The 57,671-nt window shown below is 53.4% G+C and carries 53 protein-coding genes and 1 pseudogene (1 of these 54 running past the window's edge); 17 read left to right on the top strand and 37 right to left on the bottom strand.

Annotation, left to right across the window (positions count from 1 at the left end; all coding sequences use genetic code 11):
* The 4 genes from melA to SBI19_RS16125 all read right to left on the bottom strand — a co-directional run.
* Positions 1-1,215, bottom strand: the 5' portion of a protein-coding gene (gene melA, locus SBI19_RS16140) for an alpha-glucosidase/alpha-galactosidase (RefSeq protein ID WP_317969956.1). The gene continues 291 nt to the left of window position 1, outside the view; 1,215 of the gene's 1,506 nt are visible here — the first part of the coding sequence; it begins with the start codon at positions 1,213-1,215; the stop codon falls past the left edge of the window.
* Between the two features lie 133 nt (positions 1,216-1,348).
* Positions 1,349-2,278 carry an AraC family transcriptional regulator gene (locus SBI19_RS16135; protein WP_317969954.1) on the bottom strand — a complete coding sequence of 310 codons (930 nt, stop codon included), beginning with the start codon at positions 2,276-2,278 and terminating at the stop codon, positions 1,349-1,351.
* A 388-nt stretch (positions 2,279-2,666) separates the two neighbouring features.
* Positions 2,667-3,083 carry a DUF3995 domain-containing protein gene (locus tag SBI19_RS16130; protein WP_317969952.1) on the bottom strand — a complete coding sequence of 139 codons (417 nt, stop codon included), beginning with the start codon at positions 3,081-3,083 and terminating at the stop codon, positions 2,667-2,669.
* A gap of 199 nt (positions 3,084-3,282) precedes the next feature.
* Positions 3,283-4,050, bottom strand: a complete 768-nt coding sequence (locus tag SBI19_RS16125) for an SDR family NAD(P)-dependent oxidoreductase (protein WP_317969950.1) — start codon at positions 4,048-4,050, stop codon at positions 3,283-3,285.
* A 236-nt stretch (positions 4,051-4,286) separates the two neighbouring features.
* Here SBI19_RS16125 and SBI19_RS16120 point away from each other — a divergent pair, with 236 nt between their 5' ends.
* On the top strand, positions 4,287-4,880 hold the full coding sequence (locus SBI19_RS16120; protein WP_317969948.1) for a TetR/AcrR family transcriptional regulator: 594 nt from the start codon (positions 4,287-4,289) through the stop codon (positions 4,878-4,880).
* 94 nt (positions 4,881-4,974) lie between these two features.
* Here SBI19_RS16120 and SBI19_RS16115 read toward each other — a convergent pair whose 3' ends face one another.
* The 10 genes from SBI19_RS16115 to pyk all read right to left on the bottom strand — a co-directional run bounded on the left by SBI19_RS16115 (position 4,975) and on the right by pyk (position 16,292).
* Positions 4,975-5,652 carry an N-acetylmannosamine-6-phosphate 2-epimerase gene (locus tag SBI19_RS16115; protein WP_317969946.1) on the bottom strand — a complete coding sequence of 226 codons (678 nt, stop codon included), beginning with the start codon at positions 5,650-5,652 and terminating at the stop codon, positions 4,975-4,977.
* A complete protein-coding gene (locus SBI19_RS16110; protein ID WP_317969944.1) occupies positions 5,645-6,595 on the bottom strand; it encodes a dihydrodipicolinate synthase family protein in 951 nt (316 codons plus the stop codon). Before SBI19_RS16110 ends, SBI19_RS16115 begins: the two co-directional genes overlap by 8 nt.
* On the bottom strand, positions 6,573-7,493 hold the full coding sequence (locus tag SBI19_RS16105) for an ROK family protein (protein WP_317969942.1): 921 nt from the start codon (positions 7,491-7,493) through the stop codon (positions 6,573-6,575). Before SBI19_RS16105 ends, SBI19_RS16110 begins: the two co-directional genes overlap by 23 nt.
* A 19-nt stretch (positions 7,494-7,512) precedes the next feature.
* Positions 7,513-8,358 carry a carbohydrate ABC transporter permease gene (locus SBI19_RS16100; RefSeq protein ID WP_317969940.1) on the bottom strand — a complete coding sequence of 282 codons (846 nt, stop codon included), beginning with the start codon at positions 8,356-8,358 and terminating at the stop codon, positions 7,513-7,515.
* A gap of 11 nt (positions 8,359-8,369) precedes the next feature.
* On the bottom strand, positions 8,370-9,245 hold the full coding sequence (locus SBI19_RS16095; RefSeq protein WP_317969938.1) for a carbohydrate ABC transporter permease: 876 nt from the start codon (positions 9,243-9,245) through the stop codon (positions 8,370-8,372).
* Positions 9,246-9,354: 109 nt separating this feature from the next.
* Positions 9,355-10,758, bottom strand: a complete 1,404-nt coding sequence (locus tag SBI19_RS16090; RefSeq protein ID WP_317969936.1) for an ABC transporter substrate-binding protein — start codon at positions 10,756-10,758, stop codon at positions 9,355-9,357.
* Positions 10,759-10,804: 46 nt separating this feature from the next.
* On the bottom strand, positions 10,805-11,278 hold the full coding sequence (locus tag SBI19_RS16085) for a NanQ anomerase/TabA/YiaL family protein (protein WP_317969934.1): 474 nt from the start codon (positions 11,276-11,278) through the stop codon (positions 10,805-10,807).
* A 300-nt stretch (positions 11,279-11,578) separates the two neighbouring features.
* On the bottom strand, positions 11,579-12,805 hold the full coding sequence (locus SBI19_RS16080) for a response regulator (protein WP_317969933.1): 1,227 nt from the start codon (positions 12,803-12,805) through the stop codon (positions 11,579-11,581).
* Positions 12,802-14,586, bottom strand: coding sequence for a sensor histidine kinase (locus tag SBI19_RS16075; protein WP_317969932.1), 1,785 nt, complete (start codon positions 14,584-14,586; stop codon positions 12,802-12,804). Before SBI19_RS16075 ends, SBI19_RS16080 begins: the two co-directional genes overlap by 4 nt.
* A 290-nt stretch (positions 14,587-14,876) precedes the next feature.
* Positions 14,877-16,292 (bottom strand): pyruvate kinase, encoded by a 1,416-nt coding sequence (pyk, locus tag SBI19_RS16070; protein WP_317969931.1) that lies wholly within the window; start codon positions 16,290-16,292, stop codon positions 14,877-14,879.
* Between the two features lie 124 nt (positions 16,293-16,416).
* Here pyk and SBI19_RS16065 point away from each other — a divergent pair, with 124 nt between their 5' ends.
* Positions 16,417-17,187: a helix-turn-helix transcriptional regulator gene (locus tag SBI19_RS16065; RefSeq protein ID WP_317969930.1), complete on the top strand. Its 771-nt coding sequence runs from the start codon at positions 16,417-16,419 to the stop codon at positions 17,185-17,187.
* A gap of 29 nt (positions 17,188-17,216) precedes the next feature.
* On the opposite strand, the gene SBI19_RS16060 is transcribed toward SBI19_RS16065, so the two are convergent.
* Positions 17,217-18,134, bottom strand: a complete 918-nt coding sequence (locus SBI19_RS16060) for an NAD(P)/FAD-dependent oxidoreductase (RefSeq protein WP_317969929.1) — start codon at positions 18,132-18,134, stop codon at positions 17,217-17,219.
* A gap of 153 nt (positions 18,135-18,287) precedes the next feature.
* Here SBI19_RS16060 and SBI19_RS16055 point away from each other — a divergent pair, with 153 nt between their 5' ends.
* Positions 18,288-19,205 carry an aminoglycoside phosphotransferase family protein gene (locus SBI19_RS16055; RefSeq protein ID WP_317969927.1) on the top strand — a complete coding sequence of 306 codons (918 nt, stop codon included), beginning with the start codon at positions 18,288-18,290 and terminating at the stop codon, positions 19,203-19,205.
* 292 nt (positions 19,206-19,497) lie between these two features.
* Here SBI19_RS16055 and SBI19_RS16050 read toward each other — a convergent pair whose 3' ends face one another.
* Entirely contained in the window at positions 19,498-20,289 is a 792-nt protein-coding gene (locus tag SBI19_RS16050; RefSeq protein WP_317969925.1) for a class I SAM-dependent methyltransferase, read from the bottom strand.
* Positions 20,290-20,440: 151 nt separating this feature from the next.
* Here SBI19_RS16050 and SBI19_RS16045 point away from each other — a divergent pair, with 151 nt between their 5' ends.
* Positions 20,441-21,433: a DUF1835 domain-containing protein gene (locus SBI19_RS16045; RefSeq protein WP_317969923.1), complete on the top strand. Its 993-nt coding sequence runs from the start codon at positions 20,441-20,443 to the stop codon at positions 21,431-21,433.
* Positions 21,434-21,493: 60 nt separating this feature from the next.
* On the opposite strand, the gene SBI19_RS16040 is transcribed toward SBI19_RS16045, so the two are convergent.
* Positions 21,494-23,083, bottom strand: a complete 1,590-nt coding sequence (locus tag SBI19_RS16040) for an RNA polymerase sigma factor (RefSeq protein WP_317969921.1) — start codon at positions 23,081-23,083, stop codon at positions 21,494-21,496.
* A gap of 131 nt (positions 23,084-23,214) precedes the next feature.
* Between SBI19_RS16040 and SBI19_RS16035 the strand changes: the two genes are divergently transcribed.
* On the top strand, positions 23,215-23,997 hold the full coding sequence (locus SBI19_RS16035; protein WP_317970022.1) for an AraC family transcriptional regulator: 783 nt from the start codon (positions 23,215-23,217) through the stop codon (positions 23,995-23,997).
* A 2-nt stretch (positions 23,998-23,999) separates the two neighbouring features.
* Here SBI19_RS16035 and SBI19_RS16030 read toward each other — a convergent pair whose 3' ends face one another.
* Positions 24,000-25,169, bottom strand: coding sequence for a glycoside hydrolase family 27 protein (locus SBI19_RS16030; protein ID WP_317969919.1), 1,170 nt, complete (start codon positions 25,167-25,169; stop codon positions 24,000-24,002).
* A 567-nt stretch (positions 25,170-25,736) separates the two neighbouring features.
* On the opposite strand from SBI19_RS16030, the gene SBI19_RS16025 reads away from it, so the two are divergent.
* From SBI19_RS16025 to hisG, 5 genes are all read left to right on the top strand, one after another.
* On the top strand, positions 25,737-27,239 hold the full coding sequence (locus tag SBI19_RS16025) for a malate:quinone oxidoreductase (protein WP_317969917.1): 1,503 nt from the start codon (positions 25,737-25,739) through the stop codon (positions 27,237-27,239).
* Positions 27,240-27,386: 147 nt separating this feature from the next.
* On the top strand, positions 27,387-28,247 hold the full coding sequence (locus SBI19_RS16020) for a hypothetical protein (protein WP_317969915.1): 861 nt from the start codon (positions 27,387-27,389) through the stop codon (positions 28,245-28,247).
* 93 nt (positions 28,248-28,340) lie between these two features.
* Complete coding sequence (locus SBI19_RS16015) at positions 28,341-28,802, top strand: VOC family protein (RefSeq protein WP_317969913.1); 462 nt, start codon at positions 28,341-28,343, stop codon at positions 28,800-28,802.
* Between the two features lie 40 nt (positions 28,803-28,842).
* The gene (locus tag SBI19_RS16010) at positions 28,843-29,331 is read left to right on the top strand and encodes a GyrI-like domain-containing protein (protein WP_317969911.1); all 489 of its coding nucleotides are present in this window, start codon (positions 28,843-28,845) and stop codon (positions 29,329-29,331) included.
* Between the two features lie 316 nt (positions 29,332-29,647).
* Positions 29,648-30,298 carry an ATP phosphoribosyltransferase gene (hisG, locus tag SBI19_RS16005; protein ID WP_317969909.1) on the top strand — a complete coding sequence of 217 codons (651 nt, stop codon included), beginning with the start codon at positions 29,648-29,650 and terminating at the stop codon, positions 30,296-30,298.
* Here hisG and SBI19_RS16000 read toward each other — a convergent pair.
* From SBI19_RS16000 to SBI19_RS15985, 4 genes are all read right to left on the bottom strand, one after another.
* Positions 30,281-30,733, bottom strand: coding sequence for an NUDIX hydrolase (locus SBI19_RS16000; RefSeq protein ID WP_317969907.1), 453 nt, complete (start codon positions 30,731-30,733; stop codon positions 30,281-30,283). The genes hisG and SBI19_RS16000 overlap by 18 nt on opposite strands.
* Positions 30,734-30,910: 177 nt before the next feature.
* Entirely contained in the window at positions 30,911-31,114 is a 204-nt protein-coding gene (locus SBI19_RS15995; RefSeq protein ID WP_317969905.1) for a zinc ribbon domain-containing protein, read from the bottom strand.
* A 208-nt stretch (positions 31,115-31,322) separates the two neighbouring features.
* Complete coding sequence (locus tag SBI19_RS15990) at positions 31,323-32,099, bottom strand: MerR family transcriptional regulator (RefSeq protein ID WP_317969903.1); 777 nt, start codon at positions 32,097-32,099, stop codon at positions 31,323-31,325.
* A 241-nt stretch (positions 32,100-32,340) separates the two neighbouring features.
* On the bottom strand, positions 32,341-33,111 hold the full coding sequence (locus SBI19_RS15985) for a dioxygenase family protein (RefSeq protein WP_317969901.1): 771 nt from the start codon (positions 33,109-33,111) through the stop codon (positions 32,341-32,343).
* Positions 33,112-33,335: 224 nt separating this feature from the next.
* Here SBI19_RS15985 and SBI19_RS15980 point away from each other — a divergent pair, with 224 nt between their 5' ends.
* A complete protein-coding gene (locus SBI19_RS15980) occupies positions 33,336-33,644 on the top strand; it encodes a catDE operon transcriptional regulator CatR (RefSeq protein ID WP_317969899.1) in 309 nt (102 codons plus the stop codon).
* 92 nt (positions 33,645-33,736) lie between these two features.
* Here SBI19_RS15980 and SBI19_RS15975 read toward each other — a convergent pair whose 3' ends face one another.
* The 4 genes from SBI19_RS15975 to SBI19_RS15960 form a co-directional block, all read right to left on the bottom strand.
* Positions 33,737-34,360: an FMN-dependent NADH-azoreductase gene (locus tag SBI19_RS15975; protein WP_317969897.1), complete on the bottom strand. Its 624-nt coding sequence runs from the start codon at positions 34,358-34,360 to the stop codon at positions 33,737-33,739.
* Between the two features lie 190 nt (positions 34,361-34,550).
* Positions 34,551-35,183, bottom strand: a complete 633-nt coding sequence (locus SBI19_RS15970) for a fumarylacetoacetate hydrolase family protein (protein ID WP_317969895.1) — start codon at positions 35,181-35,183, stop codon at positions 34,551-34,553.
* A 70-nt stretch (positions 35,184-35,253) separates the two neighbouring features.
* Positions 35,254-36,381 (bottom strand): metallophosphoesterase, encoded by a 1,128-nt coding sequence (locus SBI19_RS15965; RefSeq protein WP_317969893.1) that lies wholly within the window; start codon positions 36,379-36,381, stop codon positions 35,254-35,256.
* A gap of 483 nt (positions 36,382-36,864) precedes the next feature.
* On the bottom strand, positions 36,865-38,100 hold the full coding sequence (locus SBI19_RS15960; protein ID WP_317969891.1) for an MFS transporter: 1,236 nt from the start codon (positions 38,098-38,100) through the stop codon (positions 36,865-36,867).
* A gap of 493 nt (positions 38,101-38,593) precedes the next feature.
* Between SBI19_RS15960 and SBI19_RS15955 the strand changes: the two genes are divergently transcribed.
* Positions 38,594-39,328 (top strand): hypothetical protein, encoded by a 735-nt coding sequence (locus SBI19_RS15955; protein WP_317969889.1) that lies wholly within the window; start codon positions 38,594-38,596, stop codon positions 39,326-39,328.
* A gap of 27 nt (positions 39,329-39,355) precedes the next feature.
* Here SBI19_RS15955 and SBI19_RS15950 read toward each other — a convergent pair whose 3' ends face one another.
* From SBI19_RS15950 to SBI19_RS15935, 4 genes are all read right to left on the bottom strand, one after another.
* On the bottom strand, positions 39,356-39,508 hold the full coding sequence (locus SBI19_RS15950; protein WP_317969887.1) for a hypothetical protein: 153 nt from the start codon (positions 39,506-39,508) through the stop codon (positions 39,356-39,358).
* 171 nt (positions 39,509-39,679) lie between these two features.
* A complete protein-coding gene (locus SBI19_RS15945) occupies positions 39,680-43,582 on the bottom strand; it encodes a hypothetical protein (protein ID WP_317969885.1) in 3,903 nt (1,300 codons plus the stop codon).
* Between the two features lie 685 nt (positions 43,583-44,267).
* The gene (locus tag SBI19_RS15940; RefSeq protein WP_317969883.1) at positions 44,268-44,822 is read right to left on the bottom strand and encodes a hypothetical protein; all 555 of its coding nucleotides are present in this window, start codon (positions 44,820-44,822) and stop codon (positions 44,268-44,270) included.
* A gap of 119 nt (positions 44,823-44,941) precedes the next feature.
* Positions 44,942-45,160, bottom strand: coding sequence for a YwbE family protein (locus tag SBI19_RS15935; RefSeq protein ID WP_317969881.1), 219 nt, complete (start codon positions 45,158-45,160; stop codon positions 44,942-44,944).
* A gap of 270 nt (positions 45,161-45,430) precedes the next feature.
* Between SBI19_RS15935 and SBI19_RS15930 the strand changes: the two genes are divergently transcribed.
* Together SBI19_RS15930 and SBI19_RS15925 are read left to right on the top strand one after the other, a co-directional pair.
* A complete protein-coding gene (locus SBI19_RS15930; protein ID WP_317969879.1) occupies positions 45,431-46,117 on the top strand; it encodes a response regulator transcription factor in 687 nt (228 codons plus the stop codon).
* Positions 46,114-47,718 (top strand): sensor histidine kinase, encoded by a 1,605-nt coding sequence (locus SBI19_RS15925; protein ID WP_317969877.1) that lies wholly within the window; start codon positions 46,114-46,116, stop codon positions 47,716-47,718. Before SBI19_RS15930 ends, SBI19_RS15925 begins: the two co-directional genes overlap by 4 nt.
* A 53-nt stretch (positions 47,719-47,771) precedes the next feature.
* Here the strand turns inward: SBI19_RS15925 and SBI19_RS15920 are convergent, their stop codons facing one another.
* Both SBI19_RS15920 and SBI19_RS15915 read right to left on the bottom strand, forming a co-directional pair.
* The gene (locus SBI19_RS15920; protein ID WP_317969875.1) at positions 47,772-48,794 is read right to left on the bottom strand and encodes a DUF2332 domain-containing protein; all 1,023 of its coding nucleotides are present in this window, start codon (positions 48,792-48,794) and stop codon (positions 47,772-47,774) included.
* 92 nt (positions 48,795-48,886) lie between these two features.
* Positions 48,887-49,774, bottom strand: a complete 888-nt coding sequence (locus SBI19_RS15915) for an alpha/beta fold hydrolase (protein WP_317969873.1) — start codon at positions 49,772-49,774, stop codon at positions 48,887-48,889.
* A gap of 152 nt (positions 49,775-49,926) precedes the next feature.
* On the opposite strand from SBI19_RS15915, the gene SBI19_RS15910 reads away from it, so the two are divergent.
* On the top strand, positions 49,927-50,643 hold the full coding sequence (locus SBI19_RS15910; RefSeq protein WP_317969871.1) for a MerR family transcriptional regulator: 717 nt from the start codon (positions 49,927-49,929) through the stop codon (positions 50,641-50,643).
* 62 nt (positions 50,644-50,705) lie between these two features.
* Here the strand turns inward: SBI19_RS15910 and SBI19_RS15905 are convergent, their stop codons facing one another.
* The 3 genes from SBI19_RS15905 to SBI19_RS15895 all read right to left on the bottom strand — a co-directional run bounded on the left by SBI19_RS15905 (position 50,706) and on the right by SBI19_RS15895 (position 53,177).
* Positions 50,706-51,086 carry a MerR family transcriptional regulator gene (locus tag SBI19_RS15905; RefSeq protein WP_317969869.1) on the bottom strand — a complete coding sequence of 127 codons (381 nt, stop codon included), beginning with the start codon at positions 51,084-51,086 and terminating at the stop codon, positions 50,706-50,708.
* Positions 51,087-51,159: 73 nt separating this feature from the next.
* Positions 51,160-52,146, bottom strand: coding sequence for an aldo/keto reductase (locus tag SBI19_RS15900; protein ID WP_317969867.1), 987 nt, complete (start codon positions 52,144-52,146; stop codon positions 51,160-51,162).
* A 119-nt stretch (positions 52,147-52,265) separates the two neighbouring features.
* Complete coding sequence (locus tag SBI19_RS15895) at positions 52,266-53,177, bottom strand: GNAT family N-acetyltransferase (protein WP_317969865.1); 912 nt, start codon at positions 53,175-53,177, stop codon at positions 52,266-52,268.
* Between the two features lie 133 nt (positions 53,178-53,310).
* Here SBI19_RS15895 and SBI19_RS15890 point away from each other — a divergent pair, with 133 nt between their 5' ends.
* Positions 53,311-54,573, top strand: coding sequence for a LamG-like jellyroll fold domain-containing protein (locus SBI19_RS15890; RefSeq protein ID WP_317969863.1), 1,263 nt, complete (start codon positions 53,311-53,313; stop codon positions 54,571-54,573).
* A gap of 65 nt (positions 54,574-54,638) precedes the next feature.
* Here the strand turns inward: SBI19_RS15890 and SBI19_RS15885 are convergent.
* Positions 54,639-55,513, bottom strand: a pseudogene (locus SBI19_RS15885) (PhzF family phenazine biosynthesis protein).
* Positions 55,514-55,522: 9 nt separating this feature from the next.
* Positions 55,523-55,897 carry a winged helix-turn-helix transcriptional regulator gene (locus SBI19_RS15880; RefSeq protein WP_317969862.1) on the bottom strand — a complete coding sequence of 125 codons (375 nt, stop codon included), beginning with the start codon at positions 55,895-55,897 and terminating at the stop codon, positions 55,523-55,525.
* A gap of 135 nt (positions 55,898-56,032) precedes the next feature.
* Between SBI19_RS15880 and SBI19_RS15875 the strand changes: the two genes are divergently transcribed.
* Complete coding sequence (locus SBI19_RS15875; RefSeq protein WP_317969860.1) at positions 56,033-57,211, top strand: MFS transporter; 1,179 nt, start codon at positions 56,033-56,035, stop codon at positions 57,209-57,211.
* Positions 57,212-57,671: the final 460 nt, after the last annotated feature.

Genomic DNA, 57,671 nt, shown 5'->3' with positions numbered 1-57,671 from the left:
TTGGCGCAGCAGTTGATCGTCGCCGCGCACCGCCGCTTCAACCGCCAGACGCTGCACGCTGATGCTCACATTGCAGACGGCAGCCGGTCCAAGCGGCAGGTCGCCGACATGCGGCATGTTGATGCCGTTGCGGTCGACATAGCCTGGCGCTTCGATGATCGCATCCGCCGGAAGGTTCGAGATGACGCCATTGTTGACGACGTTGAAGTGACCGCGATAGACGCGTCCCGTCTCCAAGCCCTCGATAATGTACGAGCCATGCTCCTCGCTGCGCTTGTCCGCCTCATACTTGAACGGTTCCTCCTGCATCCAGTTCGGGAAGTCCGTCTCGAACCAGTTGCGTCCCTCCGTGCACACGCGCAGATAACCGCCCGTCTCGCCGTTGATCCACGTGCCAAGATCGATCCAGTCTTTGATTTCGTCTGGACGCTTCCGGTACCAAGGCACATATTCGCTCAAGTGACCGTTCGACTCCGTCGAATAGTAGCCGAAGCGGCGGAGCATATCGATGCGCACCTTCTCCGTCTTGCTGAATTCCGGATGCGCTTCGAACGCCTCCAGCAGCTTGCCGGTCATGTCCTCGCCTTTATGCTGCACCTGCACATACCACGTCTGATGGTTGATGCCTGCGCAAATAATATCGACGTCCTTCTTCTCCAGACCAAGCGCCGTCGCGATCTGCCAATGGCCGCCTTGAACACCGTGGCATAGACCAATCGTACGAACGCCGCCGTACTTGTTGCACGCCCAAGTGAGCATCGCCATTGGATTCGCATAGTTGAGCAGCAGTACATCGGGAGATGCAACCTCGCGAATGTCCTTGCAAATGTTCAGCATCTCTGCAATGCCGCGCTGACCGTACATAATGCCGCCTGCGCACAGCGTATCGCCCACGCATTGATCCACGCCGTACTTCAGCGGAATATCGACGTCCGTCGCGAATGCTTCCAGACCGCCGATCCGAACGACCGTCAGCACATACTTCGCATCCTTCAGCGCTTCGCGGCGGTTGGTCGTCGCCTGGATCTGAATGTTCAATCCGTTCGCTTCAATATCCCGCTGACACAGCTGCGTCACCATGTCGAGATTGTGTTCGTTAATGTCCGTAAATGCAACTTCGATATTATGAAATTCTGGTACTGCGAGCAAATCTCTCAGCAGCCCACGCGTAAATCCGATACTTCCAGCTCCGATGAACGTTACTTTGAATGACAAGTGAATCGGCCTCCTCTGCGGGACGGAGTCGTGTCCGTCCTATGTCCCCATTGTAACAGGCTGGCCATGACAACGTATCCAAAATAACGACCACTTCAGCGAAAGCATGTCAACTATTACAGCTTTTCATCCCTTAACCTGACTCCGACTCTGCCTCACGCTGACCGTTCTCGAACACCGATGGCGGGTAATAAGAGGCTTCCGCACCTCTCCGATATTCGATCGGCGTAACCCCCGTCATCTTGCGGAACAGCATGCTGAAATATTGGCGGCTGTTCAGTCCGATATAATCCGCGATGCTCGTAATCGGAATATCGGTACGCGCCAGCAGCATCTTCGCCTTCTCCATCCGGATCTCCGTCAAGTAGTCGACAAGCGACCGTCCCATGCCCGCTTTGAAAATGCGCTGCAAATACGTCGGATGCAGATGAACCGCATCCGCCACTTCCTTCACCTGCAGATCGGTGTCGTAATGCTGGCGAATATACTCCGCCGCTTCGCGCACGTAGCGGCTCGTCTGCGCCACGGCGCCGCCGCGCTTCAGCTGCGCAAGCCGAGCAATCTGCACGAGCAGCTGGCCGAGCAGCAGCTGCGCCATGCAGCTCCGTTCCGCGTGACCGCTGTCGAGCTCCGTTACGAGACTGCGCAGCGTCTGGTACACATCATGCGGATCGCGCAGCACGATCGCGGGATCCGCCGCCGCCAGCAGCGCCGTCAGCGCCGGGCTGTCGGCAGTCAGCGCCCGGACAGACGGATGACCTGCGCCTGCATCAATAAAGCCGAACTCCGCGTTCAGCATGCGGCACGGCCGCCCTTTGTCCACGAGCAGCCGATGTCTCACTCCCGCGTCCAACAGGACGAAATCGCCTTTGCGCAGCGCAATGACCTCTCGCTCCGTCTCGACGACGCAATCGCCAGAGATGACATACATAATCTCGACGGAATCATGGGAATGGAACGACATCCGAAATCCGTCCCACTGCTTATAATAATAGGCTGTAATGAACGGCGCGTGATCCGCCTCCAGCCTGGCCGGGTTATATAAACTGTTCATCTCCGGCATGAAACTCACTCTCCTAAATCGATTTCGAAAGATAACGGACTGCGTAAAGCTTTTAGCTAATGAACACTATACAGATGTTAGAGCCTTAGAGTCCGTTACACGCCAGCGCTTATCCTTGTGACCTATCCGCTCGTTCCACTGTTCCGCTGCATTCTTGTATAACCCTCCCCCTGTAACATTCATAGGGAGGCCCGCTCTTGTGACCGATATCGCATCTTAAACAACATCATAGCGCTTTCAAGCCCTATTCGGCTATGGTTCAATTCGCCTGTTATCATCAAAAGTATTACAGTTCTACTATCGGAATCCATTTTCGAAATATAAACTTGCAAATTAAAACAAAAACGCCCACTTCCATGAAGAGGGCGACCCATTCTATTGATACCGTCTATTGAAGCGCCACGACAAACGCCGCTGCTAGAAACAGACATAGCGGACTATAGAACCAGGTGTCATACTTGGCGAACCGAGATTGTTTGCACCTTTTGAAGAAACCGACATAACGAAAATCGCCAACCGTCCGGATACCGAAAACCGCCGCGCATAGTATGCTCCCCCACTCGGTCAGCGCATTCGTGTGCAGCGCAGACAGCAGCTCCCCTTCTGCAAGCAAGAAGTAGCACGCAGCCAGAATAAGCAGCGCAACCGCCGCGGTTTCAACGGGGCCCGGCTTGAATGCGAGCCCTCCGCCCATCTTCTCCGGCACAGCGGCACCGCCTCCCCATCTTCCTCCGAATGCCCAGAACAGATGAAACCCGCTAACAATCAGCAGCATAACAGCCGCTGCTACTACGATAATCTCCATCGCCAATTCCCCGCTTCTCGGATTTGATCGAACCGAATGTATGTATATGATTACAACACTGTATCTCGTAGCTTCTCCATCTCCTTCGCAAGTTCCTTCCATATAATCCAACTATATGCTGACGATTGCGTCCAAAAAACCCTCGTCTCTTCGAGAAGAGACGAGGGTTTTGAATACGACTGCATTGGCAATCGCGTTATTATTGGCCGATCATGCCGCCGTCCACCGTGTACAACGAGCCCGTAACGAACGAAGCCTCATCGGACAGCAGGAAGTTCATAACCGCGGCAACCTCTTGCGGTTCGCCGTAGCGGCCCATCGGCGTCGCTGCCTCGTTCGCCGATTTGTACTGGTCGGCATCGCCGAAGTTCGATTCGATCCGGCGCATCATGCCGGTGTTGATCGTGCCTGGCAGCACCGCATTCACGCGGATGCCCTGCGAGGCAACTTCATTAGCCGCTACACGAGTGAGGCCGATAACGGCGTGTTTGGACATAATATAAGGAGACACCCCGGGACCGCCCAACAGGCCTGCAAGGGATGACGTATTCAGAATGGCGCCGGATTGCTGCTGCTTCATAACCGGAATAACGTATTTCAGTCCAAGGAATACGCCGCGCACATTGACATTATAGACAAGGTCGAGCGCTTCGACGCTTTGATCTTCGATCAAGCCGGACGGGCCTTCAATGCCTGCATTGTTGGCAAAATAATCGATCGTGCCGAATTTCTCGATCGCCTGGTTGACGTAGCCCCGAACATCCTCTTCCTTCGATACATCTGCTCCGATGGTAAGGGAGTTCGTGCTATCGAGCCCAAGCTCTTCGGCAACTGCCTTAACCGCTTCTTCTTTCAAATCAACGAGCACAAGGTTCAGCTTGCGCTGCGCCAGACGACGGGCGAGCTCTTTGCCAATGCCGCCTGCTGCACCTGTAATAACGGCTGTTTTCGCTTGATTATTGCTCATTATATATTCGCTTCCTTTGTTGTGGAATGAGTATCGGTACTCTGCTGCAGCTTGCGTTTCCTTGCTGCACTTATAGGGTACCGCTCATCGGAAGAATGAACAATAATCAGTCCATGCCGTCATGTCATGTAGTCGACATTTGATGGCTCGGTGTTCAATTTCGACTCGATATTGGACATTTCGGACGGCAGTGTTCACAATGGATATAGCTTGAACAACGGAGGCGGATCCCATTCATGGATGAGCAACTGGACAGACGAACGCGGCGGACGCGCGAAGCGATTAAGAACGCCTTCGTGACGCTCGTGCTGGAGAAGGGCTACGATGAAGTTACCATTGCGGATATCGCGCAGCGCGCTGATTACAACCGCGGAACTTTCTATAATCACTATTTGGGCAAAGAAGAGCTGCTTCGCGACATTCATGACGAATTTCTGCAGGGCTTTGCCAATGCACTTCTGCGCCCCTACGAGGGACTTGACCGGATCGCCGCCAAAGATACGTTTCCTTCGGGTTTGATGCTGTTCGAGCATATCGAGCTGCATCAACAGGTGTTTCAGGCGCTGCTGTCCGTCGACAAGACGCTTGGCCACGAAGTGTACAATGTGATGCGGGAGTCGATGCGCCGCGACATGCATATCGAGATGGAGGATGCCGGCCCGCCGATCGACTACGAGATCATGCTGAGCTACCGGATGTCCGCAACCGTCGGCGTCTTCCTCTATTGGGCGGAGACAGGCTTCAAATATTCGGCCCACTATATGGCGGAGCAGCTCATGCTGCTCGTGGATACGCGGATCGATTCCGTGACCTTCATTCGCAACTCCTAAGTTGCGAACTTTCCAATCTACATATTGCCGTCAAAGCGAGAAAGCGGTACGCCTCCGATGGCGTGCCGCTTTCGTTGATTTCACCGCAACCGCTCTACCCGATCGCCTTAACAAACCGCTGAGTGATTTCCATCGGGCGTGTGATCGCTCCGCCGACGACGACAGATGCGGCGCCGAGTTCAAGACAGCGCTTGAACATCTCCGGCGTCAGCACGTTGCCCTCCGCGATGACGGGGATGCGCACTTCCCGCAGCACCGCCTTCAGGAAAGCGAAATCATCGTCATACAGCTTCGACTCCGATGTATATGGCGTATAGCCATGCAGCGTCGTCGAGACGCAATCGAAGCCAAACGCTTCCGCTGCGACCGCTTCCGCTACCGTCGAGATATCGGCCATCAGCTGAACACCGACGCCAAGCTCCCGGCAATAAGTTACCAGTTCGGCCGTTGTCTCACCGCCTGGACGCGTACGGCTCGTCGCATCCATCGCAATCATCTCGCAGCCGCTTTCGAGCAGTTCATCGATCTCTCGCTTCGTCGCCGTAATGAACACGCCGCTGTCCTCATAATCGCGTTTGACGATGCCGATGACCGGCAGGCTGACCTCGTCTTTAATAGCGAGAATGTCTTCTTTCGTATTCGCACGGATACCGACCGCTCCGCCCTTCATTGCCGCCAGCGCCAACTTGCTCATAATGTAAGGGCTATGAAGCGGCTCATGCGGCAGCGCCTGACAGGACACAACGAGCCCGCCCGCTATTTGATCAAGCATGATGCTGCGCCCCTTCCAACGCCGTAACATGCGAATGCTTAGCGGTTGCCGCGATAATATCTTGATTCAACTCCATCAGAGAGACATGGTCTTCCGACCGAACCGGCAGCAGCGGCAGGCGCGGCTCGCCTGTCTCGATGCCGCGAAGCTGCAGAATGTACTTGCATGCGCCGTACAAGGACGGATAACGGAGCAATCTTCTGATCAAATCGTTGATTGTATTCTGCAGCGACTGCGCCTCTCTGATGCTGCCGAGCTTGAATAGGCGGTCTAGCGCGCAGAACAGCTCCGGCATGACGCCATACGTACCGCCGATGCCGCCGTCTGCCCCCATGATTCTACCTGCAAGAAACTGCTCGTCCGGTCCGTTGAATACAAGGAAGTCTTCGCCGCCCGCCATCTTGTATTGCTGCAGGTCGAATGTGCTTTCGCCAGACATCTTCACTCCGATAACTTTGTCCTGCGCTGCGAGCTTACGAAGAAGCGGCACCGTTAAGTTAAAGCCTGTCGTCTGCGGAATGTTATAAATAATGAACGGCAGCGACGAACTGTCGATCATCGACTGCCAATGATGCTCGACGGCTGCCTCGGACAACCGATAGTAAATGGAAGGAACAGCCGAGATTGCATCCGCCCCGCACTGCTCAGCATGCCGAGACAACTCGACGCTGTCGCGGGTCGAATTGGCGCCGACGTGCACGATGATCTTCAGCTCCCCCTTCACCTCCTCCAGCACTGCTTCGAGCATCGCCTTACGTTCTTCCACGTTCTGCAAAATCCCTTCGCCCGAGCTGCCGCCTACATACAGCCCCGTGACACCAGTCGATGCGTAATGACGCGCCAGCTTCTTCGCGCGTTCTCTGCTCACCTCGCCGTTGTCGTCATAAGCGGAATACAATGCGATATAAATGCCTTGGAATTTAGCTGCAAGTTCGGTTGTCATGATGGTCACGCTCCAATTGTTCAATATAGTAAGGATACGCCGCGCCCAGCAGCGCCGCCCGGTTACCCAACGCGGCCGCTCTCAGCTCGGTCTTGCTGAATCCGTCCGGCAAATATTCGTTCATATGCGTCTTGATGCGTTCAAGCAGAAAGTCCTTCTGCTCCGAGACCGCACCGCCGATGACGATGACCGATGGATCGACCGTCAATACGATTTCCGCCAGCCCTCTGGCGATTTGCTCCGTCCAACGGTCGATTAATCCAAGACAGGCCTCGTCTCCTGCCTGCGCCAGCTCGAACAGCTTGCGGCCATCGCCTTCAAAGCTCGGCAGCTCGCGGGCCGCCTGCTTCATCAGCGCCGACACGGAAGCGCGCTGCTCGTACGTTGTACCGGTCGCTTTGTCGTACAAGGCATGACCGATCTCGCCCGCCCGTTTGCTGTGACCGGTCACGAGACGACCGCCGCTGAACAACGCGCCGCCGATGCCAGTGCCAAGCGCGACGCAGAAGAAATGGTCGAAGCCCTGCGCGGCACCTTTCCAGCGCTCGCCAAGCGCGGCCGCGTTTACGTCATTCTCCACGAACGCCGGCATACCGTACCGCCGCTCCACAAGCTGCTTCAGATTCGTGCCCGTATAGCTGGGCATTGTCTCCCCTGCATACAAGATTTCGCCGGTTGCTGGATCGACGACGCCTGCCGTGCTGATCCCAACGCCTCGAATGCCCTCGAACAGAAACAGCATCCGATCAATAATGCCGTATACCGCCTCGGGGATGCGGATATCGGCCTGCCCTTTGGGCGTTGCAACCGAGTGATGGAATACGATGGCCGCCTCGTCGTCCAGAACGGCGAATTTGATCGCGGTGCCGCCGATGTCGATCGCAATGATCCGTTTCATCGTGAATTCCATCCTTTCCTTATTCCTTCACGGCGCCGATCGAGATGCCGCGGGTGAAATATTGCTGGAACAGAATGAAGATGAGCAGCATCGGAACAGCAGCGATGGTGGCGCCAGCCATTTTGTAAGCAAAGTTCGGATTCAAATCCTGCATAAGCGTCGCGATGCCGACCATGAGCGTCTTGCTGTTCTTCTCCTGCCCGACGACGAGCTGCCACAGATAATCGTTCCATACTTGAACGAAGTTCAAGATGAACAAAGCGCCGATGCCCGGCTTTACGATCGGCAGAATCACCTGCACGAACGTCCGCACCTCGCCTGCCCCGTCGATTCTTGCCGCTTCGCGAAGCGCATCCGGCGCGCTGTCGAAGAAGCCTTTGAGCAGAAACACGCCGAAAGCGATCGCAACGTTCGGCCAGATCATGCCGTACAGGCTGTTCACGAGCCCAAGCTGCTGCGTGAGCTGGAACAACGGTACGATCATGACCTCCTTCGGCACCATCATGCTGGAGACGAAGATAACGAAGATCACGTTTCTCCCTTTGAAACGAAGCTTGGAGAACGCATACGCAGCCATCGCGCTGGCGATAACGACAAGAACCGTCGTCAGACCCGCCACATATAAGCTGTTGAACGTCCAGCGCAGCGCCGGCTGGTTGCGGAACACTTCAGTATAATTGTCCAGCGTGAATGTCTTCGGCCACCAATCCGGCGGCATCTTAATCACGTCGGAGCCATTCTTGAACGAGCTTGCGAACAGCCAATACAGCGGGAATAGATTGATGATTGCGAACAAACAGATGACGATATTGGAGACGACGTCGTACAGTTCTCTTCTGGTCGATGAATTCGATTGTTGCTGCATCGTGATCCTCCTTACTTCTCTTTGAACATCGCTCTGAGCTGAGGCACCGATAACAACAGCGTGATGATGAACATGATGACCCCTACGGCGGATGCGACGCCAAGCTGGTTATACTTGAACGCATTGTTGTAGAGGTAATACATCATCGTGACGGTCGCGTTGTTCGGTCCCCCGCCGGTCAGCATCTGGATGACGACGAAGATTTTCAGCACGGCGATGATGTTGATGATCGTGATGTAGATCGTCGTCGGCTTCACGAGCGGAATAAGAATCTGGAAGATGACGCGCAGACGGCTGGCGCCGTCTACTTCGGCCGCTTCGAACAAGTCCTTCGGAACGCCGATCATGGACGCGATATATAGGATGATTGCCTGGCCGACGTTCGTTGCGAAGGTGACGAAGATGACGACCGGCAATACCGTATTTTTGTTGCCGAGTAGATTGAACGTGCTGAAGTTCATTTCCCGCGCTCCGTACGAAATAAGTCCGTTGGCTGGGTTCAACAAGAAGCCCCACACCATGCTCATGACGACCATGGATACCATGACCGGAATATAATAGCTGCCCCGAATGAAAGAGACGTACTTCGCGTTCTTATCGAACACGGCGGATGATACGAATAGGGCGAACCCAACTGTCAGAATGACGATGAAGACGACGAAAACGACGGTGTTGACGATCGATTTGAAAAACACGGGATCATGAAACAACGTGATGTAGTTGGCGAAGCCGACGAACGTTTCCTGCTTGTATTGAACCTTATATAAACTTAAACGGATGCCTTCCAGAATCGGATACACGATAAAAAGAAGAAACAGCAGCAGCTGCGGCATGATGAACAGATAGCCCGTAACGTTTTCCTTCCAAACCTGATTGCGCAATTTCATGGTTATCCGTTCCCTTTCTTATTCAGCTCCCCGCCGCCCAGGCGGACGGCGGAAGCCGAGCATGGATTGCGCCGGACGGATTTCCGGCGGCTTGCTTAGCCTGACCTCACTACTTGATGACCGAGTTTTCGCGCGCCTTCTGAATGACGGCATTGCCTTTGGACTGATAATCCTTGACCGCTTGCTCCGGCGTTTTCTCCCCGACATACATAGCCTGCAGCTCCGGATACAACACTTGACGCAGCTCGCTGTAGCCCGGCACATTGCCCGTGAAGCTGAACATATTCGGCGCATTCGCATCGTAAGCGGCGAACAGCGGGTATTGATCCTTCAACTCTTTGACGACTGAACTGCGTACTGGAACGCTGTTCTTCGATGCTTTCACGAGCTCTGGATCGGTGGAGAAGAATCGGACGAAATCCTTCGCGACTTCCGTCTTCACCGCATCGCCTGTCTTGAACACGCTAGCGCCAACGACATACGTGAATGCCAGCGGTTTGCCTGATTCGGACGGAATGTTGGCCAGTCGAATATCAAACTTCTGCGATTTGCCTGCGTTCATGTCAGCCTTTGCGTTATTGAACAGAATCGAGTTCGTGAAGCTGATCGCCAGCTGTTGATTCTGGAACATCGCGTTCGCATCGTTCGACGATACGGATTCCGCGCCTGGATTCGTATACCCGGCATCGTAGATGCTCTTCATCCACGCAGCCGCCTTCACGCCCTTATCGTCATCCAGCGCAATGCTGCCGTTGTTGTCGAAGAACATGCTGCCGAACGAACGCAGGTAAGCAAGATTCCATGTATCGCCTTGATTGTTCAGCGCGTAGAGGCCCATCGGATAAGCATTCTTCGGCAGCTTCTCCTTCAATGTCTTCAGAATGCTGTTGTACTCATCGAGCGTCCACGTCTTAATTTCGTTCTCCCCGCCGATCGCTTGCTCGAGGCCCGCCGCGCGGAACATATCGGCGTTGTACGCGAACGTACCTGGATTATGGGAGAACGGATAGAAGTAGATTTCCTTGTCCTTGCCGTACGTGACATTGTCCCAATAACCTTGGTCGATGTCCTGCTTCGCCGCGTCGTCGACGATGTCGTTCAGCGGTACGAGAGCGCCGCGGTGCGCATAATCGCCCATTGCAAAAACGCTTTCAAAGAAAATATCGGGCGGCGTTCCGCCGTTCAGATTAACGTTAAGCAGCTCATCCCGCTGATCGCCGGCGACGACTTGCACATTCACCTTCACATCGTACTTGTCATATTGCTTGGCGAACTTGTCCGCCGCATATTTGAAGAAGCTGTCATAGTCGGCGTCCGGTTCCGTCGCGTCGAATACGCCCTTCCATTGCGGCGTGAGCCACAATGCGATTTCGACCTTCTTCTTGCCGCTTTCCCTACCGCCTTCGCTCTGGCTTGTATCTGTGTTAGCCGACTTGCCGGAGCAGCCGGCCAATAATGCGATGACGAGCAGGAACGAGGCAATCGTTGACATCCGCTTGCGATTGTTGAACATGGATCGTTTCCCCCTTGATATATTCGTCTGTTTGATCGATGGAGCCTTAGAACAGCGATGCTTTCACCTTGATGACGATTTTCTTCAGGTCCGAAGCTGATGATTCTGTCAGGCATGGCCGATGAATGTCCTCGGGCTGCAGCACCATAAACATGCCTGGCGTAAGCTTGATCATCATCTCGCCGGGAAGCTCGCCGTATAGTGCGTAATCGCCTTCCGCGTCGTATGGCTGAACAGGACTGCACATGCCGTCATCCCGCTTCCAGCCGATCAGCTCCTCGCCCTGGATTACATAATGAATATCGAAGTATTGCTCATGCTTCTCTGCCGGCTGTTCTTCTTTCCGCTTGGTCTTCACGGCCATCAACCTGGCGTACATGTCCTCTCCCCATATGAGGTGGACTCCTTCTTCTTCCAGTATGCCCTCATCCAACTGAGCCAAATAATCAATCGCCCGGCGGATGACCGGATGCATCGATTGCCTGTTCGCTTCCCATCGATCGACGGAGCCTATCATCATGTCGCTCTGCCCTCCTCATCTAAGGTCGTAAAGGTGTTTGAAGCCGCCTCTTCATTCTTCAACGCTTTCGTTTGTCCCGTCGGCTTCTACGCTCATTATAGAGCGATGAAAGCGTCACCAATAGGAACGGAGTTATCGGGATTCGTTCACCATTTTTGGATGCTTAGCAAATGTTCACGATCTTCAGATCGAATATTCACGATATTATGAATGCGCTTACAAACGTACGCAAAAAGAAGACCGCCTCCTTGCTTGCTAGGCGATCTTCTCGATAAGCTTATCCTATTGGCATACCCTTCATTACTCGGCATTCGCTCTTTCCTGTCGCTGAGCGCGATACTTCTGCGGACTGACGCCCTTAAGCTTTTTGAAAATCCGTCCGAAGTAGTTGATATTCTCGTACCCAACCTTCTCCGCGATGGAATAACTCGGCAGGCTGGAGTGCTCCAGATAGCGGGCAGCCTCTTCGACCCGCATGGCATTGATCCAATCCGTAAACCCTAACCCGGTCTCTTTCTTAAAAATCGTGCTCAAATAGCTCTCGCTCATATTGATCATGTCCGCGGCTTGCTTAAGCGAGAAATCTTGCGCGATATTGACCTTCATATAGTCGATCAGACGCTTGATGTCTTCACGCGTTGGCTCGCGCATGCCTGAATCGGATAACGCCGCTTGCGCGGCCTCGTAGAAATCGGCCGCTTCCTTCCAGCTCGCCAATTCGCTGCTCGTCTGCGCTTGAAGCGACAATCCGAGCAGCCGGCCCGCTGCATTCTCCAATTGCTCGACGACCCGTTCGGGGTCGGAACCCGACCCGCCACCGGGAGAAGCGACGAGCAGTGCAGCGAGCTCGTTATCCCGAATCGCCACCGGCCGGCTGTCCAATATGCCGTCCAGCTCCGATTCGATCAGATGCTCCAGCAGCCGAGCAGCCGATTGTTCTATCGCTCCATCGCGTATCCGCTTCGCCCGCAGCACGAGCAGCACGCGGCCAGATGGCAGCCGTTCAATCGAATCATCATTTGCCATGCCGCCAGCCTCATCATAAACGCCTTGCAACAGCTGCAGCAGTGCATGGGTCATGCGCGATCTGCGGTCATCTGCAATCGGAGATATCGATGACTGCGAGATGGATAACGTCGTATGATCGGCAGCGAGCTTCTGCGCCGCCTCTATGAGCAAATCAAGCAGCTCGGTTGGTTTCAAAGACGTCTTCAGCAGATAGTCCTGGGCGCCAAGCTTCATCGCTTTGCGCACGTAATCGAACTCGTTATGGCTGCTCAGCACGATGACCAGCATGCGTGGATATCGCTGCTTCACGGCTTCGATAAGCGCCAGCCCGTCCATTCGCGGCATAACGATATCGGTCAACAGAATATCCGGCACCTGCCGCTCCATCAGCTCCAACGCTTTCTCCCCGTCCGCAGCATCGCCGATAAATTCGAAATTATGTTTCTCCCAATCGATTAACGACTTAATGCCCAGACGTACCAGCAGCTCGTCGTCGACCAGCATCACTTTCAACTTCACGGTTTATCCTCCCTCGATGCACGCCGCACGGGCAGTATGTATCGGACCCTCGCTCCTTGTCCCAACTCACTGTATATCCGAATGCCGTACAGCTCTCCATATTGGAGACGAAGTCGGTCATGGACGTTTCGAATGCCAATTCGTCGGGTAATCCCTTCGTCGCGGCTTTCCTCTGATTCCAGTCCTAAGCGAATTTCCGCCAACCTCTCGTCCGCCATCCCGACGCCGTTGTCCGATACTTCAAGCATGAATAAAGCTCCCTCGATATGCGCAGACACCGTAATGCGCCCAGGCTCGCCTAACGGTTCAATGCCGTGAATCAAGCTGTTCTCGATCGCTGGCTGGAGCATGATTTGGATAACCTCCTGCTCCATGAACTCGGCGGGAACATCGATCACAAGCTCGATGTCATGAAATCTCATACGCATCAGACCAACGTAATTCTCGATATAGTCAAGCTCCTGCCGGAGCGGCGTGAGGCTGCCGCCTCTGCCGATGCTTCCTTCCAGAATGCCGCCCAGATTGGAAAGCATGTCCCCGACTTCCCCGTCATTGCGAATATAAGCCATCCATTTGATATTGTTGATCGTATTCAGCAGAAAATGGGGATTGATCTGCGCTTGAAGCGCGCGGAAACGCATATCCTCCTTCTGCTCGTACTCGTCCTTTACACGCAACAGCAGTCCTCGTATCTCCTTCACCATCTTGTTGTATGTTTCGATCAGCGAGGCGGTCTCCTGCGGTCCCGATACGGACAACGTGGAATGGAAGCCTTTGTCCTCCAGCTCTCGCATCCGTTTGCGGAGCAGCTTTAGCGGCTTCGAGATCTGATAAGCGATCGATAACGTAATGAGCAGGAAGACGATCAGGATAAGCACGAAGACGATCCAGTTAGCGCGGCGGATATCGAAAATTTCCTTGAACACCGTGTCGTAAGGCACCAACTGCAAGAGCTTCCAGCCGTTGACGTCAACGGTGCCGTAATTGACAATCCACTTCTCGCCGCTCTTCTCGATGATTTCCTGTCCATTCTTGTTGACTTGGACCGCATGGAAATAGCTTGCATCCGATAGGCTTTGTCCGACCATCGATTTCGTCAAGCTGGAAACGACGATGCCCTCTTGATCGACCAGGTACACTTCCCCGTTCAATCCGCCAAGATAGCGCCGCAGATCCATCTCCGATACGCTGAACACGACCATGCCGATATTGCGAGCGGACTGAAGTTCCGTAATCGTCTTGACTAGCGTCACGATCGGCTTGCGGTCCATATACAGTCGCTCGTTGTAATTGAACATCCACTTTTGCCGATACGGCTTGTTTAACATTTCTTTGTACCAATCAGCCCCGACATATTGCTCGTGAAGCTGCTCCGGCAAGTAGCTCGTGCTGAGCCATCGTCCTTCCAGGTCGAATAACGTCACATATGTATTCGTAAAGTAAGAGCTGTACAGCCGATTCAGAACCGTGTCGTTCAAGCGAAGTTTCTCGTATCGCGAATAGGATTCAGGCTCCTTAAGAAGCTTCGTAATACTCGGATTCGTCGCAATGTCGACCGATGACCGCAGCATGTCTTCGAGGAACAAGCCGATATTCAGATTGACGAGATAAAGCGATTCCTGTGCGGAACTGCCGATTTTGCGTTCGATCACATTCTCCAGCGTCTTGTTCGTCCAATTGAACGTAAGAATGAACGGAATGATTAGGAAAATAATGGTGGAAATAAATATCTTATTGCGGATCGAATTCCAGCGGCCATTCCATAATCGCGACAACCGCATGGATTTTCATCCCCCTTTACTCAGTACAAGCATGAAATTCGGTTTAATTATATATTAAAAACCTAGTTCATAGCATCCACTGCACGATATCGGAATTTGACGAAGCGATAAGAAGAGCTGCGATGTCTGTTGCTTGAATATCGATCTCAATATCGATATCGTTCCCCATCTTGTTTCCTAATAACGAGGCTGCTCCCCGCAATGAGCCAAATGAAAAAGCTGCCCCAGAAAGTCGATTCGACTTCTGGAGCAGCTTCTATATTACCCCCGGTTCTCCCAAGGTTGCAGCATTAGATTGTTGCGATCTTGATCAGGTTCGTCGCGCCGGATTTGCCGATTGGCACGCCCGCCGTAATAACGACCGTGTCGCCCGCTTCCAGGCTGCCCGATGTTTTGCCAGCTTCGAGCGATGCCGCGAACAGATCGTCCGTCGTCGTTACTTTGTCGCCCTTCACAGCCGTTACGCCCCATACGAGCGCCAGTCGGCGTTGAATGCGCTCATCGGACGTGATTGCGATGATCGGAGATTTCGGACGGTACTTGGATACCATGCGAGCCGTAAAGCCGCTCTCCGTTGGCGTCAGAATCGCCTTTGCATCCAGCTCCAGCGACGAGCTTACAACCGATTTACTGATAACTTCCGTCACGCTGGACGATTTGCCGAAGCCTTCTTTGTACAGGTTGCTGCCATACTCCATGATCGACTCGGATTTGACAGCGATCGTCGCCATCGTACGGATCGATTCGACCGGGTATTTGCCGGCAGCCGTCTCGCCCGACAGCATAACCGCGTCCGTGCCTTGCAGTACAGCGTTCGCAACGTCCGTTACTTCTGCACGCGTAGGGCGCGGGTTCACTTGCATCGAATCGAGCATTTGCGTTGCAACGATAACCGGCTTGCCGGCTGCGTTACATTTGTCGATCATAACCTTCTGGATAAGCGGCACGTCTTCAACCGGAATTTCTACGCCAAGGTCACCGCGTGCGACCATGATGCCGTCGGATGCTTCGATGATAGCGTCGAGGTTCTCAACGCCTTCTTGGTTTTCAATTTTCGACACGATTTGAATATGGCCAGCGCCTGCCTCTTCGAGCAGTCGACGAATTTCGATAACGTCCTCCGCACGGCGGACGAACGATGCTGCTACGATATCGACATTTTCCTTAATGCCGAATTCGATATGCATCACGTCGCGCTCCGTTACGCCTGGAAGCGTCGTTTTGACACCTGGCAGGTTGACGCCTTTACGAGGTTTAATAACGCCGCCGTTCACGACTGTGCAATAGATGTTCTTGTCGTCAACCGAGTTAACGCGCAGCTCGATCAAGCCGTCGTCGAGCAGAATGACGCCGCCTGGCTGCATGACTTTCGGCATATCCGCATAGTTGACCCACAGCTTCTCGCCGTCGCCCAGCTGCTCTTCTGTCACGAACGTCAGCGCTTGTCCAGCTTTCAACTCGTACGAAGCTTCCTTCAGCTTGCCAATACGAATTTCAGGACCTTTGATATCCATCAGAATCGAAACGTTCGATCCCGTAGCAGCCGCCGCTTCGCGAATCGAAGCGATACGCGCGCTGTGATCCTCCAGCTCGCCGTGCGCCATGTTCAGACGCGCAACGCTCATTCCTGCCGTCATCATTTCCTTCAATACTTCAACCGACTCGCAAGCCGGGCCCATCGTACAAACGATTTTCGTTCTCCGCATAGTTCGTTATTCCTCCTGATGATTGCTATATGGTCATATTTTAACGCTGAAACTTTCGTTCGCATATGAAATATAGTATTCTAAATATACTATAGTACGAATCGGTAGAAGGGAACTATTTACCATGCTGAAACTGCTTGACGTCACTCTTGATCGGAGTATGAATTGGTACGGACATGCGGAAGGGGCCGATACCGACAGGACGCATACGCTTGTACTCGTCAGTTACGGCAAGTGCGTCTACTGGATTGGCGCGGACAAGCTCATATTGGAAAAAGGCGATCTCCTCCTCATTCCGCCCGGCACCGATTACTACGGCAAGACCGTTCCGACCGTCTTCCACGAGAAGCTCGTCGTCCGGTTCCATGCGGAACAGCTTGCCGCCGAGCTTCCGCTGTTGAATCAGCAATCGGAGGTCCACGCGAGGCTTGGACGATTCGAATGGATGCTCGATCGGCTTCGCTCTCTCCATACGGAATGGACGGACGGGACGCCTTACACGAATATTCGCGGCGCTGCCATCGTTGCGGAAATTGTCGCGTTGTGGAACCGTGAATTCGACCAAGGGCCGATGGTGTCGAACACGCAGAAGCTTGTCGAACGAATGAAGCAGTACATTCAACAATATCATCGGGAGAAAGTGACCAAAGACGAGCTCGGCGCCTATATCAACCGGACGCCGAACTATGCCGCCACGTTGTTCCGGCGGGCGACTGGTCAGACGATCAGCGAAGCGGTTCATACGGCGCGCATGAAGACGGCTGTCTATATGCTGACCGATTCGCTGCTGACCGTGAACGAAATATCCGATTATCTCGGCTATCGCGACGTTTCGTACTTCCAGCGCGTATTCAAACGAACAACGGGACGGACGCCGTCGTCGTATTCCAAGTAATCCTGCTTACTGTCGGTCGGAACGCTGCATCACCAGTCTTCAATCGACAAGGCATGATTGATCGCGACGCCAGCCTCATAGCCTTCGCTTACGGCGCCTGCCACGCCAGTGAAGGCATGCTTGGCATCGCCGATAATATACAGTCCGGGAAGACGCGTCAGCCCATGATTTCCCGTCTGGTATACGCCTCGCGGCTCTAGATGTACGCCAAGCTGCCTTGGAATATCGGTCGCTTCATAAGCGCCGGTATTCGTGAGAAACGCACCTCTGCGCGCGATGCGTTGACCGTCAGCCAGCTCGATATGAGTCAGCTGACCATCAGAGGAAAGCAGTGCCGCAATCGGCTGCTCGTACAGCGAGATGCCGCGTTCATGCAGCTGCTCCCGCTCTTCGGCGTTCAGCTTAGCCGCGCCATCCGTGCACACAACGAGGTCGCGGCTCCAAGTACGAATGAGCTGAATATGGGCGAGCAGATTGCCGTCGCTGCAATTGCCCAGCAGAGCGAGCGGCGCATCGCGAAGCTCCCAGCCGTCACAGTACGGGCATGGGAAGACGGATCGCCCATACACATCGGATAGGCCTTCCCAATGCGGCAGTTTTTCTTTCATCCCTGTAGCGAAGACGAGCATTCGGCTCGTTACTGCCTGCCCTTCTTTCGTAAGCGACCGGAACTGTCCATCTGCGGCTCGCTCAACCGAAACAATCGTGTCATGCCGCAGATCGACCGTCTCGTAGCGGCGGAGCTCCTCTCGGGCCAGCATGCGCAGCTGTTCCGGCTCTGTTCCGTCCCGCGTTAAGAAACCATGCGATAGCCGCGTAACGGCGTTTCTGGGCTTTCCTTCATCGATCAACACGACACGCCGCAGCGAACGGCCGAGCACGAGCGCTGCGCTCAAGCCTGCTGGTCCGCCTCCCGCAATCACTACATCCACCACCTGATCAGCCATTGGTGCCGCTCCTTTCCTTCACTCCCATAGGATGAACAGAAATCGGCCAAACCGTTCATCTTCGTGCAAAAGTAAAACCCGCCCGCTTCCTCAGCAAAGGCGGTATAATGGAGGCATTAAATAATTTCCAATAATGGAGGAACGTATCGTAAGATGAGTACCCATTATCTTTTTCACACTGAAGAAACAACTGCGATTTTGAACCGGTTCGGCCAAGACTTCTATGACAAAGTTGTGAAAGATCTCGCTACATATGCCGATCGGTGGTCGCTGACGTCCCTGCAATTGATTCCTTCCTACTCCGTGAACCTCGTCTTTCGCTGTCACGCAGAACGATACGGCGATGCCGTCCTGAAGATCAGCAAAGCTGAATATGGCGGCATTCGAACCGAATGGCAGGCGCTTCATCATTATGCAGGCAGACGGATGTGCCGCGTATTCGAGGTTGACCTCGAAGCTGGCGTAATGCTGATGCAAGGAATGGTACCAGGTACGCCGCTTCGTGCAGTAGACGATCTCGACAGCCGACTCGACGTCTTCTGCTCCCTTTATCGAGACATGCATCTCCCTCCTGCTGAAGCTGATTCCTATCCGACCTACACGCATTGGGTCAACCGAATTACCGACTATATGAGCACCCGCTCAGACGCTATCGCATTGTACGGGCATATGCGCCGCGCACAAGAAATACTCGTTACTTTATCCGATTCCTACTCCCAGCAAATGCTGCTGCATGGCGACTTCCATCACGATAATATTCTGCTCGGCGAAGGCGGCGAATATCGAATCATCGATCCGAAAGGCGTCATCGGCGACCCAATATTCGACACGCCACGGTTTATTCTGAACGAATTCGGCGACGACATCACCCCTGCGCTTCGGAACAAAATCAACCACATCTTCGCCGTCTTCGAGCAGCGGCTCCAGATTCCAGGCGCTGTCCTTCGGCAATGCCTCTACATCGAGACGACGATGGGCGTCTGCTGGTGCGTAGAAGACGGCGCCACGCCGGAGGAGTATGTGAAGCTGTTGAAGCAGGCGGCATTCGCGGAGAGCTTGCTGAACGAATAATTTGCTGGCCGCCATAAACTTTGCCGTATTGCAATCGTTAAGCGGGTAAGGTGGTTATTCAGATATGCGGCTGTGCTCTCCGTTGTATTTTATACAATGAAATAGACACGAATAAGGCCAGAAGGCCGCTCCTATTGTAATCTATACAACAGGATGCGAGCATACTGACCTCGTAACAGTCCGATTGGCCTTATGGGGACCACGTTCTGCTGCACAGCATGCAACAGCAGATTCGTGAAGTTCATCGATGGGCGATTCCCATTGTACAAACTGCAATGGCTCAGCGTCTGCACTACTTCTTCCGGAAGCGGAAAATAACCGCCGGCGGGAGCTCGTACCAGTCGAATCGGGATGCGCTGTCCGCATTGAGCTGGAAGCTGGGCTCCTCCCAACCGTCCATGATGAAGCCAGCTCCTAAGAACAAGTTGATATAGTAAGACAACGGCCGGTGGAACAGCAAATGCGGGACCGGTTGTCCTCGAACGCCGATCGTTTCGAATGATTCCGGGGTCAGATAGTTGGTGATTTGAACGCTGCTGCGCGACACAATCTGACCTTCGATCTCTTCTGTTTCATGGATTTTGCGCACATTCGGGGATTGGAAGCATGGGTGGGGAATGGAAAATACGAATACGCCATCCCGCTTCAGCAGCTGGCTGAGCGCGCTCGTCAGCGGCTGGATATCTGAGATATCCATGAGCGCCATATTCGCGACTGCACGGCCGAAACGTTCGACCCCGAATGCGAGCAGCGCTTCATAATCTGTGGCATCGGCTACATGATAGTTAATTCGGTTCTCATAAGATGCGGAGCGCTGCTTCGCACGCTCGATCATGACGGCACTATAGTCCAGTGCAACAACCTGTGCTCCGAGATCGGCCAAGCGGCGCGAGAAGTTGCCATTGCCGCAAGCGATGTCGAGCACCGTATCGCCTTCCTTCACTTCAAGAAGCCGCTCCGTCGAAGGACGAACGATCTCCCGATGGAAACGATTGCTATGCTCGCCCATGTAATCATCCCAGAATCCCGCTACCTGATCCCACCTAACGCGAGATTCATCGGTCAGCGATTTCCATTCGCTCATTGTTGTATTCTCCCATCTGACTCATTTAGGTTACAAACCTTGCCATCAACGACAATGCGATTGCCCGCTGGATCCATCATCTGAAAGCTTATCTTACTCTTGTTATAGCATAATCCAGTATTTTCCGATATTGAATTGTAGAGGTGATCCTATGCTCCACATTGTGAATGGCGATTCCGTTGGAAACAAACTGCGTCTATGCCGAATCGAAGGAGATATACTCGTCTGGCGGGAGATCTACTCGTTCGGCCCTGTATTTGTAAATATGGGTGAAGCGGAGTTGCAGTTCCGGGCGCAGTATCTGGAACGTACGCTAGGCATTCCGGCAGCAGAATTCATAGAAGGCTGCAGGGCGCAAGAAGAGCAGCTTCGGGGCATTCATCAGCATGACGATGTGGTGCTCTGGTTCGAGCATGACTTATTCGACCAGACGATGCTCAGTTATTTGCTGCATCAGCTTGCGGGTAGACAACTAGGCGATACGCGAATTCACCTGCTTTGCATCGGCGAATTCCCCGGCATCGAGCCGTTCCACGGCTTAGGTCAACTAAGCGTGAAGCAGTTGGAGGCGCTGGAAGGGACATGGCGGCAGATCGGGAAGGAAGAGCTTGCACTCGGCAGTGCGATCTGGCAAACATACGCATCACCGAATGCAGAAGATCACATGGCGATTGTGCAAAAGGATACGTCATCGCTCCCTTATGCCCGCGCCGCTTTCACCCATCATCTCGCCCGCTTCCCTTCTGCCTTCAACGGACTTGGCATCGTCGAGCAGACGATCCTGGAGCTTGTGAATGATGGTGCGGCCTCTCCGATTGATCTGTTCCGACAAACGATCGATCGACTGCACGTACTCGGCATGGGCGATGTGGAGTTCGGTTATTGGCTGCGGCGATTGCTGCATCAGCCGCACGCATTAATCGAATTGCATGGCATCGAGACGTTGCCTGACGTGTCACTGGAATCGCCGCTGCCTCCTCACAACAGCACCATAATGATCACCGCATTAGGCCGCAGCGTTCTAGCCTGCGAGCAGGACTGGATATCGATCACCGGCATCGACGAATGGTACGGCGGCCTGCACCTGCATGGACTCGACTGGCGTTGGGATTCTAGTGAGGGACGGCTGCGAAAGCTGCAATAGCGAAGCTATAAGACAAAAAGGTTCTTCCCGTCTTGCCGGCGGGAAGAACCTTTTTATTCGCTACCCAAGCATCATATACATCGCAATCGTGCTTTTCTTCGGCTCGTCCGGCAGCGTTATATCCCCCTGCTCCAATGCATGCCGCCAGCCCATCGTTCGCATGTTGTATAGAAACTGACCGGATACAAACTTCAGCTGCTCGTTCAGTCGAGCAGGCACATCACGACCGATGACAGCGTATACCGATTTGTAGAAACGGTCCATGATCTCTTGCAGCTGCGTATAGATCGGAAGGTCGGCAAGATGCTTCACCTGTACAAATTGCTCCTGCCTCAATACGAGGAAGCTCGGAATAATTGCATCTTCTTGCAGCTTAATAAAGGATCGGTCCGCCAATTTGCGCACGACTTCCTGCTCCACTGTGCCAAGCGCAGAAAGTTTGCGATTAGTTTGAATAATAGAAGCGAGAACGCTCACCTCATGTGACGACATTTCACCCGCCCGATCCCAAATGTCTTGCGTGCCGCCGATCTTATAGAACGACATCCTGGCAGGCCCATTCACTGCGTTATTATTCCCCGATGACATACTGTATGAGGAATGGAATTCTTCATATCCGACAATATCCCAATGTCCATCATGCGGACGCTTCGTATAACCATCGCTAACCCCATTGGCGTGCTGCACATCGAGCGCCACGAAATCGACCGCCATCGGAATGAGTGTCCAGAGAAGGAAGCCGCGATCCCATTGATGCTCCAGCAGCTGTTCCAATTCCGGTATCGCCTTATCCAGCATTTCGATCAGCTTTGGGGAAAGATCTACTGCCGTCTCTTCGGCTAACTGAAATATTTCGCGCTGCATGTCCTTGTCGACAATAATAAAATCCGTCTCGAAGCGGCCCTTCGACACTTCCTTCAGCAGCGTACAATCTACCAGCAACTTGACCTCTTCTTCCATGTAAGGCATCGAAATCCCCAGCTCAAGACAGAGCTCCTCCAAGCTTAATGGATTCCGATACGCAGCGAGCAAAATGTTCTTCGGAATAAGCCGTTGAATGAGTTTCCACGGCGATCCGTCATCCCCGTCTTTTCCGCTTTTGCTGAACCAGATATTCTCCGCCTTGAAACTGCGCACACCAACTTCCCTTGCCATCTCGATCCCCTCCCGCATGTTGGTTCGGCATTCGTGAAGCTTGCGCTTGACCGTTCCTTCGGGAAGACCGAGCCTTCTCGCGATCGTACCGATTCGCTCACCGTCGAAGTAATAGGCGACGACAATTTCGCGGTAGCCGGATGCGAGCAGCGACAGTTCGCGACGCAGCAGCGCTAGATTTTCCCGAAGCAGCAGCTGCTCTTCCGCCGTCGCGCCCTCGTCAGCCACGGCTGCCAATGGCTCGTCTCCGAGGACTGTCGCGCTGCGGCGTTTCTTCTCCTTGGCCCAACGCGAATAGCGGTTCCTCGCGATAGTCCAGATCCATCGGCCGAGGTCATCTGGACGGCTGCCGTTCGCAAGACTGAGCAGCGCCTGCGAGGCAATGTCCTGCGCCAGATCCTCTGCTTCCGTTCTGCTGCCCGTCTTCTTCAGCGAGAAGTAATATAGTTTCTCAAGATAATCATGCCCAATCGCCGCAGCCATCGTGTCCGGCATATACAAGCTTCACCTGCCTCTTATCTCATTAGTGTCGGGTCATGCAGGATGGTTCGGTCTGTTCGAAAACTTTTTTTGCTATAATCAACTAGACTCCTTATTCCATTACGGAAGGAACGCGGGTGCAGCACATGAAGCCTATTCATCATCCATTGGTTTGTATCGGCAACGGCCATAAGCCCCCTAATCAGCATAAGTGGGGGCCTGGCGTACGCGATCTCTATGCTTTGCATTATATCGTCAGCGGGAAGGGCGTTTTCGAGACTCGCGGCTCCCGTTTTCAGCTGAAAGCAGGCGACAGCTTCATTATCTATCCGGATACCGAAATACTCTATTACCCTGAACCGCATGACCCATGGGCATATGTATGGCTGGAGTTCAAGGGCGACGAAGTACCCGATCTGTTGGCGATGACACAGTTTACTCGAGATCAGCCCGTTGTCGCAGCATCCCCCCGTGATCTGGCGTCTTTATATCCCGTCACTCCGAATGCAGACGCCAGACCATTCGAACGCACACGCGCCGAAGCACAGCTTCGTCTCTTGCTGTCGCACTATTTGGAGTATTATCCGAATGAACGAACAATTCCTGCCGCCGACTATGCTGCGCTAGCGAAGCAGTATATCGAGCATCATTACTGGAAGTCGAGCCTGACCGTATCGGATATTGTGAACGCAGTCCAGCTTGAGCGCAGCTACTTGTTCCGTCTCTTCAAAGATGCGACCGGCATGTCGATTCTGAACTACTTAACGTCACATCGAATTCAACGTGCGTGCGAGCTGCTCCGAACGTCCGACCTGTCCATCAAGTCGATCGCCTACTCGGTCGGTTATAAGGATCAACTGTACTTTTCTCGTGTATTCAAAAAAGCAACGTCCTATTCCCCGACGGAATATGTGACGCTGCTTCACTAACGTTATTTCACTAATTTAGCTCGTACAATTACGCAGTCATGTGCCCGCACATGAGGCGCGAAGCGCTCTTGGAACACGCCGAGCTCCTTGTGCTCCCAGCAGTCGTACAACGACAACGACATCCCTGCGGCATTAGGAATGCCAACGTCCCAGAATAGCAGCGGCACCTCGCGTTGATGATCGCTTAAATTGAAGAAGCCGAAAGCCAGATCGCCGTCGCTGAGCACCTTCACGAGCATAAACACGTCGTTTCCGTGGAACCAATTCGGCTCCGGCTTGATCCGATAAGCGCCGCGGCCTTCGGCATCCTGATTGATGGCGATGATGTCGCGGTTCAGCAAAATGTCCTTCGTTGCCTCGTTAGCGGAGCGAACATCGCAGCCGATCATTAATGGCGATCCCATCATTGCCCATAACGAGAAATGCGTCTTATACTGCGTATCGGTACAGCCTCCATTGCCTTTGCCGATAAATCCATCGTTGCTGCCGCCATACATGCCGACGACGAGCATGTCCATATCGTTGTGGCAGAACGAGCCCGTATAGCAGCCCTTGTCCAACTGCGACTGAGCTAGACTCTTGATGGAATCCCACTTATCTTGAATATCCCCCGTCGAGCGATACATATGCGCCCCTGACTCGCGAATCCACTGATATACATTATCTTCTCCCCAGTTGCAGGCGGAGAACAGAATATCTCTTCCGCTGTTCTTGAGCGCCAGGCTCATCCGCTTATACAGCAGTTCGCCCGACATCTGCCGCGGCTTGAAGCAGTAATCAAATTTGAGGAAATCGACGCCCCATTCCGCCAACTTCTTCGCATCTTGGAATTCATGCTCGAAGCTGCCCGGATAACCCGCGCAAGTATTCGTTCCTACGCACGAGTACATGCCGAACTTGAGGCCCTTCGAGTGAATATAATCCGCAAGCGCTTTCATGCCGCTCGGGAATTTAACAGGGTCTACTACCCAATTGCCCTCCATGTCACGCTGCTTCAAGCTCCAGCAGTCATCGATGACGATGTATTCGTAACCCGCATCCTTATAACCTTCTGATACGAATAGATCCGCGACGTCTCGAATCAATTGTTCATTAATATCCCACGTGAACGTGTTCCATGAATTCCATCCCATCGGCGGGGTCAGACCAAGCGGTTTCGAATATTCCATCATTAGCGCCTCCTGTGTTCCCGTGCTGGCGGGAATCAACGATTGTCCATTCCATTGTCGAATTGCTAATGGAATTAAATCATAAGAACCTCTGCTCAGCCTATATCCTGACGTTGCTTTTATATGGACAAATGTTGCTTGGCGTAAATGCGAAAACTTTTTCCGATTAAATCGATAAATTAATTGTATACGTGACATGATCCGTTCAACTGGCACATGCCAGCATATCGTCGTATCATAAAAGACAGTTGGTTTGCAGCGGAATGCTGTACATATGTAAAGGATATTTCGCACAAAGAAAGGAGATGTTGAACAATGGCGGGCTTTCCTGCATGCGCTCCGATCTGGCAAGCCGCACCGCGCTGCTCCTTTACTTGGTGAGGATGTTGGGTTTTTCTGTATGCATTAGGGACTTAATTACGGTTCGGCGATCTGGCTTTCAAATAGCTTTTAACTATCATATAATAGTTAGTATCATAATCTAATTTATCACGGAAAAGCGTACTTGATTGACGAAGGGTATGTGACGATTGTCACAACCTGAATAATAGAACGTAAGGACGGTAAATCATGAGTAACAGACAAACGACAGACGTTATCTTAATTGGTGCCGGAATCATGAGCGCAACACTTGGGGCGCTGCTGAAAGAACTGATGCCATCGTGGAAAATTTCCGTGTTCGAGAAGCTCGGAAGCGCTGGCGAAGAAAGCTCCAACGAGTGGAACAACGCAGGTACAGGTCACTCTGCCCTGTGCGAGCTGAACTACACGAATGAGAAACCCGATGGCTCCATCGATATCAACAAAGCCATCAAGGTTAACGAAGAGTTCCAAGTATCCAGACAGTTCTGGTCTTACTTGGTGAACAGCAACCTGATTCGCAATCCACGGGACTTTATCGTATCCGTACCTCATATGAGCTTCGTGCAAGGCGACAAGGACGTTAATTTCCTTCGCAAACGGTTCGCGGCGCTGTCTGCTAACCCGCTGTTCGAAGGCATGGAGTTCTCGGACAGCCCTGAGAAGCTGAAGGAATGGATTCCGCTCATGATGCAGAATCGCGTCGTTGACAAGCCGATTGCGGCAACAAGAAGCGAAGCCGGAACGGACGTCAACTTCGGCGCGCTGACGCGCATCTTGTTCAAGCATCTGCAGAAACAAAATGTAAACCTTGAATATAAACGCAGCGTTGAAGACATCAAACGTACGAGCGACGGCCTGTGGGAAATGAAGGTTCGCAATCTCGATACGGGCAGCGTAGAACGTCATGCCGCTCCATTCGTCTTCATCGGCGGCGGCGGCGGCAGTCTCCACCTGCTACAGAAGACTGGAATTAAAGAAGGCAAAGGCGTTGGCGGTTTCCCTGTAAGCGGCCTGTTCATGGTGTGCCGCAATCCAGAGGTTGTGGCGAAGCACCGCGCCAAAGTATACGGTCAAGCGCCAGTCGGTGCGCCTCCAATGTCCGTCCCTCACTTGGATACGCGTATGATCGACGGCAAGGAGTCGCTGCTCTTCGGACCGTTCGCAGGCTTCTCGCCGAAGTTCCTGAAGACGGGCTCCATGCTCGACCTGATCACGTCGGTTAAGCCGCACAACCTGTTGACGATGCTCGCAGCTGGCGTGAAGAGCGCTTCGCTGACGATGTACCTGATCAAGCAGGTCATGTTGTCCAAAGAGCAGCGCATGAACGATCTGCGTCAATTCGTTCCGGATGCGAATAGCGCAGACTGGGATCTGCTCGTTGCAGGTCAACGCGTACAGATCATCAAGGATACCCCTACCGGCGGCAAAGGTACGCTGCAATTCGGTACCGAAGTTATCAGCGCTGCTGACGGCTCGGTTGCCGCACTGCTCGGCGCATCCCCAGGAGCATCGACGGCTGTATCCGTCATGCTCGAAGTCATCAACAAGTGCTTCCCGCAGCATATCAAAGCTTGGGAGCCGAAGATCAAAGAAATGATTCCATCGTACGGCGTGAAGCTGATGGATAACCCTGCGCTGGTCCGCGAGATTCAAGCAACGACGGGTCGTGCGCTTGGTTTGAAGAGCGAACTGCAAGCGGCTGTTAAATAAATAAGTTTATAGGAGGCGGTCTCCATCCCGATTGCGGGTGGAGGCCGCTTTGCTTTACACTCGAATAGAAATAGTTGTTAAATTCATCTGCATCCCCCATGATTCCTCACCCCGCATGCTACCCTAATTCGAAACAGAGGTGCTCTTATGATGAATAAAGAAAACGCAGCGCGATTTATTTGGGCGAATGCGAGACTGCTCGAACGGCGTGTGTTCGACCACGCCTTCTTCGGCGGCTCGGCGGGCGATGTCGTGCTGGCGCTGCGAGCATATCAGAATGACGATGGCGGCTTCGGTCATGCATTGGAGCCGGACTTGCGCGCGCCGGACAGCCAGCCGCTCTTCGCGGAATTCGGATTGCGAACGCTGTATGAAGCCGGGATACAAGATGCCGAGCTTGCTGGCGGTGTATGCCGTTACATCGCGAAACAGGCTGATCTTAAGCAAGGAATTGCGACGATTACCGCTTCCTCACGGCATTATCCTCATGCGGATCACTGGAATTCGGCAGATGCAGAGCAGCCTTCATTCAGCCGCTTGACGGGTTTGGTTGGCCTGCTGAATTGGCAGGGCATTCAAGATCCTTGGCTCGATAAAGCTGTTGATGTCTGCCTCCAGCATATCGCAAAGGAGAAGTATGAGGATTCGCATACGATTCTAACGGCGTTTTGCCTGCTCGAGAGCTTGCCTCAGACGGATGCGATCAGAGCGCTGTATAACAAGCTCGCTGACGAGCTGATGAATGCACACTTTTTCCGATTGGACCCAGCTTCTCAAGGTTATGGCCTCACGCCTCTTGATTTTGCACCGGTATCGGATTCATATTGCCGTCCACTCTTCAGCGATGCTGTAATCGAGCAGCATCTCAAGGCACTCGCGGCCGAACAGGATGAGGACGGCGGCTGGCCGATTTCATGGCAGCCACCGAGCGAGCTTGCGAGATTGGAATGGAGGGCTTATCGGACGGTCAAGAGCTTGATTACTTTCAAATCCTATCGATGGTTGTAATCCAACGTTAATTTTTCGCGCGGACCTGTTTGGTTTTGCCTACGATTATCGTTACTTAACTGATCAACGACTACATACAAGGGGATGAACGCGATGGCAGGAATGCTAGGCAATGCGCTGAAGGCTGTATGCTCCAACTATGTACCTGTGAGGAACCCGCTGAAGTCGGCGGAATGGTGGCAGCGGAATTTCGGACTCGAATATGCGGTACCGTACAATGCCGCAGAAGCGCAGGTCATCTTGAAGTTGTCCGATGGACAATGGCTTCATCTCGTCCAAACCGACGGCCCGATCGATAACCAATTCCCGAGCAAAACGGGTTATGAGATGTTCCGATTAACGTTCGAGGTTCGTCAGATCGAGATGTTGTATGACCATTTGCGTGCTAATGGCGTCCAGACGGCTGAGCTGAAAGATCGGGACAGCTGCGGCATCAACTTCGTCTTCTACGATTCGGACGGCAACAAGTTCGACGTGAACGAATGCGTGAACGTCCATCGGACGCCAGAAGAGGTTGAACGATTGAAGGGGAATTTGTTCGGCTTGGTTCGATAATGGGCGGCGCTTGCTGCGATCATAGGAGCGTGATTCGGAAGTGCGAGTTGAGATTGTGGAAACCGACGGCATCTCTGCTTATGTCGGGGTAAGAGCGAGTTCAACTTTTGACCAGCTAGGTTCAACGGTCAGTCGTGCATTCGACGAGTTGATGACAAGACGCGATGAAATTAAGAACATCAAGAGCGATAACGTTACGTACGGAATTACTCCACCCAATTACAAAGGGAACAATGGGATTGTTGATTTCTACTCCTGCTATGAGGTAGATCCGTTTGAGAGCCTGCCGCATGGCATGGTGCATCTCCACCTGCTGCCTCGTCTGTATGCCGTGACTTATTATAAAGGGCCTGCCAGCCAGACGGGAAACGCGTATGATTTTACGAGCCAATGGCTGAAGGACAACGGTTATGAGTACGACGATGTCGCTTACTACTTGGAGCGCTATGATGAGAAGACCATTCCCGGTTCTGATGATGAGCGGAATGAGATTCAGATTTGGTCGCCGGTGAAGAAGCGTAAGGGATAGTGATCGTGGTCGATACGGATGGAATCCGGATAGGGCTGTCGCGAAGCACGTATGTGCTCTTGCGGCAGCCCTTTTGCGGCTCCTCATATGGACAAAATCGGGTCCTCGTCATACCTAACCTGCAGAACATGCATCTTTTTCAGCCTGTACTGCAAACCATGGAGTGATTCCTGGAGAATATGCAGGCATTTCTCATTATCTCGCCCAAATAGCGGGCTATACCTGCTAAAAGGATGCATGAAATGAAGGCTTGCCAACGCAATGTGTCATTATCAGCGGATAAGCCCGTACGAATTGCAGGTTTGCTTAAAAATTTATGATGAAAGAAGGTGTACTTATGCAAACTGAGCTGCACATCGCCCTGCCCAAAGGCAATCAATCTGTCTCGCATCTGTTCCGGCAGGCTGGTTATCCACTTCCTTGCGACCTAGAGGAGTCCCGTAATTATATTATCTCTCTGCCTAATATGGACATGTCGTTCATACTTGCAAAAGCAATTGATATCCCAACTTATGTGGCGTATGGCGTAGCTGATGCAGGCATTGTAGGCAAAGAGGTGCTTCTGGAGAATCCGAGGAATGTATATGAGTTGCTTGATCTTACGATTACGAAAAGTACGTTGGCTGTCCTCGGAAATCCAGGAGCTGCGCAAGTGAATCCAAGAGTGGCAACCCCCTATCCGCGCATTGCATCGCAATATTATCGCAATAAGGGGCAGCAAGCTAAGATTATCCCCCTTAACGGTTCTCTCGAGCTTGCATTAGCAGCAGATTTAGCTGATTGCATCGTAGATATCCCTAATTGGTATGTAGGCGTTGATTCCAATGAACTGGTCGTGCTGGACACCATCCAACGTGTATCCTGCCGTCTTATAGCAAATCGAGCAAGCTATACGCTATATAACGAGCAGATTCTAACGTTGTGCGAACGCTTGAGCGTTGTTTCACAATCAAGATTGCCGCAATAACCCATGATTCCGAACATTGTGATCGAAGAACTCCCTAGCCTCGGGAAATAAGAGATCCGAAATCTCGTCTGCGCTGAACCAGCGTACCTCATCAATCTCGTCGTCTTGCGGCGCCAGATCCGTTCCGTCTCCCGTATACGCAACCAGAAACATCGTCGTCTCCTGCCGCTCTAGGCCAAGCTTCTCTCGCACGACAGCGTCAAATTCAAAACAGATCTTCTGCTCGAATTGGTGGAGAACAACGTACTGATCCGAGCCAGTTTCCTCCTTCAACTCTCTGCGCAGCGCCTGCTCTACATTTACATCATCTTGTTCCATGCCGCCTTTGGGAAAATCCCATTTGCCCGCAATCTTACCCTGCGCGCCCTTCACCTTATGAACTAACAGAATCTTATCCGCATTCAGAATGATGCCGCCCACCGCTTTACGAATCATACTGCGTCCTCCCCATTTATCGAACTGGGATGAAGCTATACCATCAACGTCAGGAATGGAAACAAGTTCTATTATAGAGGCGACAGTCCTCAAAATAAATAAAAGTTGTACACAACAAAAAAACGCGCCTGCTCCAGCAGACGCGCTCTCCATCCCTTTATCCCCAATCGATTCCGATCAATCGCCCAGCCGTTTATGAACGCCCGTGTGGAAAAATTCGCTGTGCCCACAGTTCGGACACACATAAACGTTAAAGGTCAAATGCTCCTCCACATCGAACAGCGCTCCGAATATTCCGCGATTATTATCCCGCGATTCGAACCGATATTCCTTCAGAAATTGCATATCGCCGCTGCAGCGCAGGCAATCCAAGCCCTCCACAACGCCATCTCCCCTCGTGCTGATTTACCATTATTAACGGGTCAGCACGAAATAGGTTGCAGTTGGAACTAGGTATTTTTATTCAGATTCCATCCACATGTGATTGTGTGGATATTGTGGATAAGCTGTGTGTTATGTTCATAACTTGAAGCGCTTACTTAACCTGTGCAGCGTGGACAACGATTGTCCACACCGCACGCAACTGATATTATTCGTTCCCCGCTTCAACGCGGTCGCAGTGGATAACGATCGCGTCACGCCAGAACGCCGCAAGCCCTTCCTGGTGCTTATCGATATTGGCTGTAAAGCGCGGATCGTTCACATACATTTCTCCCAGCCCGCGATACATCTCGGTCGAGCAGTCGTAGAAGTTGTCCGTAAGATGCTGCCGATGCGAGGCGACCAATCGCTGCGCTTCCTCATCTGCCGGTCCGAACGGCATCCGTTCGATCAATTTGCGATTTAACTCCGCATTGAATTCCTTGATTCTACGCCAATCTTCCTCGGTAAATTTGGACGTTCGGCGCGCCGATTCCTTGTACGCATCCGTGCCTCCCCACCGTTCTTCCGCTTCCTTGCCGTACTTCTGCTGATGTTCCTCGATTTCTTTCATATCAAACGGCTCAAACATATCCTGCTTGCTCATCGAATACCCTCCTTCAATCGATTGAAGCGTCTGCTCCACCGACTGGATGATTTGTTCGAGGCGATGCTTCTTCTTCAGCAGCAGCTCCTTATGGATGCGCAGCATTTGCTGCCGGTCATACGCGGGATCGTCCAGAATAAGGCGAACCTCCTGAAGCGGCAAGTCCATCTCCTTGAAGAAAAGCACTTGCTGCAGCCGTTCGAGATCCTCTTCGCTGTACCGTCTGTAGCCGTTATCCCCAACTTCGGACGGCTTCAGCAGACCAATCTCGTCGTAATGGTGCAGCGTACGCACGCTGATTCCGGCCAGCTTAGCTACTTCCTTCACCTTGTAATACATGTCGCATCACCTCTTACTTGTATCGTAAAGGATCACGTAACGTGAGAGTCAACGCTTTTTTGAGCCCATATTATACAGAATTTATCCCCAGCGCAAAATGTGAATAGTGTGGATAAACCTATGGATAACCGCATCGTTATGCGTATTGTCATTCCTTATTTATCCACATGTGCGTGAAGTCCTAGACAGCACAACGAGGCTCGCCCTACGGCTAAGCCCCGTTACTAACAGCCTATTCCATTTAGAATTTCATACAAATGTAGCTGAGCGTCCCCATCTCGTAGCTGCGATGGATGACTTCCGGCTTGTTCGCCGGGTCGCCGCTTCCGTAAGCAATGTACAGTGGGACAAAATGCTCCGGACGCGGAACGGCCTTGCGAGCGTTCGGCGCCAGCTCATCGTAGCGGAACAGCGAAGGAAGATCGCGCTCGGTCATTCGGTCCACAAGCCAGTCGTCGAAGTCGATTGCCCACTGCTCAGGGTCGCCTCCGCCCCAGCGCATTTGTTGGAAGTTATGCACGGTCGCGCCGCTGCCGATAACAAGGATATCTTCGACACCAAGTCCACGCAGCGCTTCGCCGACACGGTACTGATATTCTGTCGTTTGGAACGGTTGTACCGAGATCTGGACGACCGGAATATCTGCATCCGGATACAGCCGCGACAGTACAACCCAGCTTCCATGATCGAGCCCGCGCTGGGCATCATATTGTACAGGAATGCCTTGTTCGCCAAGACGCTTGCCGACTTGTTCAGCGAGCTCAACCGAGCCTGGCGCCGGATATCGCATGTCGAACAGCGGCTTAGGGAAACCGCCGAAATCATGAATCGTGGAATAACGGCCTTCAACTGCAGAAATCGTCAGCGCTTCCGTTTCCCAATGTGCAGTGAACAGCACGATGGCTTTCGGTCGACCGATCGTCGAACCATATTGGGATAGAAATACGCCGCACTCGTTATCTTCAATCGCCATCATCGGCGATCCGTGACCAATGAACAAAGCTGGCATCATAAGAGAAGCCCCCTTAACGTAGAATGCGAACAGGTCGTATATAATTAGTAACTTAATTACTTTATGTAAGTAAGTGTACCGAATACGCGGTCGGAAGTCAATTGTTTCTCGCACCGTATAGTCTAATTAAGTTCAAGTTCAAAAAGTTCGGTTTTCGAACTACCTCTATTAACTATATTTTTTTTAGTGTACTTGCGATATAATATGGCCATTGAGGTGATAAGATGAACGAGACGGCGATATGTCCTCGTTTCGAGAAAGCAGTCGGCATACTGAGCAAACGCTGGGTTTCGCTCATCGTATTCCAACTGTTGAACGGTCCGAGCAGATTTTGCGCCTTGGAAGCATCCCTCCCGAACATTAGCGGCAGGCTGCTGTCAGAGCGGCTGAAAGAGCTGGAGCAGGAAGGGATCGTACGAAGAGAAGTATACCCTGAGATGCCCGTTCGTATTGAGTATTCTTTGACAGACAAAGGACGTGCGCTTGCACCTATTCTTGCTGAGATCGGCACTTGGTCCACCAACTGGCTGTAAGCCGGCTGGTCTAATTCCATCCAACCACAAAAGCCCTGTACAGAAGACTTCAACGTCTTCCGTACAGGGCTCTTTTCGTATAGGACGAATTATTACACGGCTGCAAGCGCTGCAGCTTTCTCGAGGCCGCCGCCGATGATCGATGCTGCTTGATCCGGGAGCTGGTTGTGGCCTTCTACGATAACGGATTCGATGTCCGTGATACCGAAGAAGCGCAGTTGGTTCGCAACGAGGTTGTAAGACATTTCTGCTGCTGCCGCTGGACCTTCGGAATAGATGCCGCCGCGTGCGTTAAGCAGAACGACTTTTTTGCCGCCCAACAGACCAACAGGACCTTCTGCCGTATAGGTGAACGATTTGCCTGCTTGGCTCAGGTAGTCGATGTACGTGTGCAATGGCGCCGGTACTGTCATGTTCCACAGCGGGAATGCGAGTACGACGAGGTCAGCTGCGATGAACTGATCCAGGTAACGGCCAGCGATAGCCGCAGCTTGCGCTTCTTCGGCCGTTGCTTCGATGCCGCGTGCTGTTTTGAACAGACCCGTAATCATCGTGTTGTTGAGGTATGGAAGCTCCTCTTTATACAGATCCAGTTCCGTGATTTGATGATCTGGATGTGCTTTCTTGTAGCTGTCTACATAGGCGTTGTACAGCTGGACGCTAACCGCTTGATCGGCCGGGCGGTCATTTGCTTTTACGAAAAGTACGTTTGTCATGATGGTTCCTCCTCCAAATTGGTGTTGCTATATTTTTGTAAGTTGCTTTGTTTAATTGCTATGTGCTCATTGTACAGAGGATTGCACCTTCACGCGTCGGTGTATGGTCTTAAGACAATCTACTGCTTTAGATGTTGAAAATAAAACAAACGTCTACGACCAAAGTCGTAGACGTTTGTTTTGTACGGCATTACATACGGACGTGAAGCGGTCCGAACCGTTCTTCGTCCATCATTAGAATGAGCTCATCGCCATCCTTCACAGGGCCGACGCCGGCTGGCGTACCGGTGAAGATCACATCGCCTTCGGCAAGGCCGAAGTGTTCGCCGATGTACGATATCAGCTTCTCCAGCGGGAATATCATGTCCACCGGATTGCCTTCCTGTACCGTCTCGCCATTGCGCAGCAAACTGAACTCCATGGCCTCGAATGCTTCAATATTAGGGAACGGACGGAATGGAGACAACACGGCTGCGTTCTTGAACCCTTTGGCGAGCAGCCATGGATGACGTTTCTCTTTCAGCACATTTTGCACATCGCGCGCTGTCCAGTCGATTCCGATCGCCATACCATCCACCATCTGCTCGACCGGTACACCTGGCTCGTACGTGCGGCTAATGCGAACGACCATCTCCGTCTCATAATGGATGGAGCCCACGTCCGACGGAAGCTTAAGCTCCCCTTCGACCGGGTGCAGCGCATGGGTCGGCTTCGAGAAAATCATCGGCTCCTCGGGCACGTCGTTGCCAAGCTCCTTCGCATGCAGCGCATAGTTGCGGCCGACACAGTATACATTACGGATAGATGAGAATTCATTCGCCATCGTGGATCGACTCCTTCTAATATAGAATCATGGAGCGTACAAGCTCCTTTGGTTATTGCATTTGCAACGATCAGGACTTGAACTGCAGCTTGATGTCGATCAGCTCCGAGCGGCTGGCGAGCCGAATCGGCGGTCCCCAAGTGCCGAAGCCGGACGATACGATTACATGCATCAGACCTTTGCGCATGTAGCCCCAATCGAGCTCGAACAGTCGGCGCGTGATGAAATGGTTCGGGAACATTTGACCGCGATGCGTGTGTCCGCATACGAGCAGATCGACGCCCGCTTCAGCCGCTTGCGCGAAACCGTATGGCTGATGGTCCATGGCCAGCACTGGGAGCGACGGATCCAACTGCGACACAAGCTCCTTCATCGACAGCCTGCCTTCTCTTGCTTCCGCCGTCTTATCCTTGCGGCCAACGACATGGAAGAGCCCATCGACCGTTACGGTCTCGTCGCGCAGCACTTGGATGCCGATCCCCTGCATGACCTGTACATATTGTTCAATATGCCCGCCATAATATTCATGATTGCCTAGCACCGCATAGATCCCGTGCTTCGCCTTCAACTGCTTCAGCGTATCCGCCATTTGGTTGCGGAGGAACGGTTCGATGACATCGTCCAGCACATCCCCAGCGAGCAGGATGACGTCGGGATTCATTGCATTCATTCGTTTCACAAGCTTCCGAAGATGACGATTGCCTACTGTATTGCCTAGATGCAAATCCGAGGCTGCCGCTACGCGCAGCGCGTTTTTGTTTCTGGACGGAGCCTGCTTGTCCACCGACAGCTGATGCGCACGAACAACCGGCGACCATGCGTTATAGGAACCGCGCAGCATCAGGATGAGCAGAATGCCTGCCACAATAATCGAAAGCACCTGGATCGCGTTATCTCTCGACATTCCCGACTTTACCATGATCCAGCCAGCAAGATCGGCAAACGGAAGCAATAAAACCGTAAATTCGAAGATTGCTAGATAAACAGCGCCAACGACTTTCCATAGCCGCCCTATTGCGCCAAGCGCCTTGGCGAGTCTGCCCCACAAATAACCGAGTGCAACAACCGCATACAGCACCCAATAAAGAACTGGCGGCACATCCGCTCCAGCATGCTCCAGCGCCAGCTCTCCGTGCCAGCCGACATAGAAGTTCAGGAGCACGAACAGACTAAGCATAATAATGAGACGAATGATCAATGCAATCTCTCCTATTTCTCAAGTAAGAATTAGAATCTATTAAAAATGTACCACAGTCTACGTCCGTATCAAAATGAGGAAGGGGCTTCGCCCCTTGGGACCCCGTTTTATTGAATTCTAACCATCTAAATTCAAGAGATCTACTGCCTAAATTCAAATCTAAATCAAGTATTCTACCCACTAAAACCAAATTTTCTACCCACCTAAATCCTCCCTGCTAGGGAGGACCCCATGGGACTCGTCCCCTGGACCCCTGAATGGAAAACGTAGGATGGACAGAGACGCGGATATGTTACTGCGTGGTGAGGGTCGCGTGCCCCTCCGGGGCACAGCTTTCGTTCGAGCATCTAGTGCTTTAAATGTAGGTGCAGATCTGCACCTACGGAGAACCAACCTGGCTAACCGTGCACTAAGGCGATAGATTGGATAAGAAAAACCTCCACTCCCTGCGTGGTTTCAGGGAGTGGAGGTTTAAGGAATGCGCTAGCTATTGCGCTGTACGTTCTGACTTGATTGGACGGTGGGCGTTCGCTGTGCAACGTTGCGAAGCGCGACGGTAGCTCCGGCCGCTACGAGCAATGTGCCTGTCATGACGAACAGCCACTCGATGCCGACGAATTTGCCGAGCCCCCCGCCGATCAGCGGGCCAAGCAGTGAGCCTGTCTGGTTGGCGCTCGTTGTCAACCCGAAGGAGCGTCCGCGGAACGTCGGATCGGTGCTTTGTACAACAAGTGTATTCACGACGGGTACGATGCCGGCAAGGAATAAGCCGAAAATAAACTGCACGACCGTAAATAACCATAGCGAATGCACAAAATACTGCATGCTGATTACGCAGCCCGATGCGATCAAGCAGAAGATTAGCACTCGCATATAACCGCGCTGTTCGCCGAGCTTACCCCACTGCGGCGATGCGAGAATGCCCGCGATCCCGATCAGCGATAGAACAAAGCCTGCTGTCGCTGCCACGTCCTGTACGCCGCCCTGCAAGTCTGCGATATGGAGCGTAAGCAGCGGCTGCACCATGTTATACGACAGCTGGAACAACAGCAGAAGGAGCAGCAAGTTGAGCAGCTGCTTGTTGTGCAGTACAGACCAATAATCGCTGCGGGTTGTCGTCTTCTGCTTGATTGGCGCAGCCTCTCTCGGAGGCGCTTTGCCTTCGTGGACGAAGAATACGACCGCGAGCGTGGCGAGCAGAATGAAGCTGCCTGCGACGACGAACGACAAGCGCTGACCGAATGCGTGCGACAGCAAACCGCCGATCAGCGGCCCCATAATGCCCCCGCTCATCGAAGCGGCCTGCATCATGCCAAGGCTCCAGCCCATTCGATGCTCTGGCGCGATCGATGCGACAATCGCCATCGAGGCCGGAACGAATCCGCCGACGAGTCCGTGCAGCAGCCGGATGCCGACCAGCTCCCACGGATTGTGGACGAGCGAGATCATCGCGTAGACGACCGCAAGGCTGAGGCCGGCGCGGATAATCATTTTGCGCTTACCGTATTTATCCGCCAATGCGCCCCATAATGGAGCCATGACCGCCCCGACTAGAAAGGCGGAGGATTGAACGATGCCCGCCCACCAGTACAAGGAACTGTCCGAGACGCCCAGCTCTGGAAGGAAAAGCGGCAGCAGCGGAATAACCATCGTGTAGCTGGAGCTGCAGAGCAGAACGCCTGCCCACAGAATCCACATTTGACGCTGCCAGGATGCCATTTTCCTCACTTCCCATCATTAATTTGGATACCGAACCATTGCTTTACCGTAACTATACGCCTCCCATTCCCATCGTTCAAAAGCCGTCCGCCAACGCATACCGCCGCATTTCGTCGAGGATGTACGTTTACACCCTCTTAATGAACCGATTTCGCCCGATACGAGGTAAGATGGCTCGATAAGCGCATTCATGTCCAATTCAAGAAGAAAGTCATATAAAAACAAAAAAACCAGCATCCTCATGCGAGGAAGTCTGGTAACAGCGCCGTTTCACGGCAGGTAAATAAGGAATGTAAAAGTGTGCTATTCGAGCATCAAAGGTGCTGCGGGCGGATTATGGTACTTACAAAAGGCTTAATATTGCGTCTTCTGCAGACAGCAAGCAGGCCCTCCTACTATCTTTTAAAAGACCCCGCCAACTCGCGTTCGCACCTTTGGGCATTCGCCGCATACGATGATAGCGCCAATCATTTGGGAAAGGGTGTTTCCCCTAATGCCATGTTCGTGTAACCAACCGAAGACTCAACCCGTGTACTACTATGACCCTCGCTCGCTTCAAATGCCCATGCCGGGTCAAGGCGGCATGATGCCAGGTCAAGGCGGTGGCATGATGCCTATGCCGATGCCAGGTCAAGGCGGTGGCATGATGCCTATGCCGATGCCTGGCCAAGGCGGCGGCATGATGCCTATGCCGATGCCTGGCCAAGGCGGTGGCATGATGCCTATGCCGATGCCTGGCCAAGGCGGCGGCATGATGCCTATGCCATTCCCTACGCCAGGGGGCGGCGCGACGCCTATGCCGTTGCCTTTCCCTCCTCCAGGTCAAGGCGGAGGAGGCTTGCCGCCTCAACTGTCGCAGGCGAACCTTCCGAACGTGCTCGCTCAATATCCAAGACCGGTAGGCCAGCCGCCAGCTGAAATGCTGTTCTTGTTCAACACGCTGCGCAGCAATCCGCAAATGCTGCAAGCCTTCATTCGCCAACGTCCGCAATCGCTTCAGCAAGGCGTACAGTTCGCTCAGACCGGTGCAATGGGACCTCGCGATGAAGAAGATGACGTTCGCTTGCTGCCAGGCTTTTGCTACAACCGATGGTCGCTTATTTTCACCCCTAACAACGTCTTGCTCATGTTCCCGGTCGCGAACATCCTTGGCTTCGTCATCGGCTGGTGCCATCCGTTTACGCCTTGCCTCGTGCCGAACTTTACGATTCTGTTCGCCTTCTGCTAAACCGAATAGACGACAAAGGGACCGTTCTCAGTCGAACAGTCCCTTTATTGCTTTGCCGGCCAGGCGTAGGAGCAGCACGAACGCCTCACCAGCTAAATCTCCCCAGAATCCCCACTCCAGCCAATTGCGCTTGCGGCGTTCCATTCTAACCTTAGGTTCGTTCTGCTCGTATAAAGACATTAAAGACAACCCCTATCGTTCACACTATCTCCTATAACTATATACATAGGCAGAATTTCATGTAAACCACCATCTTCATCCAGGCATAAAAACACAAAAGCCCACACGTGTGCATGCGGGCTTTCGTGACTCGTACAAGCTGCCGATCAGTCTCGGCTGCGACAGCAAACTTTAGAATGAAGCCGTAATATTGCCTAGATAATTAGCTTTGAAATTCGTCAATGTCGTGTTCATCGTCTTGACTGGCTGCGCCCATGTCCAGTAGTCGAAGGTCACCTTATCATTGGCTTCGTCGACCGTGACCGGTCCTTCGAGCGTGATTACATGCGTACCTTTGCCGCCCAGCAGCGCAGTGCGAATCCATAGCACCACATGTTCGTTCGCCGTCTTCGAGATGGCCTTAATGTCCGCTACGCTTGTGCCTTCGTTGAACACAACATTGTTGTATAAGCCCGTGCTTGCATAGAAGCCCTTGAGCTCCTTCGTCGGCGTCTCGATCGCAGTCGATTCGTCCGGCGCGCCTTCGTAATCGAAGAACCAGTTCTCGCTGTCGCGCAGCGCCGACATGAGCATCCAATCGGCCTGCGGCGGCATGTTCGCATACTTAGCCGCCAATGCAGCATAGTCGGCATTGCGCAGATCCGTGCCTGGCGCGACGCGCAGATTGCCCATGTAGCCGATACCGCCGCCGTACAATGCGTTTGCAAAAGACTCGAATTTCGCTGCATTGCGCTGGATCATATGGTGATAGAAGCAAGCCGTCGTACATAAACCAATCGTTCCTTGATTGAACAGATTGGCATCGTTCTTCAAGTTCTGAATACGCGTAAGCACCGTTGTGCTGTCCAGCTTCGGCCATGCCTTCCGCGTATCGAGAGCGCCGCTTGCTGGCGATTCGTCGGACGAGCCCGTTGAACCGGACATTTTATCCAAAATCTGCCCCACCACATTCGAACGAGGCTGGCTGTCTCCCCATGTTGCCGCGAGTGCGGCTGGGTTCTGCGAGTAGCCGCCTGCATTGCCGGCGCTGCCGCCTCCGCCAGAGCTGGAGCCGCCTCCGCCGACTGGCGATACGGCACCGCCGTTGCTGCCGCCGCCGCTGGACTGCGAACCGCCTTGACCCTGCGTTTTGTCAAAATAGTTGATTTTCGCGCCGTCCGTCGAATGATTGCCGCCCCCGCTTATACCGCCGCCTCCGCCGCCAGCCAGACCGCCGGTGTACATCGACGCTGCTGTCTTCGCGAGGCTTGTAATCATCTCGGCTGCAATCCGCTGCCGCTCCGTGTTCGCCGTCAGAAGACTGTTCATATTCGTGCCCGCCTGCTGGCCTGCGGTCGCAGCACCAGCCGACGTTGCCTGAAGTGCAGACCCTGCGAGACCGATGGTGCCTGCAAGACCGCTCATATCGCGGAACATATTGCCGTTCTGGATCGCAGCGAGCACAGCAGCTGTACCCGACGGATCAGGCAGCGAGGTCGGCGATGTAATGTTGATGATCGGCGCGCTGAGCTGGCCAGGCTTGACGTCCTCGTTGGTGGCGCGGCTGCCTGTCGATATCGCCGAGATCTCGGTCGGCTGCAGCGGAATCGGCGAGTCCTGCCAATTCCAGAAGCGCGTAATATCGAGCTTCTCCGCACTGTTCGAACGGCCGAGCACCGCTTCGGCGAACGTACCTCCTGAAGGGAGCGGCACAATGTCTTCCTTCGCCGTGCCCAGATGTATGCCATGATCTTTCAGCCACTGCGCCCATGATTCGTCGCTGGATGCGTCGGAATTCATTTTGAACGCGAGATAGTTGCCAATATAACGGATCGGTCTCGGCTCGATCACCTGCGATACCGGTACGAGCTTGCCGTCTACCTCGACCCCGAAGCCTGCCAACAGGAAAGCGATCTGCGTGCTGTCCAGCGAACGATACACAGCCTGGCTGTAATGCATCTGATTGTCCATCAGGTGCTGCTTCAGATTGGCATCGACTCCGCCTGGTTTCACTTGAACGACCGGCGTCTCCGTTGTCGTCCCCTTCGAAATCGTCACCTTTGGCAGCTCAAGCGGGAACCGGACGCCATTACGGTTCAACGTCAGCGTGACCGTTACCGGCACATCAAGATCAGGACTGCTGCCGATAAGAGCAAGACGACTGATGTTGCTCATCGCAACGGGATGTGCAGCATCGACGGTAGTCACTCTCGTACCCGACAACGTATAGAGCACGAATTGAACAGAGAAGCTGCCGGATGAAACAACGATGCCCTCAATAATGACGTCGGTCGGAAGGAACATCGAGGCGCTGTCTGAGCGCAGAATCGGACGGTTCACCAGCCTTGAAATACGCGACGATTGGTCGATGGACCACAACGCGTCATTCACCTGCTGGTACAGCGGAAGCGTCGAGCTCAGCGTGAATGCATTCGTATTCACGACCATATTGTTCGTATTGCTGGCAGGCTGGCTTACGCCTGCTAGGTTCGTTGCCGGCATTTGGGTAAGCGGCTGCTGGCGCGTCGGTATCGTGGTCGTGGAGTAACCGGTCCGTTTGAGCAGCGCATCCCGAAGAAGCACGCTAAGTCGGTTCGAGATCAGCGTAAAATGCGTATCTTTCTCCGGTATAATCTCCAGCACATCAAGGTTGACCAACGCTTCACGAATCGCATAAGTGAGCGCCGCTCTGGATAGTACGCTGCGGAACCGGCGAACGAGCGAGTCATTGTTGAAGTCGATTAATTGAATCGGTATGAAGACTACCTTATCCGCCTTCACGATGGCAACCTCTACGCGGTACACCTGCACGACCTCGTAATATTGAATCGTAAGGGCGTGCATATGGTTATAGTTCGCGATGACGCGCGTGCTCACGCCCTCGTGCTCGGACTGCGAAACTTCTTTCACCACGGAAGCGCGGCGACTGCGGCTGCTGTGCGCATGCTGGTGCGTCCGATCGTTGACGTTCTGCATCATGGAGCTGCCGATGTCCCGATGGCCATAGGACGTCGAATAGCTGTCTGCATGCGAGGTGGTGGACGCCGAGCTGCTCGTCTGGCCGAAGGAAGCGCTTGGTCCGCCGAATAAGCCGCCAAGCGGCGCCGATAATTCCTCAGCGGATGAGGAGCCCTTCGCCTTCGAGGTGCTGTTCGCGTTCGATTCCGAGAAGCCGCCTTGCGCCTCGTTCGCAACCGCTTCGGTCACTTCGCTGATGGAACGATTATGGCTCGTGTCGTTCGCAAGATCGTCGACTTCGCTGATGACCTCGGTCTCGCCTGCGCGGCTTTTGCGCGACCAGTCGACGACCGCAATTCGCGTGCTTTCGCCTGGCGCAAGCGCGGTGCTGTGCAGCAGCTGGCCGAGCGTAACGCCCTGCGCGTACCACGATTGGTTCATCGTGAGCAGCGCCCCGAAGGCAATTTTCTTAAAGCCGGCATCGCCTGATGCCAAGACGCCAATATTGATCGGCTTGAAATCGGCGCTGGCAATGTCGGTTATTTTCTCATCGTCGCTATGAATCTGATCCATGAGCAGCGTCGTGTACTGAACTCGCTCGGTTGGGTATTCCCCCGTCTTCGGAAGCAGATCCGCAGGACGCTCAGGGTCGTAGGTCGGAACATTTTCAGGGAAATAAATGGTGTTGAGCAGCCTCGATGCTGCGCGATAAGGAGGATACAGCGCGAGATCCCGCACCGTCTCAACAACGAATACTTCCTCCACCGCAGGCACCAGATCGAGCGGAATGCTCTGCAGCAGGCTGATCGGCGCGAATTGAAGCTCATTCACTTTCTTCCCGGCCGCTTGCGCCTCTCGAACCAGATCGGCAGTCGGACTGCCGTATTGCGTGAAAGCAGAGTTGTAATCTGTCGCTGCGCTGAGCAGCTTCGTCGCGGCGTCGAATACGCCGGAGGTCGCCAGGTCGAACACGGTGTTGATTTCGAGTCCCTTCAGGACATCGACAGCCTTCGGACTGACACCGAGCAGCACTAGCGGACTTTGGCTGAGCAGTTCTCGAAGCGGCAAGTTGCGGTATTCGGTTCGGATCAATACGAGCAGTTCTTCGGATGCGCTTTGATTTAAGATGGAAACCATGACAACTCTCCCTTATCGGATCAATAATGATCGTAAGCGTGCATCCTGCCTGCCGAATCCGCGATTGCTTCGCACATCCTACAACGCGTTCGTATTGTATCATCATGTAATATATGGCAATAAGAGTCTAAAGACATTCACCCCCTACCCCCCTCTAGGGGGAAATTCTACCCACCTAAACCTTCCCTGCAAGGAGGGCCCATAGGGTTATACCCTCTGGACTCCCGTATCGTTCAGCCCCTGCCCCCCTCAAGGGGGATCTCTAGATTTCTACCCACCCAAACCCTCCCTGCAAGGGAGGGCCCCAAAGGGTTAAGCTCATGCTTCCGATGTGGTTTCCTTGCGGAAGCCTTTGCCTCCGGACTCCCTAAGGACTGGTCTAGGTACGCAGGAGCGTCTGCCCGCTTGTCGTCCCTGCGGGACACGCTCTACGTTGTTGGTGCCTAAATGCGGCTGGTTGACGGAGTTATATATTCGTGGTCGTGCAGCATACGAGCAGTTGCTCGCTTTCGTCCCTGCAGGACACGCTTTACGGTTTTCCATATCCATCATGACGCTTACTAAAAAAACAATTTAAGGTGGTCCATACCCCATTAAGAACCGATTATCCCCATGACAAAAAGCCTCCTAATCACTGCGGGGCAGTAATTAAAGAGGCTTTGAGCGTATGTCCGAAGATGGAATATTACTTGGATTTGATTTGCGCGGTCGAGCAGCGTATGGACGTGCGGCTGATCGTGCGGCGTAGAACGTCTCGGAAGACGAAGGCGGCAACGTTATTGTAGTTGAGATAGAAGTCGGACAAATCATCGTTTGGAAACTGTATGATACGTGCGCTGAATACAGGATACACTGCTGCCCTGCCGAAAATTTGAACGATCGCCGCGAAACGGAACAGCTTATTCGTCCGCAATGCCGTTTGATACAGCTTCACGATTTGAGCAGGCGTGAATGTACGACGTATTGGTTTAACCAGCGCGCCCCCTGCCGTCCGCACCTGCACATGCAAACGAACCGCGCCGACCGCCACGCTTGCCACGAGAAGCGTTGCTAACGCTCGTGCCTTGCGCAAACCCTGCGCTCGCAATGTGATGAGGAAATCACCGCTTGGCAACTGCTCCAGCGGCGCTACCGTTACAAGCGGATCTTTGCCGATTGAATGCTTGATGAGATTAAAATACTCAAACTGCGGCGGAGACAGTTGAACCTGCGCTTTGTTTCGTAAAGAGGTAACAACCATCGTACTCCTCCTCGCATTGATCGTTTCCCACCCTATAGAAAGCTCCAATGATGGATGCCCTTCATTGTATGGAAAGCCGCAATCGACGGGAAGGGCACATACCCTGCATCCCCTACTGACTACTGCCTCTCTTCAGCAGTTTGTACGATCTGTTTCACCCGACCGACTTGGCCGTCGGTCAGCCTGACCTTGATCCCATGCGGGTGAGTCGGCGAATTGGTCAGCAGATCCTTGACGATGCCTCGTGTAGTGCGGCCCGTCCGTTGATCCTGCTTCAGGACGATGTCGACCTGAATTCCTGGTTTGATGTTCGCTCGAATTGTTCCATTGGTACTCATTTATCTGTTCATTCCCTTCGTGCGACACCCTTGTCTCGCGTAGATCTTCCCATTGTACAAGCAATAACTTGCAATATGCTACAATGGCATTATTCGCTAATAGAACCGCTAATAACGAATATCGAATAACGATTAAGCCGAAGCTCAGTACGCATTCAGCGAAGGTTCAGCTTGAAGCCCGATAATAATGATAGCTTACATGAATCACACGAATGTTATGCTCTTTTACCATATACGAACTTTCACTTGTACACCAAGGAGGACCCAACCATGAAACCGATCCCCGGCATTCGCATTCTGCTGGTCGATGATGAACCCCATATTCTTCAATTTCTCGAGCTTGGCCTTGTGAACGAAGGCTTCGACATTCGCACCGCGCCGGACGGCATGACTGCGATTACGCTCGCTCAGCAATTCAATCCGCACATCGTCATTCTCGACGTCATGATGCCCGGTATGGACGGCTTCGAGGTATGCCGCATGCTCAAGAAGAGCGGCAGCGAGGTCGCCGTCATTATGCTGACAGCGAAGGACGAGGTTGATGATCGGGTGAAAGGTCTGACGATCGGCGCAGACGACTACCTGGTGAAGCCGTTCAGCTTCGACGAGCTGCTCGCTCGCATTCGCGCGCGGCTGCGCAATCAATTCCCGATGTTGTTCGGCGAGGTCGCGATCGGCCCATTCAAGGTTGACGACCGCCGCAAGGAGATCGTGTTCAACGGCCAGGTGCTTGAGCTGTCCCCAACCGAATATGAGCTGCTGAAATATATGGTGACCAACCATGGCATCGTGCTGAGCAAAGCGACGATTCTGGACAAGGTATGGGGCTATGATTTTGGCGGGGAGGAAAATATCGTCGAGGTATACGTCCGCTCCCTCCGCGATAAGCTTGGCGACAAAGAGCATCAATTAATTCGTACTTTGCGCGGCGCCGGCTATCGGGTAGACCTGTCATGAACGCGCGGGGCGTGATTCATAAGCTCAAAACTCGCTTAACGACGAAGTCGCTCCGGTCGCAGCTGCTGGCCAGGTCGTTATTCATTCTTGCCGCACTGCTCATTCTGATCGGCGGCTTGCAATATACGTTTATGCGCGATTTCTTGTACCGCAATCAAGCGGAGGCTATGATGTCGGAGCTCCGCAACATGCCTCGCGACCTGTTCGGCGAGGGATGGTCGATGGGTGATTTGAATAAGGCTCATAAGGGAATGGATTCGAACCACGATAACAATCCCGCACAAGGCGGTGCTTCTGGTTCTGACAATAAAGCGCAGATGCCAGATAACGTTCCTAATTATGATGAGGGGACTGGCGGCCGCCCAAACAATCCCGTATTCTATATGCTCGACAAGTCGATGGCGATTGTCGACCTCGACGGAACCTATACGGACGTTACGGCAAGCCGCGGAATTGCTTCCCCTCGCCTAAGCGATGCGCAGTACGATGAAGTACGCGAGCAGATGGTGCATCAGCGCGAGGTGCAGTATCGTGTTGCAACGTCCGAGGATGGCACCGAGCAGCTTCTCGTGTTCACGAACACGTTCCCAGGGTCTGATGCCATCCTGCAATTAGGGCAAAAGACGGCCCCGCTCAAAGACGTATTGCTCCGTCAGTTGTCGATCTTCGCGGGGTTGTCGATACTGGCGCTCATCGGCGGCATCCTGCTGTTCCTTCCGGCGCTTCGGCGAACGCTGCGGCCGCTCAATCGCATGGTAGAGACCGTCGCCCGCATCGATGCCGGCAGCTTGAATGAACGATTCCCTGCCGATCAAGGCCAGCTCGAGATCGATCGGCTTGCCGATTCGTTCAACGGCATGCTGGAGCGGCTGGCCCATTCGTTCGAGGCAGAGCGAGAAGCGAAAGAACAGATGCGGCGCTTCATAGCTGACGCATCCCATGAGCTGAGGACGCCTCTGACCTCCATTCACGGCTTTATCGAGGTGCTGCTGCGAGGTGCGGCAGATCGCCGCGAGCAGCTGTATCCGGCGCTCAACAGCATGCATGGCGAATCCACACGGATCAAGAAGCTTGTCGAGGATCTGCTGACGCTCGCCAAGCTGGACCGTGCGCCTCAGCTTCATCTATCCGAGGTGCGGCTCGACAGACTGATGGAGGAGATGGAGCCTCATCTGCATATGCTCGCGGGTGAACGAGAGGTCCGTTTCCTTCTGGACTCGCCTATCCTGGTGAAATGCGATGCGGACAAAATCAAGCAGGTTGTGCTCAATCTATTCCACAACGCGGTACAGCATACGGACGCGTCGAGCGGTATTATTGAAGTAACGGTGCAAGCGATGAACGGTCAGGCGGTTAGCTCCATTCGAGATAATGGCGCCGGCATTGCCGAAGAGCATGTCCCGCATGTGTTCGACCGCTTCTATCGCAGCGACACTTCGCGGACGCGCAAGCATGGCGGCGCAGGTCTCGGCCTAGCGATCTCGCAATCGCTGATTGCCGCGCATGAAGGCAAGATGTTCGTGGAGAGCAAGCTGGGCGACGGCTCGACGTTCACGTTCACACTGCCACTGCTCGGCGGCAGTGCTGAGAAGAAGCTTTAAATACGCAGGAGACAGGGAATGGCTTCACGCCAACATCCCTGTCTCCTTTTGGTTTATGACAACAGCCATCGGAACCACCGTCCATGCCCGTCCGTCTGCGCAAGCGTCAATCGATGCTCCCGGCCGCCCACGTAGTAATCGAGATGGAGATAACTATCGGACATATTGTTGTAGAGGTGATACACGTCGCGTTCGCCGCCAAGCTTCTGAATATGAGCCTCCAGCGCAGCTTTGTCCTGCGGACTGAACTGGTTCGCGACATGCGTATGGAACACGCAGAGAGCCGATTCTCGGCTGACACTCGCAGCGATGCCAGGCAGCAACTCGACCCCATTCCCTTCAACTAGGTGCGGACGATGCTCCTTCACCTGTGCTGCTGCTTGATCAAATCGTACGATTCTCTCCTGATGCTCCGGCCAGATCAATGCCCTGAGCCACAAGTAATCGTCGGAATCGTTCAAGTTGTTTACATGCAAATCGACACCGACCCGGGATATGACTGGCGGACTGCTTGCGAGCATGGGCGGGACGTTGTCCCCACGGATCTCACCGGTAATGACAAGCTCCGATTGCTCATTCCCATACTTCTGACGGCCATCATAACAATAGCTGTAGCGGTCCCACAGCAGCTGTAATCCCGCGCTCGTTCCGATCTCGATCAGTGCCAGCGGTTTGCGTGCAAGCTCGTAGATCATACCGAAGCCCGGGTACAAATAAGCACAACGTCTCACTTCGTTTGTCTGGACAAGCCTGCTGGTCAGTAGTGCGATAATGTCCTGCTCGTACTGCTCGCAGAAGGTTGCAAATGCATAAATCGCACGCGAAGGCTCCAGCGCATTCTCGCCTGCGAGATTAGGATAGTAGTCCGCTAAGGGATGTTCAACGCCGCTTAGCAGCAAGTAATGAACCGCACCCAGCAGCATATTCGGTATGGGCTGCCCGGGCTTCGCATGCAACGCCAATTGCAATAATTGCGGGTTATCCGCAATGCCCACTGCCAGATATCCATATAACTCGCTTGAGCCCCGGCATTCCCTCGCGGCGAATAATCGGAACTGCTTCGCTAACAACTCCAAGCGCTCACCTCATTCGTAACTGTTGCTTCCAGCATAGTACGAAACGGCTATAAATAAAAACTTAAGGTTTTTATTAGCTTGATAAGTTGTATTTATCTACTCGCCAGCCACGATTTTATGAGCGGCAGTACAACAGGCGGCTGCATTGCCTGCGTATGGTCCATCCCATTGCCCGCGAGCAATTCCACATCCCATCCGAATTGACGGAGCCGCTCTGCATGCTTCCGAAGCTGGCCGGCAATATCAACCGTCACATGACCGAACGCTTTCCCATATGCAATCGTATCCTTCTCCCCTGCAAAGGCTAACCGCGGTACCGTCAGCTGCGATTGAACGCTGCGATCGTCGAACCCTTCAAGGCTTTCATACAGCGTGACGAACTGCTGCGTCACCTGCGGATTAATCGTTACTTTGATAGTGTCCCAGTCGATTTCATCGGGTGTTTCGGCGCTCGTCGGCTGCACTGCCGACTCGGATTGCTCCTGCTGGTTCGCTGTCGCCTGCCGATGCGTATGACGAGTCACGGCCAGCATCTCCGCGTACGGTCCCCCGTAAGGCGGGAAACCGCCCATCACCAAGCTGTCGAGCCGATCGGTACGAATGGCGAGCTGCAAGCCGGCAAGCGCCAGCCACGAATAGCCGTAATAGCTGAAGCGGCCGATATTCATTTTGTCAGCAATGTGAAGGAAGTCATGCACGATATGGTCAACTGTGAGCCGGGGCACGGGGTGCTCGAATAGATGTCCCTCATAATCAAAATGCAGCACTTGGCATGTGCCTGCAAGTCCCTCCACCAGATGCTTGCCAAGCTCGGGGTCGACACCCCACCGCTTCAGCGTCTCCGCCTCCTGGCCGCAGCTTGATCGTTTCGCGACGGGAAGCATGAGGACTGGGCGGCCGGCATCGCCTGTCAGTCCGACTTCGATCTTGGAATGATTCGATAGCTGTATCTGTTGTATCCGTTGCTGCTGCTTCTGCAATGCACTCACTCCTTACAGGTTATAGCTCCATCGTATAACATTCATGCAATCTTCCGGTTTGGCGCGTCGAAAGGCTTGATTAAGGCGATAAAATAGCCGACAATGTTGATGCAGCACTTGAAGGTTTTACTTGAAGGTATGGAGCGATGACAATGAATGACCGTTATACCCCGATTCAGATTGCAGAGCTGCTGCTGATCAGCACGACCACGCTGCGCAGATACGAGGAGCAAGGATTGATTCCCGATGTGCCGAGATCGGCGAGCAATCGCAGAAGTTACAGCGCTGTGCACCTGCAGGCTTTTGCAACGATTCGCGCCTTGCTGCGAGCTTATGACATCCCTGTGGCTTATGAGGTCATGCGGAAGATTAATAACGAGGAAATTTCGGATGCGTTGTGGCTCGTTAACGAGCAGCAAGCTGAAACTCAAGCGGAGAAAAAGCGCGTCGAAGAGATGCTGGGAATGCTTCGCGATACGAATTGGGCAGTATTCGAAGGCATCAAGGCTGATGACAGGATGACGATCGGAGAGGCCGCACGGATGGCACGGGTCAATGCGTCCGCCATTCGGCATTGGGAGCAGGAAGGACTTCTTGCATCGCAGCGCAATGAGGAGAATGGCTATCGCGTCTTTACACTGGCGGAGCTTCGCAAAATCGTGCTTATCAGCAGCCTGCGAAAGACGGTGTATTACATCGACAATATCAAGCAGCTGCTACAAGAGCTGGACGCCCAGCATTACGAGCAGGTAGAGCAATCCGTCCAGCTTGCCCTGCAGAAGCTGAACGGTCGGTTAAGCGATCAATTCGCGGCAATCGCCGAGTTGATGAATTATGTGGAGCTTCGCAAGTCGGCAACGTCTGAATAGACGCCGTGCGGTATGCGCTGCATAGCGCGCTGCTTGCGGCTTATTTGTCCGCCGAGCCGCGGCTATGGTCGGTTCAGCGTACGTTCTCTCTTGCCGATCGTCTGATCGTAGCGCGCGATTTTATCATCCAATCGATCCAGCACGACCTGCATCTCTGCCATCCTCGCCGCAAGCGCCTGGCGCTGCTCGTGCAGAAGCTGCTGCCTCGCCTCCACCGTATCGTCCCCTAGCTGGAACAAGCGCACGTACTCGATCAGCGACTCGATCGGCAGACTAACGCCGCGCATGCATTTGATAAACTCGACCCAGCGGAGGTCTTCTTCCGTATAATCCCGAATGCCGTTCTTATTGCGGTTCACGTGCGGAATTAATCCGACTCGTTCGTAATAGCGGAGCGTATCTTGAGACAACCCGTAGCGCTCGCTTACTTCCGCGATTAACATCTGTCGTCACCTGCCTGTAGTTTGGGAAAATGAAGAACGTCCTACAACGAGATAGGACGTTCTTTCTTGCTGTTTACTTGGACAACGCGCCGACAACCGGATGCGGAACGTACAGCTCCTCCAGCGACTCGATTTCTTCCGCCGTCAGTTGAACGGACAATGACGCTATCGCATCGTCGAGATGCGACATTTTGGATACGCCGATGATCGGGGCCGCAACCGGTTGCTTCTGCAGCAGCCAAGCCAGCGCGATCTGCGCACGAGGGATGCCGCGCTTCTCGGCTATCGCTGCAAGACGCTCGACAATGGGACGATCCGCCTCCATCATCGCATCGTATTTCATATGCTGCGCCTGATCGGTCTCGAAGCGATGCGTCGTCTCCGACCAGTCGCGCGCCAATCGACCGGAAGCCAGCGGACTGTACGGAATGACGCCAATCTTCTCTTCCCTGCACAACGGCATCATCTCGCGTTCTTCTTCGCGGTAGATGAGGTTCATATGATTTTGCATCGCGACGAACTTAGTCCAGCCGTTCTTCTCTGCCACGTGCAGCGCCTTCTGGAACTGCCATGCATACATCGCGGAAGCGCCGATGTATCTGGCTTTGCCCGCCTTCACCACATCATGCAGCGCCTCCATCGTTTCTTCGATCGGCGTGTTGTAATCCCAGCGGTGAATTTGGTATAGATCGACATAATCGGTTCCGAGTCGCTTGAGGCTGTTATCGATCTCGCTCATGATCGCCTTGCGGGACAGTCCTGCGCCGTTAGGGCCCTCCGCCGTTCGGAAGAACACCTTCGTTGCGATGACGACTTCATCCCGATTCGCGTAATCTTTGAGCGCTCGTCCCGTGATTTCCTCGCTTGTTCCGCCGCCGTAAACGTTCGCGGTATCGAAGAAGTTAATGCCAAGCTCCAGCGCTCTGCGAATAATCGGCCGGCTGTCTTCTTCGTTCAGCACCCAAGGGTGCGTCCAGCGCTCGGCGACGCCGAAGCTCATCATGCCTAAACAAATGCGGGATACATCCAGACCTGTGTTGCCAAGCTTTACATATTCCATTCGATTGTTCCTCGCTTCCCGTTAACCTTGATATGAAATTCGTACACCAACAAGAGCATTCTACCCTCTGGAGTTCACTCCAAGTCAAGTTGCGAATAAGTAAAAATTATGTTCGAGGCTCATTGCGCCTGGTCTTGCTCAGTTATGTCGATGTGCAGCAGCCTCGTCTTCGTGACCATGCCGCCGCTCTCGAGCGTCCGCTTCGATTCCTCGTTATAGTACCAGCAACCCGCGATAGGCTGCACCCCTTGTTCCTTGCACGACTGCCTCAACTGAACAATGATGCGTTTTCCGGCCCCTTGCTTGCGATAAGCCTCATTGGTGAACATGCCGATGCTGGCGACACCATGGATCATGCGGGATTTCTCGATTAGTCCGATGCCCAGCAGAATGGCGTCGCGGAAGTACACGAACAGCTCGCCTTTGTCGATCCAATGGCTGTAATCCTCGAGGAAGCTTCCGCATACTTGCTCAATGATAGGCAGATCACAGAGGGAAGCTATGCGAAAAATCTCACCGTCTTGGGAACCAGTCTCCGGTTGATCTATTCCGCTGTCTTGGAAAAAGTAAGCCTGTTTGTTGATCTTGAAGCCCTGATCAACCGTCAGACTCAGCAATAATTCATCGCAGGTCGGAACGAATAGAGATCTCACCGCGTATCGCTCCAGCACTTGCAGGAACAATGGCTGTGCGTGCTTCAGATAAGCGTGCCGGACATAAAACTGTGTAAGCCGTTCCTCGTTATGGATGGCGAAATAGCCGACAGCGGCTGCGTCCTCATTGTGAATCAAATAAAAGGTCGACGACAGAACATACTCTTCCAGAAAAGAATCGAAAGGCGAAGATAGGCCCTCTACATATTCGGTTACGAGAAACGGAATGTCTGCGAGCGAAGTTTGTTTAATATGCATATCATTCCCCCAAGGATCAAGGTATTCGGCGCCCCATGAATCGAATCTCTCTTCATTGTAGCGTTCTTGAATGAGCAGCACCAGACGACCATGCTCAGGTGATGCATCATTCATTTCCATACACTGGCTGCAGGACGCTTCTACCGCCCTCAACCATGAGTTGAGTTTACTTGCCATGCACTCAACTAACTCGTTCTATATTTTTCCACCTATTCACATTATACTAATCTCAAATCTAAGGAGGCGATATCGAGTGGGTTCGTCGGATTATTCGAAGCATCTCGCAGATGCCATTAGCAAACATCGAAGGCAACGAGGCTTGACGCAGGAACAGCTGGCCAATCGGCTTGGCGTCAGTTATCAAGCCGTGAGCAAGTGGGAGAATGAGCAGTCTTGTCCAGAAATTACCCTGCTGCCTATACTCGCCGATATCTTCCAAGTGACATTGGATGATTTGTTCGGCAGAAGCAGCAGCACGATAGATTTGAAGCACGGGCTGGTCGCGGAATATTTATTCAACGGCGGACCGCAGGATAGCAGCGGAAACGGACATCACGGACAAGTTCATGGAGCTGCCTTATGCGCCGACCGGTTCGGACAACCTGCCCGTGCATACGCATTCGACGGCGTCGATGACTACCTCGTTCTCGATCCCGCCCCTTTTCTTAACGCGGATGCGTTCTCGGTATCCGTCTGGTGCTGCTATGATGCGAACTCCAAGCAAGAGGGCTGGAATGGCGCTATCGTCTCGCAGCATGGCCAACATAAGAATTATGCGTTTCAGCTCAGCACCCACGACGCACAGATTACGTGCCATCGCTTCCTGATCGATCCTGATCTGAGCGTTGCAAGACCGCTTCAGCGGGAATTCTGGTACCATATCGTCGTCACCTATGAGCACCAAACCTTCCGTCTTTACAAGAATGGTCGGCTAGAGTGCGAGCAGGCTGGCGTATTCCAACCCGATCCCAATGAGCCGATGTATATTGGCAGGAAGGCATCCGATGAGCCCTATTTCTTCTTCCATGGAAGAATCGATGACCTCCGCATCTACGAGCGGTCGATAACGGAGGATGAAGTGCAAGCGCTGTTCCTCGACCAAGGCTGGGAGCCGCAGCAAGAACGGGTGCTGCCCGTACTTGAGGAGAAGGATTATCCGCTGCTAGACTACGTAGACCATGTGCAGATGCTAGTTTCAAACGAGCATATTACGGCGGCGGCGGAATGGTATAAGACACGGCTTGGATTCAGGGCGTTGATCGAGCATCCGGGTCACTTCTACCTGCTCTCGCTTGGCAAAAGCGCCGGTCTCCTGCTGCATGGCAGATCGGAGCCTCCGTTACAACCTCAGATCACGCCTTTCGTGTTCAAAACAAGAAGGGCCGTCAGCGACGTGACGCAGCACCTGACCGACGCCGGGGCATCGGTTGTCGACATTCGAGACGAAGGATTCGCCAGCTTCATCACGTTCATCGACCCGTTCGGCTATCGTTGGATGATCATACGAGAGGCTTAATTGTCCTTAATAAAGGCGCCCGGACGGAACTAACGTCTGGTCGCCTTTTCATTCGATATGAACCGCTAGATCTGCACCTCGAACTCCCCGACATACACCGCTGTGCCCGTTATCTCCACTTCAGTGCCGTTCGTGACAGCAACCTCGACTCGGCCGTCTCGGCCAATCTCCTGTCCTTGCTCCACGACCAGATTCAACAAGGACGAGGACTGGATATGCTGCGCATAATACGCCCCCATCACGCCAGAGGCCGTCCCCGTTACCGGGTCCTCGATCGTACCTGAGTACGGCGATGACGGGCGTGCATATGTGCGGTGGAATCATAAGTTTCGAGGCAGAATGGATGTACAGATGATCTCGGCATTTCCTGCAAAATCGCCGGGAATCGCGCATTGTTCGGCTTCATCCGCTCGAAGGCAGCTAAGCTCGTAACGGGTACGATGAGCGTCCACGTTCCCGTACTGCCATAGACCGTCGGCAGATCGGCGGCAATATCGCTCTCCGCGATCCCCATCGATTGGGCCAACTCGGACACTGATCCATTAAATGGCTGGAATTGCGGTGCAGCCTGCTTCATCGTGATGCGAAGCACTTGCTCCTCGTTCCAGTGCAGTCGAATCGGCAGCACGCCTGCCAGCGTCTCGATCGTCAGCTCCGTCCTACCCTCCAGCAACCCTCTCGTCGCAAGCGCATAGATCGTCGCCATCGTCGCATGGCCGCACAGGTTGATTTCATGCCCCGGCGTGAAGAAACGAATCCTTAGATCAGCAACGTCCGATGGCATCGGAAACGCTGTTTCGTTGAAGCCTACTTTCCCCGCTATAGCCAACATCTGCTGTTCGCTCCAATGCTCGCCGTCAAGCACAACGCCTGCAGGATTGCCTTGATTCGGAACGGTGCTGAATGCATCATAGTGATAAACGTTTACGGTTGCTGCCATAGCTCCACCTCACATCGTCGTCGATTGGTTCCCCGGCTTCCACTTCTCCACCCACTGCTCCATCTCCCGAATGACCCGCTGAAAATCTTGCCCCTTGCCCGTCAGCGAATATTCGACTGTCACCGGAATGGTCGGAAATACTTCGCGGCGCACCATGCCGGTCGCCTCCAGATGACGCAGTGTATCGGTCAGCGACTGCGTCTTTACGACCTTCACATTGCGCAGCAGCTGCTTGAACCGCTGCGGACCGTCGGTTAACTGCGCGATGACCATGAAGCTCCACTTTGCCCCCAGAATCGTGAGCGCTTCGCATATGTTCGGAATCGCTGCATTTTCACCAGGATCAGAGGATGCTCCTTGTGGCGGGTACTGTTCTGCTGTCATCAATGCACGCTCCTTTACTTACCGTTTGGTAAGTTGGTCAGAATTGTTGGATTAGGTCAAAATCGTTTGCCTTCTTACTATATTTTAGTGCATTACTTATAATCATTTCCATAGTCAATTGGAAGGATGATGGAAATGAACAAAGTATATCTAATCGCTGTCGGCGCATTCTTCGCCGCTACAGCCGAGCTCGTCATCTCAGGCATTCTGAACCTGCTCGCTGCAAGTGCAGGGATCTCGATATCACAGGCCGGAATGCTCGTTACAGCCTATTCGATCGGATTTGCTGTCGGAACGCCGATCCTTATTGCACTGACGTCACGCATGAATCGCAAACGGTTGATGCTTTACTCCCTGTTAGCTTTCTCCCTCAGCAGCTTGGCCTTCGCGCTAGGCGGCAGCTACGCATTCCTTATGTCGATACGCGTTCTCGTCGGAGCTAGTGCAGGCGTATTCTGCGTTATTGCCCTCGGATCCGTTGCGAAGCTGGTAAAGGCAAATCAACTCGGCAATGCGATGGGAACGATCGCGCTTGCCTTCAGCTTCTCGATGGTCGCAGGCGTGCCGCTGGGCGCAGTGATGTCGAAGCTGTGGGGATGGGAATCGATTTTCTACGCGTTGGCTATCGGTGGTTTGCTCGTTATGATACCGCTGCATCGGAGCCTGCCGAATATAGAGGCGGATGAACCCGAACCTTTCTTGCAGCAGTTCTCGGTATTGAAGAATGTCTCCGTCGCCGGCCCCTTGCTGCTCTCCATGCTGCTCGGCGCAGGCAACTCGGTTATGCTGACGTACATTGCGCCTTTCGTCGAGCGTGCCCTGCGGCTGTCATCCGATGCGCCGAGTGTAGTGCTGCTGGCCTTGGGTGTAGTGGGCATCGTCGGCTCCAAGCTGGGCGGCATCGGCATTGATCGCTACGGAAGCGAACGAGTGATGATTACGGGGCTTGCAACAACGTTCATCTCCTTGCTTGCGATGCCGTTATTCGCAGACATTTCCCCGGCAATCAGCCTCGCGCTGCTCGGCATATGGGGCTTCTCCATATTCAGCACCGTTCCCGCCATTAATGCTTACATCGTCCGTACGGCACCAAGCTCGGTTAACTTCATTCTGAGCGTGAACACCTCTGTCACTCACCTCGGACTTGCGATCGGCGCTAGCGCAGGCGGATGGCTCATGCAGTGGAACGACCGCGCCTTGTACCATCCTTGGCTTGCTTCGTTGTTCGTCCTGCTTGCTTTAGCGGCAGCGGCCTTATCGATTCAGAGCCACAGGGTGCGGGTTAGGCTCGTTCAACATCGTTCGACGAACTAACGGTGCGCGGTGTGCGGTGTGCATTGGTTGTCTACAGGCTGCCTCCCTCCTGCACGTTGTCGATCTGCGATTGATGCAAAAGTGCAGGTATAAGTAACTGCATCGAACTCGAAATGAGAATGCCTGCGAATGTGCATGTATTTGAAGCGAATATGACTCCCAATGCGCTCAACAGCCGAGAAAGATGCACTTCCGCATCAATCGGCCCCACGCACAGGACGGGTTACTAGGGGGCAATCACAGCACACGCCGCAGCTAGTGCAAGTAGGTGCAAATATACACTTACATCAGGCTGATCCGCGCCGGGGGCTCTCATAGGTGCAAATATGCACTTACGCCTGACGAATCCGCCGCCGCGGGCTCCCGTAGGTGCAGTTATGCACCTACATCGGGCGAATTGGAGCTAGACTAAAAAGTAGACACTCTGCAAGAGCGACCTGATACAATAAATAAAACTAAA

The sequence above is a fragment of the Paenibacillus sp. CCS19 genome, from assembly GCF_033239625.1.
Taxonomy (GTDB): domain Bacteria; phylum Bacillota; class Bacilli; order Paenibacillales; family Paenibacillaceae; genus Paenibacillus_T.
Note: the sequence above shows the minus strand (reverse complement) of the source record. Positions and strands in the feature narration are given on the sequence as shown.

Coding starts and splice junctions, on each gene's coding strand:
- SBI19_RS15900 (WP_317969867.1), bottom strand. CDS start 52,146: ATGGAATATGTAAAGCTTGGCAACACAGGTCTGGATGTATCCCGCATT.
- SBI19_RS15970 (WP_317969895.1), bottom strand. CDS start 35,183: ATGGCGAATGAATTCTCATCTATCCGTAATGTATACTGTGTCGGCCGC.
- SBI19_RS16050 (WP_317969925.1), bottom strand. CDS start 20,289: ATGAGCGAATGGAAATCGCTGACCGATGAATCTCGCGTTAGGTGGGAT.
- SBI19_RS15905 (WP_317969869.1), bottom strand. CDS start 51,086: ATGTTAATCGCGGAAGTAAGCGAGCGCTACGGGTTGTCTCAAGATACG.
- SBI19_RS15940 (WP_317969883.1), bottom strand. CDS start 44,822: ATGGTTGTTACCTCTTTACGAAACAAAGCGCAGGTTCAACTGTCTCCG.
- SBI19_RS15985 (WP_317969901.1), bottom strand. CDS start 33,111: ATGATGCCAGCTTTGTTCATTGGTCACGGATCGCCGATGATGGCGATT.
- SBI19_RS16015 (WP_317969913.1), top strand. CDS start 28,341: ATGGCAGGAATGCTAGGCAATGCGCTGAAGGCTGTATGCTCCAACTAT.
- SBI19_RS16095 (WP_317969938.1), bottom strand. CDS start 9,245: ATGAAATTGCGCAATCAGGTTTGGAAGGAAAACGTTACGGGCTATCTG.
- SBI19_RS15935 (WP_317969881.1), bottom strand. CDS start 45,160: ATGAGTACCAATGGAACAATTCGAGCGAACATCAAACCAGGAATTCAG.
- SBI19_RS16060 (WP_317969929.1), bottom strand. CDS start 18,134: ATGGCTGATCAGGTGGTGGATGTAGTGATTGCGGGAGGCGGACCAGCA.
- SBI19_RS16025 (WP_317969917.1), top strand. CDS start 25,737: ATGAGTAACAGACAAACGACAGACGTTATCTTAATTGGTGCCGGAATC.
- SBI19_RS16055 (WP_317969927.1), top strand. CDS start 18,288: ATGAGTACCCATTATCTTTTTCACACTGAAGAAACAACTGCGATTTTG.
- SBI19_RS15875 (WP_317969860.1), top strand. CDS start 56,033: ATGAACAAAGTATATCTAATCGCTGTCGGCGCATTCTTCGCCGCTACA.
- SBI19_RS16040 (WP_317969921.1), bottom strand. CDS start 23,083: ATGCCGGACACGATGGCTGCGGCGATTGGGCATGATTATCTTGAGAAA.
- SBI19_RS16110 (WP_317969944.1), bottom strand. CDS start 6,595: ATGACAACCGAACTTGCAGCTAAATTCCAAGGCATTTATATCGCATTG.
- SBI19_RS16065 (WP_317969930.1), top strand. CDS start 16,417: ATGCTGAAACTGCTTGACGTCACTCTTGATCGGAGTATGAATTGGTAC.
- hisG (WP_317969909.1), top strand. CDS start 29,648: ATGATGAAAGAAGGTGTACTTATGCAAACTGAGCTGCACATCGCCCTG.
- SBI19_RS16045 (WP_317969923.1), top strand. CDS start 20,441: ATGCTCCACATTGTGAATGGCGATTCCGTTGGAAACAAACTGCGTCTA.
- SBI19_RS15990 (WP_317969903.1), bottom strand. CDS start 32,099: ATGTATTACAAGGTGAAGGAAGTAGCTAAGCTGGCCGGAATCAGCGTG.
- SBI19_RS16000 (WP_317969907.1), bottom strand. CDS start 30,733: ATGATTCGTAAAGCGGTGGGCGGCATCATTCTGAATGCGGATAAGATT.
- SBI19_RS15910 (WP_317969871.1), top strand. CDS start 49,927: ATGAATGACCGTTATACCCCGATTCAGATTGCAGAGCTGCTGCTGATC.
- SBI19_RS16075 (WP_317969932.1), bottom strand. CDS start 14,586: ATGCGGTTGTCGCGATTATGGAATGGCCGCTGGAATTCGATCCGCAAT.
- pyk (WP_317969931.1), bottom strand. CDS start 16,292: ATGCGGAGAACGAAAATCGTTTGTACGATGGGCCCGGCTTGCGAGTCG.
- SBI19_RS16030 (WP_317969919.1), bottom strand. CDS start 25,169: ATGATGGAATATTCGAAACCGCTTGGTCTGACCCCGCCGATGGGATGG.
- SBI19_RS16100 (WP_317969940.1), bottom strand. CDS start 8,358: ATGCAGCAACAATCGAATTCATCGACCAGAAGAGAACTGTACGACGTC.
- SBI19_RS16130 (WP_317969952.1), bottom strand. CDS start 3,083: ATGGAGATTATCGTAGTAGCAGCGGCTGTTATGCTGCTGATTGTTAGC.
- SBI19_RS16125 (WP_317969950.1), bottom strand. CDS start 4,050: ATGAGCAATAATCAAGCGAAAACAGCCGTTATTACAGGTGCAGCAGGC.
- SBI19_RS15880 (WP_317969862.1), bottom strand. CDS start 55,897: ATGACAGCAGAACAGTACCCGCCACAAGGAGCATCCTCTGATCCTGGT.
- SBI19_RS15945 (WP_317969885.1), bottom strand. CDS start 43,582: ATGGTTTCCATCTTAAATCAAAGCGCATCCGAAGAACTGCTCGTATTG.
- SBI19_RS15950 (WP_317969887.1), bottom strand. CDS start 39,508: ATGTCTTTATACGAGCAGAACGAACCTAAGGTTAGAATGGAACGCCGC.
- SBI19_RS16115 (WP_317969946.1), bottom strand. CDS start 5,652: ATGCTTGATCAAATAGCGGGCGGGCTCGTTGTGTCCTGTCAGGCGCTG.
- SBI19_RS15960 (WP_317969891.1), bottom strand. CDS start 38,100: ATGGCATCCTGGCAGCGTCAAATGTGGATTCTGTGGGCAGGCGTTCTG.
- SBI19_RS15980 (WP_317969899.1), top strand. CDS start 33,336: ATGAACGAGACGGCGATATGTCCTCGTTTCGAGAAAGCAGTCGGCATA.
- SBI19_RS16090 (WP_317969936.1), bottom strand. CDS start 10,758: ATGTTCAACAATCGCAAGCGGATGTCAACGATTGCCTCGTTCCTGCTC.
- SBI19_RS15930 (WP_317969879.1), top strand. CDS start 45,431: ATGAAACCGATCCCCGGCATTCGCATTCTGCTGGTCGATGATGAACCC.
- SBI19_RS16035 (WP_317970022.1), top strand. CDS start 23,215: ATGAAGCCTATTCATCATCCATTGGTTTGTATCGGCAACGGCCATAAG.
- SBI19_RS15975 (WP_317969897.1), bottom strand. CDS start 34,360: ATGACAAACGTACTTTTCGTAAAAGCAAATGACCGCCCGGCCGATCAA.
- SBI19_RS15955 (WP_317969889.1), top strand. CDS start 38,594: ATGCCATGTTCGTGTAACCAACCGAAGACTCAACCCGTGTACTACTAT.
- SBI19_RS15925 (WP_317969877.1), top strand. CDS start 46,114: ATGAACGCGCGGGGCGTGATTCATAAGCTCAAAACTCGCTTAACGACG.
- SBI19_RS16105 (WP_317969942.1), bottom strand. CDS start 7,493: ATGAAACGGATCATTGCGATCGACATCGGCGGCACCGCGATCAAATTC.
- SBI19_RS16085 (WP_317969934.1), bottom strand. CDS start 11,278: ATGATGATAGGCTCCGTCGATCGATGGGAAGCGAACAGGCAATCGATG.
- SBI19_RS16135 (WP_317969954.1), bottom strand. CDS start 2,278: ATGCCGGAGATGAACAGTTTATATAACCCGGCCAGGCTGGAGGCGGAT.
- SBI19_RS15895 (WP_317969865.1), bottom strand. CDS start 53,177: ATGGAAATGAATGATGCATCACCTGAGCATGGTCGTCTGGTGCTGCTC.
- SBI19_RS16020 (WP_317969915.1), top strand. CDS start 27,387: ATGATGAATAAAGAAAACGCAGCGCGATTTATTTGGGCGAATGCGAGA.
- SBI19_RS16120 (WP_317969948.1), top strand. CDS start 4,287: ATGGATGAGCAACTGGACAGACGAACGCGGCGGACGCGCGAAGCGATT.